General features: G+C 70.1%; 55 protein-coding genes (2 of these 55 running past the window's edge). 17 read left to right on the forward strand and 38 right to left on the reverse strand.

Translation table 11 applies throughout. The features are described 5' to 3' along the window. A protein-coding gene (locus tag H9Y04_RS34275; RefSeq protein WP_187818055.1) for a peroxiredoxin crosses the window boundary here: on the forward strand, positions 1-225 show its final stretch. 330 nt of this gene lie to the left of the window's left edge; 225 of the gene's 555 nt are visible here — the last part of the coding sequence; its start codon lies off the left edge, out of view; the stop codon is at positions 223-225. A gap of 5 nt (positions 226-230) precedes the next feature. Continuing rightward, the gene (locus H9Y04_RS34280) at positions 231-776 is read left to right on the forward strand and encodes an alkyl hydroperoxide reductase (protein WP_187818056.1); all 546 of its coding nucleotides are present in this window, start codon (positions 231-233) and stop codon (positions 774-776) included. A 76-nt stretch (positions 777-852) separates the two neighbouring features. Here the strand turns inward: H9Y04_RS34280 and H9Y04_RS34285 are convergent, their stop codons facing one another. From H9Y04_RS34285 to H9Y04_RS34305, 5 genes are all read right to left on the reverse strand, one after another. Then, positions 853-1,566, reverse strand: a complete 714-nt coding sequence (locus H9Y04_RS34285; RefSeq protein WP_187818057.1) for a hypothetical protein — start codon at positions 1,564-1,566, stop codon at positions 853-855. Between the two features lie 53 nt (positions 1,567-1,619). Continuing rightward, positions 1,620-2,966, reverse strand: coding sequence for an AI-2E family transporter (locus H9Y04_RS34290; RefSeq protein WP_187818058.1), 1,347 nt, complete (start codon positions 2,964-2,966; stop codon positions 1,620-1,622). Positions 2,967-3,103: 137 nt separating this feature from the next. Further along, on the reverse strand, positions 3,104-3,808 hold the full coding sequence (locus tag H9Y04_RS34295; RefSeq protein ID WP_308801473.1) for an aggregation-promoting factor C-terminal-like domain-containing protein: 705 nt from the start codon (positions 3,806-3,808) through the stop codon (positions 3,104-3,106). Between the two features lie 407 nt (positions 3,809-4,215). Next, positions 4,216-5,538: an RNA 5'-3' helicase PhoH2 gene (phoH2, locus tag H9Y04_RS34300; protein ID WP_187818060.1), complete on the reverse strand. Its 1,323-nt coding sequence runs from the start codon at positions 5,536-5,538 to the stop codon at positions 4,216-4,218. A 565-nt stretch (positions 5,539-6,103) separates the two neighbouring features. Beyond that, the gene (locus H9Y04_RS34305; RefSeq protein WP_187818061.1) at positions 6,104-6,877 is read right to left on the reverse strand and encodes an isoprenyl transferase; all 774 of its coding nucleotides are present in this window, start codon (positions 6,875-6,877) and stop codon (positions 6,104-6,106) included. Between the two features lie 116 nt (positions 6,878-6,993). Here H9Y04_RS34305 and mgrA point away from each other — a divergent pair, with 116 nt between their 5' ends. Continuing rightward, entirely contained in the window at positions 6,994-8,031 is a 1,038-nt protein-coding gene (gene mgrA / locus H9Y04_RS34310; RefSeq protein ID WP_187818062.1) for an L-glyceraldehyde 3-phosphate reductase, read from the forward strand. A gap of 75 nt (positions 8,032-8,106) precedes the next feature. Here mgrA and H9Y04_RS34315 read toward each other — a convergent pair whose 3' ends face one another. From H9Y04_RS34315 to H9Y04_RS34325, 3 genes are all read right to left on the reverse strand, one after another. Next, positions 8,107-8,676, reverse strand: coding sequence for a hypothetical protein (locus H9Y04_RS34315; protein ID WP_187818063.1), 570 nt, complete (start codon positions 8,674-8,676; stop codon positions 8,107-8,109). Positions 8,677-8,829: 153 nt separating this feature from the next. Next, the gene (locus H9Y04_RS34320) at positions 8,830-9,558 is read right to left on the reverse strand and encodes a prepilin peptidase (RefSeq protein ID WP_187818064.1); all 729 of its coding nucleotides are present in this window, start codon (positions 9,556-9,558) and stop codon (positions 8,830-8,832) included. 74 nt (positions 9,559-9,632) lie between these two features. After that, on the reverse strand, positions 9,633-10,088 hold the full coding sequence (locus H9Y04_RS34325; RefSeq protein ID WP_187818065.1) for a hypothetical protein: 456 nt from the start codon (positions 10,086-10,088) through the stop codon (positions 9,633-9,635). Between the two features lie 434 nt (positions 10,089-10,522). Between H9Y04_RS34325 and H9Y04_RS34330 the strand changes: the two genes are divergently transcribed. From H9Y04_RS34330 to H9Y04_RS34350, 5 genes are all read left to right on the forward strand, one after another. Next, positions 10,523-11,665: a winged helix DNA-binding domain-containing protein gene (locus tag H9Y04_RS34330; protein ID WP_187818066.1), complete on the forward strand. Its 1,143-nt coding sequence runs from the start codon at positions 10,523-10,525 to the stop codon at positions 11,663-11,665. A 272-nt stretch (positions 11,666-11,937) separates the two neighbouring features. Next, positions 11,938-14,175 carry a hypothetical protein gene (locus H9Y04_RS34335; protein WP_187818067.1) on the forward strand — a complete coding sequence of 746 codons (2,238 nt, stop codon included), beginning with the start codon at positions 11,938-11,940 and terminating at the stop codon, positions 14,173-14,175. Between the two features lie 2 nt (positions 14,176-14,177). After that, positions 14,178-14,855: a hypothetical protein gene (locus H9Y04_RS34340; RefSeq protein ID WP_187818068.1), complete on the forward strand. Its 678-nt coding sequence runs from the start codon at positions 14,178-14,180 to the stop codon at positions 14,853-14,855. A 46-nt stretch (positions 14,856-14,901) separates the two neighbouring features. After that, entirely contained in the window at positions 14,902-15,399 is a 498-nt protein-coding gene (locus tag H9Y04_RS34345) for a nitroreductase family deazaflavin-dependent oxidoreductase (protein WP_214661914.1), read from the forward strand. A gap of 11 nt (positions 15,400-15,410) precedes the next feature. Continuing rightward, positions 15,411-16,199, forward strand: a complete 789-nt coding sequence (locus tag H9Y04_RS34350) for a class I SAM-dependent methyltransferase (RefSeq protein ID WP_187818069.1) — start codon at positions 15,411-15,413, stop codon at positions 16,197-16,199. 443 nt (positions 16,200-16,642) lie between these two features. Here the strand turns inward: H9Y04_RS34350 and H9Y04_RS34355 are convergent, their stop codons facing one another. From H9Y04_RS34355 to H9Y04_RS34365, 3 genes are all read right to left on the reverse strand, one after another. Then, entirely contained in the window at positions 16,643-17,137 is a 495-nt protein-coding gene (locus H9Y04_RS34355) for a hypothetical protein (RefSeq protein WP_187818070.1), read from the reverse strand. A gap of 124 nt (positions 17,138-17,261) precedes the next feature. Beyond that, a complete protein-coding gene (locus H9Y04_RS34360; RefSeq protein WP_187818071.1) occupies positions 17,262-17,690 on the reverse strand; it encodes a hypothetical protein in 429 nt (142 codons plus the stop codon). Between the two features lie 262 nt (positions 17,691-17,952). Continuing rightward, positions 17,953-18,465, reverse strand: a complete 513-nt coding sequence (locus H9Y04_RS34365) for an ATP-binding protein (protein WP_236071824.1) — start codon at positions 18,463-18,465, stop codon at positions 17,953-17,955. Between the two features lie 214 nt (positions 18,466-18,679). On the opposite strand from H9Y04_RS34365, the gene H9Y04_RS34370 reads away from it, so the two are divergent. Together H9Y04_RS34370 and H9Y04_RS34375 are read left to right on the forward strand one after the other, a co-directional pair. Then, positions 18,680-19,531: a helix-turn-helix domain-containing protein gene (locus H9Y04_RS34370; protein WP_187818072.1), complete on the forward strand. Its 852-nt coding sequence runs from the start codon at positions 18,680-18,682 to the stop codon at positions 19,529-19,531. A gap of 12 nt (positions 19,532-19,543) precedes the next feature. Then, a complete protein-coding gene (locus H9Y04_RS34375; RefSeq protein WP_187818073.1) occupies positions 19,544-19,735 on the forward strand; it encodes a hypothetical protein in 192 nt (63 codons plus the stop codon). On the opposite strand, the gene H9Y04_RS34380 is transcribed toward H9Y04_RS34375, so the two are convergent. Next, positions 19,704-20,465: a hypothetical protein gene (locus tag H9Y04_RS34380; RefSeq protein WP_187818074.1), complete on the reverse strand. Its 762-nt coding sequence runs from the start codon at positions 20,463-20,465 to the stop codon at positions 19,704-19,706. The two genes, H9Y04_RS34375 and H9Y04_RS34380, sit on opposite strands and share 32 nt — an antisense overlap. 108 nt (positions 20,466-20,573) lie before the next feature. Here H9Y04_RS34380 and H9Y04_RS34385 point away from each other — a divergent pair, with 108 nt between their 5' ends. Beyond that, positions 20,574-21,179 carry a Uma2 family endonuclease gene (locus H9Y04_RS34385; RefSeq protein ID WP_187818199.1) on the forward strand — a complete coding sequence of 202 codons (606 nt, stop codon included), beginning with the start codon at positions 20,574-20,576 and terminating at the stop codon, positions 21,177-21,179. A gap of 54 nt (positions 21,180-21,233) precedes the next feature. On the opposite strand, the gene H9Y04_RS34390 is transcribed toward H9Y04_RS34385, so the two are convergent. The 13 genes from H9Y04_RS34390 to H9Y04_RS34450 form a co-directional block, all read right to left on the reverse strand. Then, positions 21,234-21,857, reverse strand: coding sequence for an OmpA family protein (locus H9Y04_RS34390; protein WP_187818075.1), 624 nt, complete (start codon positions 21,855-21,857; stop codon positions 21,234-21,236). Positions 21,858-21,860: 3 nt separating this feature from the next. Then, on the reverse strand, positions 21,861-22,439 hold the full coding sequence (locus H9Y04_RS34395) for a hypothetical protein (protein ID WP_187818076.1): 579 nt from the start codon (positions 22,437-22,439) through the stop codon (positions 21,861-21,863). Positions 22,440-22,457: 18 nt separating this feature from the next. Further along, entirely contained in the window at positions 22,458-23,045 is a 588-nt protein-coding gene (locus tag H9Y04_RS34400; RefSeq protein ID WP_236071825.1) for a pilus assembly protein TadG-related protein, read from the reverse strand. A gap of 11 nt (positions 23,046-23,056) precedes the next feature. Next, complete coding sequence (locus tag H9Y04_RS34405) at positions 23,057-23,260, reverse strand: hypothetical protein (RefSeq protein ID WP_187818078.1); 204 nt, start codon at positions 23,258-23,260, stop codon at positions 23,057-23,059. Between the two features lie 216 nt (positions 23,261-23,476). Continuing rightward, positions 23,477-24,667, reverse strand: a complete 1,191-nt coding sequence (locus H9Y04_RS34410) for a response regulator transcription factor (protein WP_187818079.1) — start codon at positions 24,665-24,667, stop codon at positions 23,477-23,479. A gap of 13 nt (positions 24,668-24,680) precedes the next feature. After that, complete coding sequence (locus H9Y04_RS34415; RefSeq protein ID WP_187818200.1) at positions 24,681-26,159, reverse strand: sensor histidine kinase; 1,479 nt, start codon at positions 26,157-26,159, stop codon at positions 24,681-24,683. Between the two features lie 205 nt (positions 26,160-26,364). Beyond that, a complete protein-coding gene (locus H9Y04_RS34420; protein WP_187818080.1) occupies positions 26,365-27,255 on the reverse strand; it encodes a DUF5936 domain-containing protein in 891 nt (296 codons plus the stop codon). Between the two features lie 35 nt (positions 27,256-27,290). Then, positions 27,291-28,226 carry a type II secretion system F family protein gene (locus H9Y04_RS34425; protein WP_187818081.1) on the reverse strand — a complete coding sequence of 312 codons (936 nt, stop codon included), beginning with the start codon at positions 28,224-28,226 and terminating at the stop codon, positions 27,291-27,293. Between the two features lie 79 nt (positions 28,227-28,305). Next, positions 28,306-29,646: a TadA family conjugal transfer-associated ATPase gene (locus H9Y04_RS34430; RefSeq protein ID WP_187818082.1), complete on the reverse strand. Its 1,341-nt coding sequence runs from the start codon at positions 29,644-29,646 to the stop codon at positions 28,306-28,308. A 12-nt stretch (positions 29,647-29,658) separates the two neighbouring features. Then, positions 29,659-30,042, reverse strand: coding sequence for a TadE/TadG family type IV pilus assembly protein (locus tag H9Y04_RS47055; RefSeq protein WP_308801481.1), 384 nt, complete (start codon positions 30,040-30,042; stop codon positions 29,659-29,661). Positions 30,043-30,182: 140 nt separating this feature from the next. Beyond that, the gene (locus H9Y04_RS34440) at positions 30,183-31,790 is read right to left on the reverse strand and encodes a CpaE/TadZ family protein (protein WP_187818084.1); all 1,608 of its coding nucleotides are present in this window, start codon (positions 31,788-31,790) and stop codon (positions 30,183-30,185) included. Positions 31,791-31,802: 12 nt separating this feature from the next. Continuing rightward, positions 31,803-32,510 carry a Flp pilus assembly protein CpaB gene (gene cpaB, locus H9Y04_RS34445; RefSeq protein ID WP_187818085.1) on the reverse strand — a complete coding sequence of 236 codons (708 nt, stop codon included), beginning with the start codon at positions 32,508-32,510 and terminating at the stop codon, positions 31,803-31,805. Between the two features lie 54 nt (positions 32,511-32,564). Next, entirely contained in the window at positions 32,565-33,467 is a 903-nt protein-coding gene (locus tag H9Y04_RS34450) for a hypothetical protein (protein WP_187818086.1), read from the reverse strand. A 325-nt stretch (positions 33,468-33,792) separates the two neighbouring features. On the opposite strand from H9Y04_RS34450, the gene H9Y04_RS34455 reads away from it, so the two are divergent. Then, positions 33,793-35,451, forward strand: coding sequence for a chitinase (locus H9Y04_RS34455; RefSeq protein WP_187818087.1), 1,659 nt, complete (start codon positions 33,793-33,795; stop codon positions 35,449-35,451). Between the two features lie 139 nt (positions 35,452-35,590). Here the strand turns inward: H9Y04_RS34455 and H9Y04_RS34460 are convergent, their stop codons facing one another. Continuing rightward, positions 35,591-35,971: a hypothetical protein gene (locus H9Y04_RS34460; RefSeq protein ID WP_187818088.1), complete on the reverse strand. Its 381-nt coding sequence runs from the start codon at positions 35,969-35,971 to the stop codon at positions 35,591-35,593. 40 nt (positions 35,972-36,011) lie between these two features. Beyond that, positions 36,012-39,350, reverse strand: a complete 3,339-nt coding sequence (locus tag H9Y04_RS34465) for an ALF repeat-containing protein (protein ID WP_308801484.1) — start codon at positions 39,348-39,350, stop codon at positions 36,012-36,014. 331 nt (positions 39,351-39,681) lie between these two features. On the opposite strand from H9Y04_RS34465, the gene H9Y04_RS34470 reads away from it, so the two are divergent. Then, complete coding sequence (locus tag H9Y04_RS34470) at positions 39,682-40,200, forward strand: hypothetical protein (RefSeq protein ID WP_187818090.1); 519 nt, start codon at positions 39,682-39,684, stop codon at positions 40,198-40,200. Between the two features lie 34 nt (positions 40,201-40,234). Continuing rightward, entirely contained in the window at positions 40,235-42,448 is a 2,214-nt protein-coding gene (locus tag H9Y04_RS34475) for a trypsin-like serine protease (RefSeq protein ID WP_187818091.1), read from the forward strand. A gap of 73 nt (positions 42,449-42,521) precedes the next feature. Here the strand turns inward: H9Y04_RS34475 and H9Y04_RS34480 are convergent, their stop codons facing one another. Together H9Y04_RS34480 and H9Y04_RS34485 are read right to left on the reverse strand one after the other, a co-directional pair. Continuing rightward, the gene (locus tag H9Y04_RS34480; protein ID WP_187818092.1) at positions 42,522-42,704 is read right to left on the reverse strand and encodes a hypothetical protein; all 183 of its coding nucleotides are present in this window, start codon (positions 42,702-42,704) and stop codon (positions 42,522-42,524) included. 64 nt (positions 42,705-42,768) lie between these two features. Beyond that, complete coding sequence (locus H9Y04_RS34485) at positions 42,769-43,041, reverse strand: hypothetical protein (RefSeq protein WP_187818093.1); 273 nt, start codon at positions 43,039-43,041, stop codon at positions 42,769-42,771. On the opposite strand from H9Y04_RS34485, the gene H9Y04_RS34490 reads away from it, so the two are divergent. Beyond that, the gene (locus tag H9Y04_RS34490) at positions 43,040-43,426 is read left to right on the forward strand and encodes a hypothetical protein (protein ID WP_187818094.1); all 387 of its coding nucleotides are present in this window, start codon (positions 43,040-43,042) and stop codon (positions 43,424-43,426) included. The genes H9Y04_RS34485 and H9Y04_RS34490 overlap by 2 nt on opposite strands. Positions 43,427-43,499: 73 nt before the next feature. On the opposite strand, the gene H9Y04_RS34495 is transcribed toward H9Y04_RS34490, so the two are convergent. Next, on the reverse strand, positions 43,500-44,804 hold the full coding sequence (locus tag H9Y04_RS34495) for an Nramp family divalent metal transporter (protein ID WP_187818095.1): 1,305 nt from the start codon (positions 44,802-44,804) through the stop codon (positions 43,500-43,502). A 275-nt stretch (positions 44,805-45,079) separates the two neighbouring features. On the opposite strand from H9Y04_RS34495, the gene H9Y04_RS34500 reads away from it, so the two are divergent. Then, on the forward strand, positions 45,080-46,417 hold the full coding sequence (locus H9Y04_RS34500; RefSeq protein WP_187818096.1) for a M14 family metallopeptidase: 1,338 nt from the start codon (positions 45,080-45,082) through the stop codon (positions 46,415-46,417). Positions 46,418-46,423: 6 nt separating this feature from the next. Here the strand turns inward: H9Y04_RS34500 and H9Y04_RS34505 are convergent, their stop codons facing one another. From H9Y04_RS34505 to H9Y04_RS34540, 8 genes are all read right to left on the reverse strand, one after another. Beyond that, positions 46,424-46,966 (reverse strand): hypothetical protein, encoded by a 543-nt coding sequence (locus H9Y04_RS34505; RefSeq protein ID WP_187818097.1) that lies wholly within the window; start codon positions 46,964-46,966, stop codon positions 46,424-46,426. A gap of 55 nt (positions 46,967-47,021) precedes the next feature. Beyond that, on the reverse strand, positions 47,022-47,981 hold the full coding sequence (locus H9Y04_RS34510; RefSeq protein WP_187818098.1) for an AAA family ATPase: 960 nt from the start codon (positions 47,979-47,981) through the stop codon (positions 47,022-47,024). 168 nt (positions 47,982-48,149) lie between these two features. Beyond that, positions 48,150-50,123 (reverse strand): ATP-binding protein, encoded by a 1,974-nt coding sequence (locus tag H9Y04_RS47840; RefSeq protein ID WP_187818099.1) that lies wholly within the window; start codon positions 50,121-50,123, stop codon positions 48,150-48,152. Positions 50,124-50,207: 84 nt separating this feature from the next. Next, a complete protein-coding gene (locus tag H9Y04_RS34520; protein ID WP_187818100.1) occupies positions 50,208-50,435 on the reverse strand; it encodes a hypothetical protein in 228 nt (75 codons plus the stop codon). Between the two features lie 283 nt (positions 50,436-50,718). Further along, positions 50,719-52,209 (reverse strand): GntP family permease, encoded by a 1,491-nt coding sequence (locus H9Y04_RS34525; protein ID WP_187818101.1) that lies wholly within the window; start codon positions 52,207-52,209, stop codon positions 50,719-50,721. Positions 52,210-52,401: 192 nt separating this feature from the next. Then, positions 52,402-52,812 carry a RidA family protein gene (locus tag H9Y04_RS34530; RefSeq protein WP_165334226.1) on the reverse strand — a complete coding sequence of 137 codons (411 nt, stop codon included), beginning with the start codon at positions 52,810-52,812 and terminating at the stop codon, positions 52,402-52,404. Positions 52,813-52,852: 40 nt separating this feature from the next. Continuing rightward, positions 52,853-53,602, reverse strand: coding sequence for an IclR family transcriptional regulator (locus tag H9Y04_RS34535; RefSeq protein WP_187818102.1), 750 nt, complete (start codon positions 53,600-53,602; stop codon positions 52,853-52,855). Next, entirely contained in the window at positions 53,599-54,846 is a 1,248-nt protein-coding gene (locus tag H9Y04_RS34540; RefSeq protein WP_308801490.1) for a sugar kinase, read from the reverse strand. Before H9Y04_RS34540 ends, H9Y04_RS34535 begins: the two co-directional genes overlap by 4 nt. Before the next feature lie 212 nt (positions 54,847-55,058). Here H9Y04_RS34540 and H9Y04_RS34545 point away from each other — a divergent pair, with 212 nt between their 5' ends. After that, on the forward strand, positions 55,059-56,381 hold the 5' portion of the coding sequence (locus tag H9Y04_RS34545) for an amino acid deaminase (protein ID WP_187818103.1). The gene runs 6 nt beyond the window's last position; the window shows 1,323 of its 1,329 coding nt (coding positions 1-1,323); the start codon lies at positions 55,059-55,061; the stop codon falls past the right edge of the window.

The raw sequence follows: 56,381 nt of genomic DNA on the forward strand, positions 1-56,381 counted from the left end.
GACCTCGGCATCGAGGGCGAGGACGGCTTCGCCAAGCGCGCCGTCTTCATCGTCGACCAGAACAACGAGATCCAGTTCTCCATGGTGACCGCCGGCTCCGTCGGCCGTAACCCCAAGGAGGTCCTGCGGGTCCTGGACGCGCTGCAGACCGACGAGCTGTGCCCGTGCAACTGGACCAAGGGCGACGACACCCTCGACGCCGGTGCCCTCCTGGCCGGTGAGTGACCCTCATGGCACTCGCTGAGCTGAAGTCCGCGCTGCCGGACTACGCCAAGGATCTGAAGCTCAACCTCGGTTCCGTCATAGGGAACTCCGAGCTGCCCAAGCAGCAGCTCTGGGGCACGGTGCTCGCCTGCGCGATCGCCTCGCGTTCGGCGAAGGTGCTGCGCGAGCTGGAGCCCGAGGCGCGCGAGAACCTCTCGCCCGAGGCGTACACCGCCGCCAAGTCCGCTGCCGCGATCATGGCGATGAACAACGTCTTCTACCGCACGCGTCACCTGCTCTCCGACCCGGAGTACGGGACGATGCGCGCCGGTCTGCGGATGAACGTCATCGGCAACCCGGGTGTGGAGAAGGTCGACTTCGAGCTGTGGTCGCTCGCCGTCTCGGCGATCAACGGCTGCGGCCAGTGCCTCGACTCGCACGAGCAGGTGCTGCGCAAGGCCGGCGTCGACCGCGAGACCGTGCAGGAGGCCGTGAAGATCGCGGCCGTCGTGCAGGCCGTGGGCGCGACGCTGGACGCGGAGGACGTGCTGTCCGAGGCGGTCGCCGTCTGACCCGCTGTACGTGAACGAGGAGGGCCCGCCGACCGGTTCAGGTCGGCGGGCCCTCCTCTTCCGCATACGGCCGGGTCTACTTCTTCAGGGCCCGCATCAGGGACTTCATGTCCTCGATCATCCGCTCCCGTACCCCCTTGAAGTCGGGTTCGGGAGGTTCCGTGAACTCCTCGTTCTCCTCCGCCCAGTCGTTGTACCCCGCGTTGAGGGTCATCTGCAGGACCGCGGGGCCGTCGAGGACCTGGAGCTCCGGCATGCCGTAGCTCTCCCCCGGCACGTAGTAGGCGCGTTCGCCGAGGTCGGTGACCTCCGTGACGGCGGCGGCTTCGGACTCGTCGTACCAGTCCTTGTCCATGGCGAGCGTCTTGAACTCCGGCTCCGGGTCGATCTCCTTGTGCAGGGCGAAGGTGATGCACACCGAGTACTCCGTGATCCCGTGCTTCGGATCGCCCAGCTGCACCACGCACCACCCGCGGTCGAGTGCGTCGTCCTGGCGTATCGCGCGGTGCTCGGGCACCGGTTTGCCGTACTTGGCGCTGAGCGAGGTCAGCGTGGACACGGTGCACAGATCGGTGGGCAGCCGGTAGCCCTGGAGATCGGGCTTCTCGTCGCCCTGCACTCCGTAGAGCGAGCCCGCCCACACCGCCGAGGCCGCCGCCGCGCCGCCGAGCGCCCAGAGCCAGGGGCGCCGCCCGGGATCACGTCGTACGGGATCGGGCGGGGCCACCACGTCCAGGGCGTAGGACGGTATCTCGCCGTCCTCGCCGACCAGTTCGGGCTCGGATATCAAGGGCTGTCCTCGGCTGTCACGGGCCGGCCTCAGCTGTCACCGTGCCCCGGCTGTCACGGGCCGGCCTCGGCTGGGCTGTCCCCGGCGGTCGGTGCCGCCGGCTGCCCTGTTGCCGCCGCGGCCTGCTGCAACGCGTTCTCCTGTGCGTGGGTCCGCAGATATCCCACCACGGTGTTCGTCACCGCCACCAGGGGTACGGCCACCACTGCTCCGCCGATCCCGGCGACCATGCCGCCGGCCGCGACCGAGAGCACCACGGCGAGCGGGTGCACCTTGACCGCGCGCCCGAGGATGAACGGCTGCAGTACGTGGCCTTCGATCTGCTGTACGGCGAGGACGACGATCAGCGCCATGAGAGCGGTGAACACGCCCTGCGTCACCAGCGCGACGACCACGGCGAGGGCGCCCGAGACGACCGCGCCGACCAGCGGGATGAACGCGAACAGGAAGATGAACACGGCGAGCGGCACGGCCATCGGGACATCGAGGAAGTAGATGCCGATACCGATGAAGATGGCGTCGATCAGAGCCACTATCACCGTCCCGCGCACATACGCGGTCAGCGTCCGCCAGGCCCGCGGGCCCGCGCCCGCGACGCCCGGACGGGCCGCGGCCGGGACGAGCCTGAGGGTCCACAGCCAGATCCGCTTGCCGTCGTAGAGCAGGAAGAGCGTGGAGAACATCGCGAGCAGGATGCCGGTGAGGATCTCCACCATCACGGTCACACCGGCCAGGCCCGCGGAGGTGATCTCCTCGGTATTGGTGCCGATGGCGTCGCGGAGGTTCTCCGCGATGTCGTTGATCTCGTCCCCGGTGACGTGGAACGGGCTGTCGAGGAGCCACTTCTGGAGTTCGTCGATGCCGCGCTGCACCTGGTCGGAGAGGTCGTCCAGGTTCTCCATGACCTGCCAGACCACGAACCAGCCGACCAGGCCCATGACGACGAAGCCCGCGATGAAGGTGACCGCGGTGGCAAGTCCCCTGGGCAGGCCCATCCGCTTGAGGCGCGCGACCGTGGGCTGGAGCAGGGCGGTGATGAGCAGGGCCGCGACGAACGCGAACACCACCAGCTGTACGGAGGAGATGGCGCGCATCAGCACCCAGAGCGTGCCCGCGAGCACCAGGAGCCGCCAGCCGACCTCGGCGGCGACCCGGATGCCCCAGGGCACGGCGGCGACCGGATCGGCCTTGGCCGCTATGGCCGGCGCATAGGCAGGGGGTGCGGGGACGGTGCCCAGGGAACCCTCGTCGCCGTCGGGCGACTTGGCCGCCGCCGCGGTGACCGTGACCGGCTCCTGGTCCTCGGCGGCCTCGGCCCGGGCCCGGCGCTCTTCCAGGCGTTCGCCTGCCGCGGCGACACCGGTACCGAGCCGGCTGAGCCAGCCTGGCAGTCTCGACATGATCTTCCTTCTTCCCCCCACCGATCCCCCCGGATCCCGAACGGCTCGAACCTACACGCGCGAAGCCCCTCACCGAAGGACGGTGAGGGGCTCCGCGAAGTTGAGCGCCGGGGGCAGATTCTCTCTGCCGGGCCGGATCAGTACCAGTTGTTCTGCTGCCAGAAGTCCCAGGCACCGCACGGGCTGCCATAGCGGGAGTCCATGTAGTTCAGACCCCACTTGATCTGGGTGGCGGGGTTGGTCTGCCAGTCGGCGCCGGCCGAGACCATCTTCGAACCCGGCAGGGCCTGCATCAGGCCGTACGCGCCGGAGGACGGGTTGGTGGCCTTGTAGTTCCAGCTGGACTCGTGGTCCACGATGTTGCTGAAGCACTGGAACTGGTCCGCGGGGACCATCTGCCGCGCCATCGCCTGTACTTCGGCGACGCTGTACGAGGACTGGGCAGAGAAGCTGGAGGCGTCGCGCGTGGCCGAGCGGTTGGCAGCGAGCTCTGCCTCACGCTCCTTGGCCTTCTTCTCGGCCTCGGCCTTCTTCGCGGCTTCCTGCTTGGCGATCGCGTCCTTGGCAGCCTGCTTGCGGGCCTCTTCCTCCGCGGACTTCTGCGCCGCGACATCGGCGGCGGCAGCCTGCGCGTCGGCCTGCTGGGTCAGGGAGGCGGTCTGCACCTCGACCTGCTGGCCTGCGGGTATGTCTGCGAGGAGAGTCCCTCCGTCGGCAGCGGTTGCCTCGAAGTCGTTCGAGGTCTCCTGGGTGCTGCCCGAGGCAACGCCCACAACTGCGCCGACAGTGGTGACCGCGGTGGCCGAGGCCACTGCGAATCCCCGGACCGAAATCCGGCTCACACGGTTTCCTTCCAGCATCGCCCGAGAGGTGACCTTTCGGGCGCAATCTTGCCCCTCGCGCTGGCTTCCGGCTGATACATGGTCACGGGAAGCACGGACCCGGTGGGGCAACTCCTGTGCGGGAGGAGCCTCTTGTGTCGCGGGTGGCATACGGCGATCGCTATGTAGTTCTGGGGTGAAACCGGTCCAACTTGCCCTGTGCCGCTGGGGGTACAGGAGTGCCGTATGCGGGGCCTGACAGGAGCAAGACTCTGCCGGAACCGGACGCCGCGAGGCAATTCCGCGTTGCGTGGGAAAGCTCACACCCCGTTTACCCCACCAGTTTCCTGGAAGCCCGCACACAAGAGGGCGCCGCGCCAGTAAGCTCTTCCGCTTACCCGCGCGGCGCCCAACTCGGGCCGAATGACTCAGTTATGGCCGTCTTCGAGCATTTCGGTCACCAGCGCCGCGATCTGCGAACGCTCCGAGCGCGTCAGCGTGACGTGCGCGAACAGCGGATGTCCCTTCAGTTTCTCGACCACGGCGACGACTCCGTCGTAGCGCCCGACCCTGAGGTTGTCGCGCTGGGCGACATCATGAGTCAGGACGACACGGGAATTCGCCCCGATACGGGACAGAACGGTCAACAGGACGTTCCGCTCCAGGGATTGGGCCTCGTCCACGATCACGAACGCGTCGTGCAGCGAGCGTCCGCGGATGTGGGTGAGCGGGAGCACCTCGAGCATCCCGCGCGCCGAGATCTCCTCGATGACCTCCTTGCCCGTCACCGCCCCGAGGGTGTCGAACACGGCCTGTGCCCACGGGCCCATCTTCTCGGCCTCGGTGCCCGGCAGATACCCGAGCTCCTGCCCGCCGACCGCGTAGAGCGGCCTGAACACCATCACCTTCTGGTGCTGACGGCGCTCCAACACCGCTTCCAGGCCCGCGCAGAGCGCGAGCGCGGACTTGCCGGTGCCGGCCCGGCCGCCCATCGACACGATGCCGATGTCCGGGTCGAGCAGGAGGTCGAGCGCGATCCGCTGCTCGGCGCTGCGCCCCTTGATGCCGAAGACCTCGCGGTCCCCGCGTACCAGGCGGACGTTGCCGTCGGCCGTGACGCGGCCGAGCGCCTTCCCTCGCTCGGAGTTGAGCACGAGCCCCGTGTGCACGGGCAGATCGGCGGCCTCCGGCACGTAGAGCCGCTGCTCCTCGTAAAGGAGGTCGACCTGCTCGCCGGAGAGGTCGAGCTCGTCCATCCCCGTCCAGCCGGACTCCGTGATGGCGAGCTCGGCGCGGTATTCCTCGGCGAGCAGGCCCACGGAGCTTGCTTTGATACGGAGCGGAAGGTCCTTGGAGACGACCGTGACGTCGTATCCCTCGGCCTGGAGGTTGCGGGCGACGGCGAGGATCCGCGAGTCGTTGTCGCCGAGACGGTAGCCGGCCGGGAGCACGCCGGGGTCCGAGTGGTTGAGCTCGACACGCAGACTGCCGCCCAAGTCCCCGAGCGGGATGGGAGCGTCGAGCCTGCCGTACCGGATGCGGTAGTCGTCGAGCCGGCGCAAGGCCTGCCGGGCGAAGTAACCGAGCTCCGGGTGATGCCGTTTCGCCTCGAGCTCCGTGACGACGACGATCGGGAGAACGACCTCGTGTTCGTCGAAACGGGTCAGGGCGCCCGGGTCGGCCAGCAGGACGCTGGTGTCGAGAACATAGGTGCGCCTGTCGGGCATGCGGCGCTTAGTGCTGGTCACCACGGAAGGACGTACCCCCTCAGCAGAGGTTGGGGAGCGACGACGTCGCGGGCTTGCCTGGACCGGTCGGCCTGCACGGGCCGTCGACCGGCCCTCCCGAGTCGCCGCACTTGCGTACGGTCCACCTGGTGCAAAGGGCCTCCCGGGCGAGCGGACTCTGTGCCGCTCACTGAGATACGGCATCCGTTTGTCGGACGCCGACCTGCAAGGGATATTCCCTCGAACACGCGAAGCCATGCAATGGCATATGTCGACGGGTTGGTGAACTTTCCGATCCCGGTGCCCACCCCAGCCCCTGCGGCGCTTGAGCAAACCCTCCAGCCCCTGCGGCGCTTGAGCAGATCCGAACGGAGTTCGGATGCCGGGGTCCGGGGCAGCGGGAAGCGGTGCACGTGGACGGGGAACGGGTTCGCCCAGATGGCCGCCCACGCGGGGGCTCCGCCCCCTGCACCCCCGGAGGCGGGGTCTCAATGCCCAGGCGCCGGGCGGCGGGGCGCTGGAACAGGCGTCAGCGCCCAGAGGCTCCGGGGCCGACCGCGAAAGGTGGGCGTCGGAGGGCGAACAGGCGCTACGCGCCGAAGCGGCGGTGGCGGGCTGCGTAGTCGCGCAGGGCGCGCAGGAAGTCGACCTTGCGGAAGGCCGGCCAGAAGACCTCGCAGAAGTAGTACTCCGAGAGGGCCGACTGCCACAGCATGAAGCCGGAGAGGCGCTGCTCGCCCGACGTACGGATGATGAGGTCCGGGTCCGGCTGCGCACTCGTGTACAGGTGCTTGCCGATCGTCTCGACGTCGACCGCCTCCGCGGCCTGCTCCAGGGACACCCCCCGGTCCGCCGCGTCGAGGAGCATGGAGCGGACGGCGTCCGCGATCTCCTGGCGCCCGCCGTAGCCGATCGCGACGTTGACGAGTATCCCGGTGTTCGCCGCCGAAGCCTCTTCCGCTTCCTTCAGGACCGTCTGCAGCCCGGACGGAAGAATGTCCGCGGTGCCGACGTGGTGCACACGCCACCGCCCGTCACGCGCCAGCGAGCGGACCGTGTCCTCGATGATGCCGAGGAGCGGGACCAGCTCCTCCTGGGGACGGTCGAAGTTGTCCGTCGAGAGCAGCCACAGCGTGACCACCTCGACGTCGGTCTCACTGCACCAGCCGAGGAACTCGCCGATCTTGTCCGCGCCCGCCTGGTGGCCCTGCGCCGTGGTGGAGCCCGCGGCCTTGGCCCAGCGTCGGTTGCCGTCCATGATGACGCCGATGTGCTTGGGCACCTGGTCGTGGTCCAGGTGGCCCTCCACGCGGCTCGCGTACAGCCTGACCAGCAGGCCGCGCAGCCCGTCGCGCAGGTTCACTTTCCGTTCAGCCCCTCACGTACAGACGGCGGCGGTCCCCGAGGGCGAAAGCCTACCGCTGGAAAGCGGAGGCACTGCTGCCGGGAGTGTCACAGGTCTGACGTAGCTTCGTCACCATGAACGACTCCCCCACCTACGCCGCTTCAGCCGACCGGTACGACTCCATGGAGTACCGCAGGACCGGCCGGAGCGGTCTGAAACTGCCCGCGATCTCGCTCGGCCTGTGGCACAACTTCGGTGACGACCGCGCCCTCGACGGCCAGCGCGCGATCCTGCGCCGCGCCTTCGACCTGGGCGTCACGCACTTCGACCTCGCGAACAATTACGGACCGCCGCCCGGCAGCGCCGAGTTGAACTTCGGCAAACTGCTCAAGCAGGACTTCGCGCCCTATCGGGACGAACTGGTCATTTCCAGCAAGGCCGGCTATCTCATGCACCCCGGCCCGTACGGCGAGTGGGGCAGCCGCAAGTATCTGCTGTCCTCGCTGGACAACTCGCTGCAGCGGATGGGTCTCGACTATGTCGACATCTTCTACTCGCACCGCTTCGACCCGGACACCCCGCTCGAGGAGACGATGGGCGCGCTCGCGTCCGCCGTGCAGCAGGGCAAGGCGCTGTACGTGGGTGTCTCCTCCTATACGAGCGAGCAGACGCGCGAGGCCGTCCGCATCCTGCGGGAGATGGGCGTACGCCCGCTCATCCACCAGCCCTCGTACTCGATGATCAACCGCTGGACCGAGGACGACGGCCTGCTCGACGTCCTCGAAGAGGCGGGCATGGGCTGCATCTCCTTCGTGCCGCTCGCGCAGGGGCTGCTTACGGGCAAGTACCTGAAGGGCATCCCGGAGGGTTCGCGCGCCACGCAGGGCAAGTCGCTCAAGCCGGAGCTCCTGAGCGACGAGGTCGTACGGCGGCTCAACGGCCTGAACGACATCGCCGCCCAGCGCGGCCAGTCCCTCGCGCAGCTCGCCCTCACCTGGGTGCTGCGGGACGAGCGGATGACGTCGGCGCTGATCGGTGCGTCGAGCGTCCGGCAGCTGGAGGAGAACGTGGCGGCGCTGAGCGGCGCCGAGCTCACGGAGTCGGAGCTCGCGGCGATCGACGAGTTCGCGGTGTCGACGCCGGGCACGAACATCTGGGCCGGCCGCCGCTGAGCGGCTCTTCTCGTACGGGGAGCTTCTCCCTGAACGAGGAGTTTCTTCCCGTACGAGGAGCTTCTTCCCGTACGGCTAGGGGGCCGCGTATCCCTGGGTGAACTGCTCAGGGGTGCGCGGCCTCTTGAACCACTGGCCGGCGCTGCCCTGGCTGAAGAGGACGACCAGCGCGATGGCCATGCCGGCCGCGATCACGCCGCCGGGGCCGCCACCGTTGCCCACGGAGCCGAGCGCGAGCGCGATGTGCAGGCTCGACAGGACGATGCAGGCGATCCGCACGCCGTGGCCCGCGCTGTTGAACTGCAGGGCCAGGACGAAGAGCGCGATGACCGTGAGGTTGGAGCCGAACACCGCGCCGAACTCCCGCGGCCCGCCGCCGAGCGCGGCCACGAGTCCCAGGGCGAGCACGAAGAAGCCGGCGAGGACGAAGACGAGCACGCGGGCCGCTTTGACGCTGCCGGGCATCTGCGGCGGACCGGCGGGCGCAAAGCCGCCGGCGGGATAGGGGTACGGGTAGGACGCCTGGCCGCCGTACGGGTTGGGCTGTCCGTACGGGTTCGGCTGCGCGGGCGGCCCGCCGTACGGGTTCTGCGCGGGCGGCCCGCTGTACGGGTTCTGCGGGGGCTGAGGCTGGTCGTTCGACATGACGTCGACCCTAGCCAGGTGGCTGCGAAGAGAGCGGGCTGGCTGTGGGCACAAAAAAACGGGCCGGTCCGTGGGGGGGAGACGGACCGGCCCGAGGGGGGGTTTCCACCATAACCCTTCGTAAGGGGTGCTGTGTGCATCGGCGTGGCGTAATTACGCTCCGAAACCGCCGAGCAACACCCCGGTGGCCGCCCCGGCCAGCATGCAGGGCCCCAGCGGCATGGCACTCTTGCGGCCCGCTCGGCCAAGCAGGACAAGGGCCGCGGCGTATCCGCCGCCGTAGAAGATGCCTGCCAGGAAGCCCAGGAAGAGGATCGGCCAGCCGTACCACCCAAGGGTTACCCCGAGGACGATCGCCAGCTTGACGTCACCGAAGCCCATGCCGCTCGGGTGGGCGAGAAAGAGGACCAAGTATCCGCCGCCCAGGGCGAGTCCGCCGAGCAGAGCCCCAGTCCAGCGGCCCTCCGACGCCCCGAAGAGCGCGGCAAGGCCGAGGCCGAGCGCGGCCGCCCCGGCGAGCGGCAGCGTGAGGATGTCGGGGAGACGGTGAACGTTTCGGTCCACGGTCGCGAGGACCACCCCGAACGGGGTGAGCAGCAGCCACACCGCCAGCTCGGGGCGCGCCCCCGTGGACGCGGCGAGCGCGGCGCACAGGGCGGCGGTGAGCAGAACGAGGGCGGTCGCGCTGGGGCCGTACGGTCCCGCGGCGCAGCGGGTCGTGCCGAGCCAGCCACCCCACGGCCCGGTGAGGGCGTGGCCGGACGGACAGGCGGCGCGCCAGGGCTGGCCGGCCGGTACGGAGAGCCGGTAGGCGATACGGCCGGTGAGCGCTCCGGCGAGTGCGCCGTACAGCGCCGCGAACGCGATCAGGAGGGCAGGCACGGGCAGAGGCTAGAGGGCGCGGGGCGCGCACGTCATGGGTCCGTGGGCCCAACCGGCGCCCGGGGCACGGAGGTTCAGTCCAGGGCGAGGTCGAGCAGGATGCCCGCGAGGCAGCCGAGGCCGACGCCCAGGCTGGTGAGCAGGATGGCCTCCGCGGTCAGGTCCGCCCAGAGCCAGGCGAGGTGCAGCGCGTGGGCGGCGAGCGGGACGGTGAGCGCGGCGAGCAGATGCTGTGCGGGCGAGTCGCGGAACGGGGCGCGGTGCAGGCGGCCCGCGACGAGGGCGGTGAAGCCGGCGCAGACGGCGGCGGGCAGCGGCAGGGCGAGGAGGTCGCCCCAGGCGGGCCAGGACGCGCCGGCCGGGGTGACGCCGTCACCGAAGGGCCCGTAGCGGTTCTGGTCGGTCAACGGCTCGCGCAGCAGGGTGAGTTGGGGGTACGCGACCAGGGCGAGGGCGAGGAGCCCGGCGGCCCAGGAGCGGAATTGCGCGGCGGATGCGGCGAGAGGTCCGGTGCGTATCGCCGAGGTCATGGCGGAAAGTTACGGGCGGCGAGGGCCCAGCGCCATGAGCCCGGAGGCCCAACATCACCCGTCGGTCCCGGGGTACGCAAGAAGGGACGGCACCGCGCGGCCCCCTCCACCGCGCGGTACCGTCCACACGCGCAGTTTGCCCACGCGAATTCTCGTTGGTCTGAACTTACGTGATGCCTACATTCCGATGGCCGGTTTTCGGATAACGATGCGGATTCAAGCGTGGCTATGTGGTGCCAATTGCCCGAGTTCACGGGCTTCTGGCCGGTCGGCTGTGGCCTGAATCACGTCGGCTGAATCCCGTTATCGGGGGGCATCACGGGACGTTCCACGACCGGCCGCCGTCGCGGGAGGCCGCTCGCTCATGGATGAGCGGCCGGCCATCCGCGGATGCGCGGCCGGTCATCCGCGGATGCGCGGCCGATAATCCGCGTATGACTCGACGCGTCTCCTGGGCCGCGGCCCAGGCCCGGAGGTTTGCACGCCAGTCCCTCACGGTCCCCGCCCAGGGTGATCCGCCCGAAGAGCTCGCCCGGATCGCGGGCGCCATGTGCGGTACGCATGCCCAGGTCGGCTCGGCGGCGGAGCTCTCGCTCGCGCTGCGGCACGCCTCCGCGACCCGGCAGGACGTACGCGATGCGCTCCTGAAGACGTCGACGCTGGTCAAGACGTACGGGCCGCGGGGCACGGTGCATCTGCTGCCGAGCGCCGAACTCCCTTTCTGGACGGGTGCGTTGTCGGCTCTGCCCTCCGGGCCGCAGCACGCGGACGGGGTACGGCTGTCCGCGGAGCAGACCGATGAGGTGGTCGCGGCCATCGCCGACGCGCTGACCGGGCGCTGCCTGACCGTCGACGAGATGACGGAGGAGATCGTGGCGCGTACGGGGGCGTGGGCGGGTGAGCTGACGATGCCGGCGTTCCAGACGATGTGGCCGCGGTGGCGGACGGTGCTGCATACGGCGGGGCAGCGTGGGGCGCTGCGCTTCGGCCCGAACCGGGGGCGCAAGGTCACGTACACGCGGCCCGAGTCCGGGGAGGCACTGCCGGCGTCGATCGCGCTGCCCGCTCTCGTACGGCGCTATCTGTACGCGTACGGGCCCGCGACGCCCGAGTCCTTTGCCAAGTGGCTGGCGATTCCGGTTGGTTGGGCTCGGGAGGTCTTTCACGGGTGCGAAGTGTCCGAGGTCTCCTTCGAAGGGGCGGCCGCGTGGGTGGCGGCCGGGGATACGGAGTTTCCGGACTCGCCTGTGCGGGGGGTGTGGCTGCTGCCGTACTTCGACTCGTTCGGGATCGATGCGTATCCGCGGGAGCGGTTCTTTTCTGGGCGGGCTGCTGAGCGGGCCCTTTCTCGGGGGCAGGCCGGAAACTATCCGTTGTTGGTGGTGGACGGTGAGGTGGCTGGGGTTTGGCATCAGAAGCGGTCCGGTCGTCGGATCGCTGTTTCCGTCGAGCCCCTCGTGGACTTGACCGCGGGTCAGCTGCGTTCTCTCGACGCTGCGGTCGCGCGGGTGGGGTCGGTGCTGGAGGGTTCGGCGACGCTCACGGTGGGCGCGATCGCGGTCGGCCCGCACGCGTAGGCCTGCCTGCGGCGCTTTTCCCCCACCCCGCCCCTTCCCGAAACCGGGGGCTCCGCCCCCGGACCCCCTTTGTCCTCAAACGCCGGACGGGCTGAATCAGCCCCTCCGGCGTTTGAGGAGATCCGAGCGAGGCTCGGATGCGGGGTCTGGGGTGGAGCCCCCCACGCGGCGGAGCCGCACATGTCACAGCCGGGAAGGGGCGGGGTAGGGGAGAGAAAGAGGCCCCGACTTGGGTCTGCGGGCCCATCACCCCAGCGGCCACCCGTGATTGCGTGGAGGAACTGTCGCGCAAACGGGACCAGTTGGGGTGGGGGCACATGGCCGGCATGTACTACGGCGTGGTGGTGCGGCGACCGCTCCCCTGCGCTCTCGCCGCCGCGATGGCGATCACGTACGGGCTGCTGGTCGTCGCCGCAGTCGGCAGCATCGGCGCGCTGCTCGGCGCCGATGAGGTCGACGGAGTATTCGTCGGACTGCTCGTCTACGGGCTGATACCCGGTGCCGCAGGTGCCGTCGCCGCGCGGCGGGCGTGGCAGGGGCAGGGGCGGGCCCGGTGGGCGCTGATCGGGGCCCATGGGCTGTACGTGGCCCAGGCGTTGGGGTCCCTGGGACGAGGGGACGCCCACGGGCTGACCCAGCTCGTGCTGCCCGTCACGGCGATCGTGCTGCTCAGCCGCGCCTCCGTACGGGAGTGGTACGCCAGCGACCCGTACGACCGCACCGAGCGCCGCCCCTTCAGCTTCGCCCGGTGGATCAAGTGGCGTACGGACGAGGGGCAGTCCATGCCCGAGTACGCGGCCCTCCTCGCCCTGATCGCCGCGATCGTCGTGGGCGTCGTCGCCCTCGGCATGAACGGCACGATCTCCCGGACTGTCTCCAGCGCCGTGTGCACCATCACCGGCGGTGGGGACTGCGGCGGGGGCGGGGAGGGCGGCGGCCAGGGCATCCAGGCCGACCCCGCCAACCCCGACGCCGACACCGGCACCGACACACCAGACGGTGCCGACACCGACACACCAGGCGGCGCCGATGCCGACACCCAAGGCGGCCCGACCGACGTCACCCCCGTAAGCAATAACAACAACGACGACGACAAGGGCTTCTGGGGCCAGCTCGGCGACGTCGTGACGCAGCCGTTCAAGGCCGCCTGGGAGGACGTGAAGGGGACCTGGGACGCCGTCACCGATCCCGGGAAGTTTCTGACCGACACCTGGAACGGGCTCAAGGACTACACCACCACTTGGTGGGAGAAGAAGGCCGACGACCTCGGCAAGCAGTGGGACGAGGGCGGGTGGAACTACCTCACCGTGCCGCTCAAGTGGGTCTCCTCCCCCGAGGACTTCGTGAGCGACTTCCTCATCGACTCGTTCATCGACAAGGAGTCCTTCGAGAACGGCGACTGGGGCAAGGGCACCGGCAACACCATCTGGAACATCGGCTCCGTCTTCATCCCCGGTGTCGGCGCCGCCAAGTGGCTGCAGAAACTCAACAAGATCAACAAGGCCAACAAGGTCAGGAAGCTCGGGGATCTCGCCGGGGATGCCGCCGCCAAGGCGCGCAAAGCGCGCGAGGCCGGGGATGTGGGCGCGGCGCGCAAGGCCGCTGATGAAGCACAGCAGCATGCCGACGACGCGGCGAAGAAGGCGCGGGAGAATCCGGACGACGCGGATCTGGCCGAGGACGCGCGCAAGGCACAGGAGCAGGCGCTCGCCGCCCGTACGGATGCGGCGAAGGCTGCCCTGCGCGGGCGTGGCTCGTCCGTTTCGGACGAGCAGATCGACGGGCTCGTGCAGCGGGCGCAGGACGATCCGGCGGACGGCGGGATCAGCAAGCGGCAGGCCGCCGACGCGCTCGACGATCTGGCCGATCTCGCGAGCAGGCCCAACGTCCGCCCGGACGCGGCCAGTTCGCTGGAGGGCAAGGTGGCCAACGCGAAGACCGCCGACGCGCTCGACCAGGCCCGTGCCGAGGTGCACGCCGTGCAGCGCGCCGCCGATGACGCCGCGCCCGGCACGCAGGTGGACGCCGGGCCGGGTACGGAGGCCGGGCGTCCCGCGGACCTCGGTTCGGAGACGCTCGATCTGGACGGGATCCCCGACGCCGACGTGGCGTACAAGGCGAAGGACGGTACGTATCACGTGGTCGAGGTGAAGAACGCGGGCTCGGCCACCCGTAAGCCGGCCTTCGCCAACCAGGTGGAGCGGCTGAAGAAGTGGGCCGACAAGGCGCCGGGGCGCAAGGCGACCGTCGAGATCGACAGCAATGACCGGTGGACGCAGCTCTTCAGCGAGTTCAAGCCGGGCCGCGGCGGCAAGCCCGCGAAGGATTCCCGTACGGCCGCGGGTGAGATGGCGAAGAACGATGTGGATGTGTCGATCGGCGGGAAGAAGCTGAGCGCCGGTGAGCTGGGGCGGATGCAGGACGCGATCAATGAGCGCACCCGCAACGGCACAATGGACTGGTCGAAGATGACGGACCCGGACGCGGCCCGGGAGTATCTCGGAGTGTGAGCGTGAGCGACGAGCTCGACTGGGACCCGGGCGTGGCCCGCTGGTCCTGCGGTGGGGACCAGGTGCTGCCGCGGGTGCTGCGGGAGCTGCCGCCGCCGTGGGACGCGTACGATCCGGCGGCCGCCGCCGCGACGGACCATACGCCCGAGGCGGTGGAGCGGGCCCGCGCCAGCCTGCGGGCGCTGCTCGACGAGCCCGCTCCCCCGGTGCCGGTGCCGCCCGCTCCGGGCACGCTGTACCTCGTCTGGGACGCCTACTGCCTGGAGTTGACCGAGCGCTGGCCCCGGCGGGCGGACCTCACCTGGGAGCGCGTGGACGCGTTCGTCCGCGAGTGTCTGGTGCGCGATGCCGCCCTGCCGCTGAACGTGCATGCCCTCACCCATGTCGAGGCGACGCTGCGGTATCTCATCGACCAGGAGTACGCGTACACGGCCGGAGCCGTATGGGACTGGCTGGCCCTCGACCCCGACCCGGCGAGGTTCGCCGAGTGGGCCGTCCCGCTCGCCGAGCGCTCCGTGACCGAAGGTCTCGAGGCCGACTCCGCGATCGCGTACCTCGGGGCGGCGCGCGCCGAGGAGGCCCTGACACGCCTGGCCGAGAAGCCGGACGGTCCCGCGAGCTGGGACGACGCGGAAACCGCGCGCGACATGCTGGCGGAGCTGCGGACACGCGGACGATAATCGGCGGCGAACTGTCCGTTTTCTCCCCAGAGTTGGGATCGCCGACATGCCCCTGCCCGAGGACGCGCCCGGCACGACCACCCAGACAGTGCCCGACCGGCCGTCGTACATGGACACCCGCTACTTCGAACCGATGCTGAAGTACGTGTCCCGCACCCAGGTCGCGCTCTACCGGGCGACGGACGGCCGGATCGGCGGCACCTTCAAGGACGGGCAGCCCATCTGTCTGCTCACCACCAAGGGCCGCAAGTCCGGCAAGCTGCGGACGAACGCGCTGATCTATCTCCCGTACGGGGACTCGGTGGTCGTCGTCGCCTCCAAGGGCGGTCACCCCGCGCACCCGCTCTGGTACCGCAATCTCGTCGAGGAGCCCAGGGTGCTCGTGCGGACCGGCGCGCATCTGCGGGCGATGCGGGCGCGGACGGCGGACAAGGACGAGCGCGAGGAGCTGTGGCCGCGTCTGGTCGATCTCTACAGGGAGTACGACTGGTACCAGGCCTGGACCGACCGGGAAATCCCGGTGGTGATCTGCGAACCGATCTAGCATGCGGCGGCATGGACACCCCGACGCACAGCGAGCGCCCCTTCGACGAGCTGGTCCGTGAGGCCGAGGAGGCCGATGTCTCCGGCTGGGACTTCGGCTGGTACGCCGGGCGGGCCACCGAACAGCGGCCCAGCTGGGGGTATCAGCGGCTGCTCGCCGAGCGGCTCGGGCAGGCCACGGCCGCGCTCGATCTGCAGACCGGCGGGGGCGAGGTGCTCGCGGGCGCTCTGCGGTTGGCGGAGCGGCGCCCGGCGCTGAGCGCGGCGACGGAGGGGTATCCGCCGAACGTGCTCAAGGCGACGGAGCTGCTGCATCCGCTGGGCACGGCGGTGGTGGCGGCTCCGGACGAGCCGCCGTTCCCGTTCGCGGACGGCGGGTTCGATCTCGTCACGAGCCGCCATCCGGTCCGGCCCTACTTCGGTGAGATCGCCCGGGTGCTCGCGCCGGGCGGCATGTACTTCGCCCAGCATGTGGGTCCGGCCAGTGTCTTCGAACTGGTCGAGTACTTCCTCGGCCCGCTGCCCGAGGAGGTGCGCCGCGGCCGGCACCCGGACGACGAGCGGGCCGAGGCGGAGGCGGCGGGTCTGGCGGTGGCCGATCTGCGCCTGGAGCGGCTGCGCATGGAGTTCTTCGACATCGGCGCGGTGGTGCACTTCCTGCGCAAGGTGGTGTGGATGGTCCCCGGTTTCACGGTCGAGAAGTATCTGCCCCAACTCCGCGCCCTGGACGAGCAGATCAGGGCGGAGGGCCCGTTCGTCGCGCACAGCACGCGGTTCCTGATCGAGGCGCGCAAGCGCTGACGTCCGGCGGGCGTGCCCCGGCTGGGCTGCCGTTGAGGCTCGGGCGCCGGCACGGTTGAGCCTGCGGCGATCTCTCCTCCCCCACCCCGCCCCTTCCCGAAACCGAGGGCTCCGCCCCCCGGACCCCCTTTGGGGCTTCGCCCCTTGCCCCCACTGGGGGCTCTGCCCCCAGACCCCCTCTGGGGGCTGCGCCCCCAGACCCCGCCGCGCTGAACGCGCTCGTCCTCAAACGCCGGACGGGCTGAATACCCAGCCCCTGCGGCGATTGAGCAGATCCGAACGAAGTTCGGATGCCGGGGTCCGGGGCGAAGCCCCCACGCGGCGGAGCCGCACATGTCACAGCCGGTGGCCACGCGGACATCGTCCGCGAACTGCTCGACCGGTCGAAGGGCTACTACTGAGCGGAGCGTTCGGGGGCGGGCGGTGCGCCCGCCCCCGGATGGCTACTTGAGCGTGTACTCGCAGAGGGCGTTCTTCTCGCCCTGCGGCTTCTGAGCGACCTTCTTGCCGTCCACGGTGATCGAGCAGGCCGGGAACTCGAGCATTCCGTTGTCCGCCTGGACGGGCCCGCCGAACACACTGATGTACACGCCGACGGTGAGCTCGGCGCCTTCGAGCGTGATCTTCTCGGTCTTCTTCCAGGGCAGCGCCGCGTTGGGTTCGCCCTTCAGGCCGCCGCCCATGACCGTCACGGTGGACGTGCCCTTGCCGGCCACCTCGAAGGTCACCTCGCGTGTGGCGGTCTTCTTCCCCGCGTCACCCTTGGGCTTTGCCTGCGCACCGCCGGACGACTGGTCGTTCGCCGCGCCCGCCTCGCTGCCCTTGCCTGCCTTGCCGCCGTCTTCGCTGCCGGAGCAGCCGGTGAGCAGCGCTGCCGAGGCGAGCAGCGCAACTGCCGTCGATACGGTCCTGGTCCTGGTCTTCTTCCCCGTGAACATGGCGCTCACTTTGCCATAGGGAACGGCCGCTCCCTTACGTCGGGTCGGGCGCGCCGACACGCGTGCGGCGGAGCAGCCGGGGGCTGCTCCGCCGCGGGGTGGAGGTCGTGCACGGGGCCACGGGTCAGGCGGCGTTGAGCGCGGAGTCGATCCGGGCGACCATCGCCGTCATGACCGGGGTAGCACCGCCCTTGCGGGCGTGGATGCCGGCTTCGAGGGCCGTGGTGACGATGGAGCGGAAGTTGTCCGCCTCGGCCGGGCTCTTCTTCGTGAGCAGCGCGACCGCTTCGGTCAGGGCCGGGAAGACCGTGTCGGCCATCTCGGCCACGGACTTGCCGCCGAGGCCGGAGACCTTCGACTTCTCCGCGAGGGCGTGGCCGACCGGGCCGAGGCCCGAGCCCAGGGCGATCGAACCGTGCGTGGCGACCTTGTGCGGCGAACCGGCCGCGTCGGCGGCGGCGAGCAGGGAGACGGCGCCGTAGGCGGCGGTGCGCAGGACGGCCTTCTCGTCGGCGGAGAGGGTCAGGGCGGCGGAGGTGGTGGCGACGGACATGGTGGGCGCTCCTTGTGGTGGTTTTCCTGGCCCCCCTCTGGGGCCGTGACACCACTATGGCACACGTTTGGCGCCATAGCGAGCCAATCTGGCGCCGGGTAGGGGGAATCGATGGCGCCAAGGGCCTTGAGCTGGGGCTTTACCTTGGAAATTCTTTTGGGATTGCTACGGGTGACTACCCAGAGAGGGGCTGGTAGCGGCTTCAGGGGCCCCGGTGGCGCCAAGATGGCACCACCAGGGCCACGGCAAGGTGGCGGTGGCGTCAGGGGGTCGCGGTGTAGGTCGCGGTGGCCGCATGGGGCAGGACGGCCCAGGTGCGGGTGCCGCCGCCGGGTTCCGGGGATTCGTCGCAGCCCCAGGTGCCCGCGCAGGCTTTGACCACGCGGGCGAGGAGGCGGAGTGCGGCGCGGCGGCGGGTGTCGCTGGCGGCTGCGAGGCGGGGGTTGGTGGGGCGCGGCTCGCCGTCGTAGACGATGACGCGGAGGGCGCCGGCGCGATAACGCAGGGAGACGTAGATCTGCGGCGCCGGGGTCAACTGGCAGGCTGCTGCGGTCAGTTCGCCGACCGCTTGGACGGCCGCGTCGGCGAGGTCGGGGAGGTGGTGCGCCGCGAGGATGTGGCGGGTCGCCGCGCGGGCGACGGCCGGGGTGGAGAGCGCGGCGGGGAGCGTCAGGCTGTACGTGAGGCCGTCGGGCTCGGCGCCGCGCGGGTCTGTGCTTGCGGTGGCGGCTGCGGCTGCGCTCGCGCTTGCCCTGGGGAAAAGGATGAGTGACATGGGGAACTCCCTGGTGCGGTGAGGGAATTGAGGCCCGGCCGAGTGCTTACGGGTGCGCTGCGTGAGGTGGTGGCTTTGTCCCTGGATCCGCCCGGCGCCTGGGTGGGCAGGGGTGCGCTTCCGATTCACGGGCGCGCCCCGTGACCGTTCCGCTACCCACTGTAGGGCAATCAGGAGTACGTGTACTACGGATTCGTCTGAATAGACTGCCGCCATGCCGCCCAGGAGCACACCGACCGAACGTCAGCGCCGACTTGGGGCCGAGCTGCGGAAGATGCGCGTCGCGGCCGGGATGACCACCGAGTTCGCCGCCGGACTGCTCGGCGTCCCGCGCACCAACGTGCCGAACATGGAGTCCGGACGTTCGGGCATCAGCGCCGATCGCGTACGCACGCTGGCCAGCAACTACGGCTGCGCCGATGAGGAGTTGGTGGACGCGCTGGCCGCCATGGCGAGCGAGCGGGACAAGGGATGGTGGGAGCAGTACCGGGGTCAACTCCCGGTCAGCTTCCTGGACATCGCCGAGATGGAGTGGCGCGCGCGACGGCTGCGTATCGCGCTCACGGTCCACATGCCCGGGATACTCCAGACCGAGCAGCACGCCCGTGCCGTCTTCGAGGCGGTCATCCCCCGCCTGCCCGCCTCGGACGTCGACGTACGGGTGGCTCATCGCCTTGCGCGCCAACAGGTCCTCGACCGAGCCGAGCCGCCGCAGGTCGACGTGATCATTCACGAGGCCGCGCTGCGGATGCAGTTCGGTGGAGCCGCCGTCGCCCGAGGGCAGTTGGAGCATCTGCTCCGCGTGGGCGAGCGGGACTTCGTCACGCTGCGCGTGATCCCGTTCGCGGCCGGGAGCTTCCCTGGCGCCGGACAGTCCGTGATCTACGCGGGGGCCGAGGTGCCCGGCCTCGACACCGTCGAGCTGGACAGCACCCATGGTGCGGAATTCATCGACACCGAGATGCAGTTGCAGAAGTATCGGGCCCAGCTCGACGCGATGGAGTCCGTCGCGCTCAAGCCCAACGCGTCACGCGACTTGATCCGCGCCCTCGCCGACGACCTGTAGGAGGCCTCCGCCGTGCCGACCATCTCGTGGGAAGACCCGTTCTGCGGGGAAGGTGCGAACTGTTTCCGCCTCGGCGTGGACGAGGAAGGCAACGGCTACATCGCGCTCGCCGGCGCCGAAGAGACGTATCTCCAGGACAGCCGGGACGCCCTGCGGCAGCTGATCGTCGATATCAAGGCGGGCAAGGCCGATCACCTGCTGTAGCCGGGACCAGGAGCAGCTTGTTCAAGGGGGCCTTGACCGCCTGGCCCCCGCGCCACAGGGCCGCCGTCCCTGAGGCGTCACCGAGCAGCAGGTACGGGGCCGCGGTGGTGATGGCCGCGCCTTCGCTGGGGAGCTGGGAGAGCGGCACCCGCGGGGTGACGCAGACCCACGCGGCCTTGATGCCGTAGTACTCGGACGGTGCGCGCCCGGCCCCGGCCGCCACGCGGGCCGCACCGCCCGCCTCGACGGCCGGCCTGATCACGAAATAGAGCGGCCCGGCGGCGAAGGACAGGATGGTGTTGAGCGCCGTGATCGCACCGTAGAACCAGCGGTCCCGTACCACCCGGTGGAAGTGCCGCAGATAGCCCCAGAGCGCCGGTGCGACCAGCCAGACGCTCATCGCGGCGACCACTTTCGCCGAGGCGATGATCTGCCAGTACATGGGAATGCCGACGTCTTCGCGGTCGAAGCCGAACTCGTCCAGGTAATAGGTGTGGACGACGGTGCCGAGCCCCGGGAACAGCGCGAAGGCCACCGGCAGCGCCGCCGGGATCAGCCAGGGCACCCAGTTGCGGGTGCGCTGGTTGCGGATCAGGAGCCTGAGGCCGATGGCCACGGCGTAGGCGGCGACGAGAAGCTGGAGCTCGGGGAAGCTCCAGTCACCGGGCGGGTCGAAGGAGTCGAGGGTGTTCTCCAGCCGGGACGCCCTGCGGCAGCTGATCGTCGACATCAAGGCCGGGAGGGCGGATCACCTGCTGTAGCGGCCAGTGTCGGCGGCCCGGCTAACGTGGGAGCAGGACCCCTAGCTGTTGGCACCAGGAGGACCGCGGTGACCGCCATGACCGAGCGCTCGCCGACCATGGACGCCTCCGGGGAGGTCGATTTCGACAGCATGCTCCGCACTGTCGAGCAGATGGACACGCCAGACGGCTGGAAGGCCGAGCTCATCCGGGGGAAGATCGTCGTGTCACCGCGGTCCAAGATCCGTTACGCCAAGCCGATGCGGTTGCTCCGCAAGCAGCTGGCGGAGCATGCCCCGGAGGGGCACGAGGCGGACTCGGCGCCGTTCCTGTTCGCGTTCCCCAGCGCTCACCGGGCGTACGGTCCGGATCTGCACGTCGCCGACGAGGCCGCGTTCGAGGGTGAAGGGCGGCATGCCGACGGTGCAGCCCTCTCGCTGGTCGCCGAGTTCACGGCCGTCTCCACGCGTGATGCCGACTGGGACGAAAAGCTGGAGGTGTACGGGCGGGTCGTTCCCGTGTACCTCGTGGTCGACATGCAGGTCAGGGAGATCACCGTGTTCTGGGACCCGTCGCCCAAGGGATACCAAGGCCACCGCACCGTGGCGTTCGGCAAGCCGGTGCGGGTGCCGGAGCCGTTCGGGTTCGAGCTGGACACCAGCGGCTTCGGCGAGGCGGGATCGGCTGATTCGTCGGCCGGTTGAACAAGTACGGGCCGGGCCCTGGAAGGGGGCCCGGCCCGGGCGTGCGGATGTGGTCTAGCTCTGGGAGTCTGCGGACTCGCCGCGCGGGAAGGAGACTTCGACGCGGCGGTTCTTCTTGCGGCCTTCCTCCGAGGAGTTGTCCGCGATCGGATAGTCCTCGCTGTAGCCGCGTACCTCGAAGGTGACGTCGGGGCCGAGCGAGCGGGACAGCTCGTTGTGCACGGCGTCGGCGCGCTTCTTCGAGAGCGTCTTGCCGTGCGCGTACGAGCCGAGGTTGTCCGTGAACCCGAAGACCCGCACCTTGGTGGCGCCCTGCGCCTTGATCTCGTCGGCGATGGCCTGGATACGGGCGCGGGCGTCGGGGTTGAGCTTGGCGCTGTCCTTGCCGAAGAGGACTTCGGCTTGGAGGGCGAACTTGACGTCGGAGTTGGTGTCCTCGCGGCGCTCCTCGCCGCCGAGGTCCTCTACGACGGACTTGATGTCGAGGACGCGGGCGGGAGCGAGAGTCGCCCCGTCCTCCAGCTTCAAGTTCGGGGAGTTGGCGTCCACTTGGGGTGGTGGGCTCGTGGTCGTGGAGCCTGGTGGCTGACTGGGCTGTTCGTCAGCGTGGGCCGTGCCGAGGGTGAGCGTGAGTGTCGTCAGCAGGGCGGCTGCTGCGAGAGTGGCCGACTTTCGCATGGGTCACTCGCCCTCGGAGATCTCGATCGTGGCCGGAGGGGCGTCTGCGATCTGGAAGGCCACGGACGTAGCACTGTCAGGCGGGGACGGGAACTGAGCAAAGAAGGGCCGCTCCTCACCCGGGTCAAATCCGCCCTTGAACTGCGTGCACAGACATCCCCCCTCAGTGTCCCGGAGGATGAAGTAGCGCTTCTTGCCACCCTCATCAACGAGAGTTGCACCGGCCATGGACGCGCCGTTGCCTTGCAGCTCCTTCTCATCGCCATTCCAGGCGATGGGGACGTAACGGTCGGATCCTCCATTGGTCACCTTGCCGCTAACGGTGAGGAATCCACCCTCCTCGCGGACGGCAGAAGTGATCGTGATCTTCATGCCCTTGCCGGCAGTGGTCTCAGCAAGGACCTTCTCCTCAGCTGGCGCTTGAGGCTTGTCCTTCGCCTTGTCACTGTCGTTACTCTTGGCCGGGCTGGATTCCGAAGACGGCTTGTCCTCGTTACCCCCGCCATCCCCACCGCAGGCTGCTACCCCGAGGACCAAGCCACTCGTGATCGCCACTGCGGTCAGTGCCCTGCGGACCCTCATGTGCGCTTCCTTCTCTCGTCATTCCGCCAGGTTGACTTCGTAAAGTTCCTTGGCCGTGGGGAGATCACCGACGTTGAACGTCTTGGGATCTATAACCCACAGGCCACTGCCGTCGCAGAAGAACTCGATGGTCTGTCCGGGAACGTTCGCGACCATGTGACACCGGGGCTCGATCACCGCGGTGGCATTCGCCGTGGCCGTGGTCCCCTCTGTCCCAGGCACCAGGGAGTCGCCCACTGTGTAGTTCGTCTCGATTCGCGCTTCGTAGGCCAGGTTCCCGGCCACGAACTTCGGGTTGACGAACTGCAGGGTGGAATCGTTCTCCATGGCGAGTCGCTGGGCCGCCGGGATTCCGCTCGGCGGCGACGGAATCTTGCCCTCAAGAGGCAAGACCCAGGTTCCTGTTGGAAGACCAGCGATGAACTCCAGCCTTAACTCATCGCGAGCTTGCTGCGCGGCAGCGAGGGCGGCCGCATCCGCAGCGGACTGAGCTCCACTGCGGGCGACCGCCCCTTTGGCGAAGACGAAGAATACGAACGCGACAAAGAGCAGCATCCCTACGAGCCATACGTAGAGGGGGATCGTCGACCCCTTGTCGTCACGCAAGCGAGTGGACATTAGCCGCCGGTGATCTCGTTGACCGCCTCGTCGATGGCGTTCGAGATCGTGTCGTCGAGCCCCAGCCCCATCACCGCAGCCACGATCGCCGCGATCAGAACGAGCAGGCCCGCGTACTCCACGAAGCCCGCGCCCTCGTCCCTCTGCTCGCCCTTGATGCGCTCGATGACTCGGGTCTGCCACTTGACGTAGAGCTTCGACATAACGTTCCCCTCCAGCTCCGGCCGACCGCGTGCCGGCCGACTCACACTTCTCGTCTGCGTCGGGAGCGGAACCGGCTTCCTCCTGGCCGGTGCCGTTCTCGGCGACATGGGAAACGTACGGGGGAACAGGGGTCCCGCCGCAGGGCCCGTGGGCCCAACTCCGGGCCCAAAGGCCGAGTTGGGTCCCCAGGGTCTTCGTCCTCGCCGGGTGTGCGGTCATGTGCCGCCCACCCCCCTGCCGCGCGCCGTGCCCAGCCACACCGCGATCGCTTCGCTCCTGCTCGCGCTGTGCAGCTTTGCGAAGATGCGGTTGATGTGGTTCTTGACCGTCTTCTCGCTGATGAAGCAGGTGGCGGCTATCTGCTGGTTGCTCATGCCGGACGCGATGAGATCCATGACCTCCACCTCCCTCGCGCTCAGGCCGAAGTCCGGGCGCTGGCGACGGACTTGAGGTGCTCCGTGGAGCCCGGGCGGGCCCTGCGGAGCGACAGGGTTCGACTGTGGCATGGACGATTGCATTTGCGAAAGACTTTGCTGTGCGAAGGGCGGTTCCGAGACAGGTGGTCCCGGATCGGCCGGATGGGAGCCGTGTGCAGACACGGGGGGCGGCGAAGGTTGGACGGGTATCCCGGGGACTTTGCTCGTTCCGGTGAAGGGGACTCCGGTCTCGTAGACCCGGCCCAGGCCGTCGGGCAGGGCGCCGCCTCCCGTACGGGGACCGACGCCCTGTCCTCGGACATGCGCGAGCAGGGCGTCCTGCGCCGAGGCCGTGAAGTGGGCGCGGCCCGCCTTGATGTCCCGTACGGCTTCGGCGAGTTGGTCGGCGGTGAACTCGCCGTGCACCAGATAGCCGCCCGCGCCCAGGCGCAGGGCCTCCTGGACGATCGCGGACTCGCGGCTGTACGTCAGCATCAGGACCGGGGCGACCTTGACCAGGAAGGGGAGGGCGGAGATGCCGTCCACTCCCGGCATACGGACGTCGAGCAGGACCACGTCGGGGCGGTGCTGCTGTGCGGCGGCGAGTGCCTGGCGGCCGTCGGCCGCCTCCGCGACCACCTGGAGGTCCTCGCGGCCGCCGAGGAGTGCCGTGAGTCCGGCCCGTACGACGGGGTTGTCGTCCGCGACGACGACGCGCAGCGCGGTCGCGACGGGACGCGAGGGCGGGCCGAAGGGGTCCTCCGGCGGCAGCGGCACCTGCGGCGGGGTGTGCTCGGAGCGGGGGGCCGAGGTGTGCGAGGACGTGTGGGTGGAGACGTGGTGCGAGGCCGTCGCGGGGGCGGCGGGGGCGGGTGCGGGGTCGTAGCCGCTGTAGGGGCGGGCGCCGGTGGGTCCGGCGCCCGTGGCCGGGGCGGGGGGAATCGGCGTGCCCGGGGGTGTGTGTCCGGTGGACGGCGCTGCTTCCGGCATGAGCGGCCTCCTCTCAAGGGGTGGTGGGGGTCGGGGTGGGGGTGTGCGGGGTGAGGGCGCCGAGCGGGATGTCCAGGCGGACCTCCGTACCGGTACGTGCGGTGCCGCGGCCGATCCGGATGCGGGCGCCGATGGAGGCGGCGCGTTCGACCATGCCGACGAGGCCGAAGTGGCCGGCCTTGCGGAGCTCGTCGAGATCGGTGCCCGGGGGCAGGCCCTTGCCGTTGTCCTGGACGGACAGGCGCAGGAGTTCGTGGGCGATGACGCCGTACTCGACGGTGACGTGGCTTGCCGCGGCGTGGCGGTGGGCGTTCTCCAGGGCCTCGCTCGCGATGGTGAGGAGCTGGCGGGCCACCGCGTGGGGCAGGCGCGGGGCCGGGGAGTCCTTGGTGGTCAGGTCGGTGTGGACACCGGTGCGGGTGGTGAAGTCGGCGGCGCGGGCGCGGAGTTCGTCGGCGGCGTCCACGCCGGGCCCGCCTTCCGGTCCGGCTCCCGGTGCGGCTGCGGGTCCTGTGCCGTAATCCGTCTTGCGGCGCAGGTCGGAGAGGATCTCGCGGGACTCGGCGGCGGCGCGGCGGGCGCTGCGCGCCACGATGCCGGCCTGGTGGCGGACGGTGAGGGGGTCCATGCGGTCGGCGCCGGCCGCGAGGGCGTCGGCGGACATCGCCACGCCGTGCAGGGTCTTCGCCACGGAGTCGTGCATCTCGCGGGCGAGGCGGGCGCGTTCGTGTTCCACGGCCTCGGTGACGGCGAGGCGGGACGTGGCCTCGCTCAGGGCCTGGGTGGCGGCGCCGAAGCGGAACATCAGATTGCGCAGGGTGACGCCGATGATGCCCGCGGCCACGCAGAAGCCGCTGATCAGGGTGGTGCTCGCCGGGTTCTCCATACGGTCGGCCCAGGCGGAGTAGGCGGCGGCGAGGAGCAGGATCTGGCTTGCGGTGTAGATGCCGGCGCCGCGCCAGCCGTAGAGGAGGCCGCCGAGGAGGGGGGTGCAGACGGTGGCGTAGCCGAGCGGGGAGTCCGGGGACGCGGTGAGGAGGAGGACCGCGCCGAAGATCATGTCGATGGCCATGAGCCACTTGTGCTTGAGGACGAGGGGGCCGAGGGTCTCCCAGTCGCGGAGCATGGCGTAGGAGCCCATGAGGCTGAAGACGACTGCTGATCCGATGAGGATCTCGCCGAAGTTGCCTTCTGCTCTGGCGAGGGCGAAGGGGGCGCCCAGGGTGATCATGGCCAGGCGGAAGCCGAAGACTTGGCGGCAGAGGGCCTGGAGGGCGTTCAGCTGGATGGGGAGGCTGGGGGCGGGTTCGTCTTCGGCGAAGGCGCTTTGGGGTGGGGCTTGCTGTGGGCCGCTTTGCAGCAGGGCCGGCGCAGGGGTTCTTGTCCTTGCGGGACGGAAGCCGCTCAGGGCTGCGCCCGGCTTTTCGGCTCCGGTCGACTGGGCTTCGGCTGCGGCCCGTTGTGCCTGCTGTGCCTGGTTGCGGAAGCTCATCGTCTGGCGGTCCACTGTGGCTCGCCTCCCTCTTCTTCTCCCCGCCCCGCCCTTTCACCGTTTCCCGGGGCTTCGCCCCGGACCCCGGCATCCGAACTTCGTTCGGATCTGCTCAAACGCCGCAGGGGCTGGATGTGCCGCAAAGGCTGGATGTGCTGCAGAGGCCGGATGTGCCGCAGAGGCTGGATGTGCCGCGCGGGCTTCATCAGCCCCCCAGGATGGAGCCGAAGTCGGTGTCCGAGCCGAGGAACATGCCGCAGACGATCAGGATCAGGGTGGCCGGGACCATGAAGACCAAGGTGACCATCGTGGTCTTCGGGATGGTCTTGGCTGCTCGGCGGCGGGCGTTCTGGGCGTCTGTGCGGCGCATGTCGTTGGCTATTTGGATGAGCGTGTCCGCGATGGGGGCGCCGAGTTCCTCGCCCTGTTGGAGGGCCGTGACGAACTGGGAGACCTGTTCGGAGGCGTTGCGGCGGCGGAGTTGTTCGAAGGCATCTCTGCGGCTTACGCCCATGTCCATCTGGCGCAGGGTGATGCGGAGTTCGTCGGACCAGGGGCCCTCGTAGCGTTCTGCTACGCGGTCCAGGGCCTGGCGGAAGCCCAGGCCCGCCGAGACGACGACCGCGAGGACGTCGAGGAAGTCGGGGAGTGTGCGCTCGATCTGTTCCTTGCGTTCGCGGATTGCCTGCCAGATCAGCGCGTCTGCCGCGAAGAGACCGAAGGCCAGGGCGAGGAGGCCGAAGACGGGGACGCCGTTGGCGAAGAGGGAGAGGGCGCAGACCGCGCCGAAGAGGCCGTAGACCGCGCGGCGGGCCGCATAGCGGTCGATGGTCAGACCGCCGGGGTTGCCCGCCATGTCGATCTTCCGGCGCTTGGCGTCCACCGCTTTCGGGCCCATGAGGCGGAGCACCGTGGGCGCGAACCGTATGCCCAGGCGGTCGATCGCGGAGTCCGTGGCCGAGACGCGGGAGGCGCCGGACTCCAGGGCCACGGCGAGGTCGCCCGGCAGTTTCGCGTCGGCGCGGTACATCCGTACGCCCGTGAAGATCCCCGCTACGGAGAGCGCGAGGAGGGCGGCAAGTCCGAGTCCCAGCATGGCAGTTCAGGTCCTCCTCGAAAGCGTGGCCGGCATCAGACGTCGATCTTGCCCAGGCGGCGGATGACGACGAAGCCGACGGCGTACAGGCCGAGCGAGATGAGGATCAGGACCTGGCCGAGGGGCGAGCCGGTGACTTTGGCGAGTGCGCCGTCGTTCATGGCGTTCAGCATCAGCATCGCGCCGACGCCGAGGCAGGGGATGGTGAAGGCGGTGGCGTTGACCTCGGAGAGCATGGTCCGCACCTCGCGGCGGGTCTCCTTGCGCTCCTCCAGGGTCTCGGTGAGGTTGCGCAGCGAACCGACGATGGTGCCGCCCGCCCGGTTCGACAGGATCAGCGTGGTGACGAGGACGATCAGCTCGCGGGACGGCAGACGTTCGGCGAGCTCGCCGAGGGCGTCGTCGATGCTGCGGCCGACGGCCAGTTGATTGGAGACGACGGTCAGTTCCTCGCCTGCGGGGGCTTCGAGTTCGTCGGCTGCCATCGCGAGGCTCGTACGGAGGGCGAGGCCCGCGCTCGTGCCGTTGGCCAACAGGCGAGCCAGGTCCGGGAGTTGGTTGATGAAGGCCTCGATGCGCTTCTGGCGCTGCCAGTTGAGAAAGGTGTTCGCGGACCAGACGCCGACGAGGCCGGCGATCGGGCCGAAGAACGGGGCGAGGAGCGAGGTCGCGATCAGCCAGAGCGCGGCGACGGTGATGAGGATGTAGACGAAGAACTCGCCGGGGGTCACGTCGAGGCCGGTCGCGGAGAGCTTCAGCTGGATACGGCGGCCCAGCTGCGTGCGGCGCAGGCGCTGGTCCACACCGGTGAAACGGCGCCGGCGGCCGACGGTGTGGTGGCCGGTCTGGGCGAGGCGCTCGACCAGGGCCTGGCGCTGGGCCTTGCCGGAGGCGTACGTGTGCAGGCCCGCGGTGGCGAGGGTGCCGCAGAGGAGGGTGGAGCCCAGGGCCAGGAGGACAGGGCTGTTCATCGGCGGGGGGCCTCCGCTCCGGTCCGGGGTCTCAACGGCCGTCGGCTGCCTGTGTGGTCTGTGTGCTCTGTGTGGTCCATCAGCCGGTCGCCTCTCTCGTCATCAGCTCGCTTTGGCCGTCCGAGACGCCGAAGGCCGCGGGGATCGGCTCGCTGGCGAGGTAGAGGCGTTCGGCGATACGGCGGGGCAGCGGGAGGTGCTCGTACAGGCCGTGGACCACGCGGTCGGCGCCCATGGGGCGGGCGGCGAACCGGCTCACCGTGGTGATCTTGAACTGTTCGCGGCCGTGCGAGACGAGCAGCGAGATCTCGGTGATCTTGCGGGAGCCGTCGGCGAAGCGGGTGAGCTGGACGACCACGTCCACGGCCGAGTTGATCTGGTCCTTGAGCGCCTCGAAGGGGATGTCCACGGAGGACATGGAGCCCAGGGTCTGCAGACGCATCAGGGCGTCCTCGGCGCTGTTGGCGTGCACCGTGGCGAGGGAGCCGTCGTGTCCGGTGGACATCGCCTGGAGCATGTCGAGCGTCTCGCCGCCGCGGACCTCACCGACGATGATGCGGTCGGGGCGCATACGGAGGCTGTTGCGGACCAGGTCTCGGATGGTGATCTGGCCCTTGCCCTCGACGTTGGGAGGTCTCGATTCGAGGGAGATCACGTGGGCCTGCTGGAGTCTCAGCTCCGCGGAGTCCTCGATGGTGATGATGCGTTCGTGGTCGGGGATCAGGGCGGAGAGCGCGTTGAGGAGCGTGGTCTTTCCGGTGCCCGTACCGCCGGAGACGATCACGTTGAAGCGGGCCCGGACGAAGCTGCTGAGCAGCATGAGCATGTGTTCGTCGAGTGAGCCCATGCGGATCAGCTCGTTGAGCTTGTAGGCGCGGGGGAAGCGGCGGATCGTGAGGGTGGCGCCGGTGAGGCTGAGGGGCGGGATGATCACGTTGACGCGCTCGCCGCTCGGGAGGCGGGCGTCGACCATCGGGGTCGACTCGTCGACCCTTCTGTTCACGGTCGAGACGATGCGCTCGATGGTCTGCATGAGCTGCTCGTTGGACGCGAAGCGGATGGGGAGCTGCTCCACGCGGCCGGCCCGCTCGACGAAGATGGCGTCGGGGCCGTTGACCATGATCTCGGTGATGCTGGCGTCTTCGAGGAGCGGCTCGAGTACGCCCAGGCCGAGGGCCTCGTCGACGACCCGGCGTATGAGCTGCGCTCGTTGGGTCGTGGAGAGGACGGGGCCCTCGCGGCTGATGATGTGGCCCAGGACGCGTTCGAGTCTGGCCCTGCGTTCGCCCGCGGCGAGGCTGGACATCTCGGCGAGGTCGATCTCCTCAAGGAGTTTGCCGCGGTAGACGGCCACGGTGTGGTCGTCTTCGCGGCCGGCGCCGTGCTCCTCCGGAGTGGCTATGCGGGCTCTGAGGCTCATGGGTTCTGCTCCTCAGTCGTCCATGGGCATGGTGACTTCTCGGGTGGCTGTCCAGCCCATGTCCACGAACGGGATCAGTTCGGGGATGTCGACGGTGACGGTCGCTGTGACGGTGTCGGCGCCGGCGGGGGCGGTGATGGCTGCGGTGTCCGCGAGCCAGGTGCTCATGGCCGCGCGGCCCGCCGCGCCTGCGTTCTCCTCCAAGGAGGCGGCTCTGGCGGCGGCTCTGGCGCCGGAGCCGGCTTGGCTGAAGCTGTAGCCGACGAGGCCCAGTTGGATGCAGGCCAGGCCGACGAGGATCAGTGTGGGCAGGAAGCCGGTGAACTCCAGGATGGCCGCGCCCCGGTCGTCCTTGAGTGCGGGTGCGAGGCGCCTGCGGCGGGCTCTCTCCCCCACCCCGCCCCTTCCCGAAAGCGGGGCTTCGCCCCGGACCCCTTGGGGCTTCGCCCCTTGCCCCCGCTGGGGGACCGCGTCCCCCAGACCCCCGCCATCCGAACTTCGTGCGGATCTGCTCAATCGCCGCAGGGGCTGAGACGTCAGCCCTCCCATACCGCACCCCCTTCGCCGTCCACGCTCCATCCCGCATCGAAGCCCGGGAAGAAGAGCGGTACGTCGACCGAGACGTTGGCCTTGTACAGGTCGCCCTCGCGGGTGCAGCCCGAGGTGAAGCTGTCCTGCCAGGCGCCCGGGAGGTTCTCGCGGGCCGCCGCGTCGCAGGCGGCGGCCGGGTCGTCTCCGCGGACCGCGGCAACCGCGCCCGCGCGGGCGCCCTCGTCCGCGGCGTTGCCGGCCAGCGAGTACGTGTAGCCGTACAGGACGCACTGCCAGAGGATCGCGATCACCGCGAAGATGACCGGGGCCATGCCCGCGAACTCGAGGGTCACCGAGCCCTCGTCGCCGCCCCGGCCGCGTCGGCGGCCAAGGCCCAGGGAGCCTCGGTCTCCCGTGAGGCGGGAGGCCTTGGCGGGCGGCTGGGCCCGGACGAGGCCGAGCTCGCCCGCCAGGCCCCAGAGGGCCTGCTTCACCGTGCTGCGGCTGTCCAGGTCCTGCATGCGGCCCGCGTCCACCGCCGACTGGAGTTCCTTGAAGTGGGAGGGGATCGCGGTGCGGGCCACCCGCGTGCCCGTGATGCGTTCGATCAGGGGCGGCTGGATCTCTGTGTTGCGGGTGTGGCGGTTGACCACGACCAGCGTCTCCTCCGCCTTGCGGATCTGCAGGCGGTCCCACATGCGGACCATGCGCTTGGCGGCGCGCACCGCCACCACGTCCGGGGTGACCAACAGGACGGCCTGGTCGGCCATTTCGATCGCCGCGGCGTTCGCGCTGCTCATCTGCGTACCGCAGTCGACCACGACGACCTCGTAGCGGTTGCGCAGGGCGCTGACCGCCTGGCGGGCCACGCGGTCGGTGACGTCCTCGCCGCGTTCGCCCTCGCCGGGGGCGAGGAGCAGGCCGAGGCCCGTGGGGTGGGTGAAGACCGCGTCCTGGAGGACGCGCGGGTTGATGTCCGGGATGCCGGCCAGGTCGACGATGGAGCGGCGGAACTGGACGTCCAGGTACGAGGCCACGTCGCCGGACTGGAGGTCCAGGTCCAGGAGAGCCACGGAGCGGCCCGACGCGCGTGCGGCGAGGGCGAGTTGGACAGCGGTGAGGGTGGTGCCCACTCCCCCCTTCGCCCCGGTCACGGTGACCACGGTGCCGCCGGGGCCCGTGTAAGCCTCCGGGCCCTGCGTGAGGTGCGGGCGGACGCCCATCGACCACGAGGCCGCGGTCTGCACGCGCGCCGCCAGCTCCTCGTATCCGAGAGGCAGTCCGATGAGTCCGCGCGCGCCCGCGTCCATGGACGCCGAGAAGAGGCTGGGGCTCGGGTCCTGGGTGATCAGGATGACGCCGACGACCGGGAAGCGCATCGCCACTTCCCGTATCACCTCAAGGGCCGGTACGGGGCCTATGCGCTCGTGGACCAGGACGACTTCCGGGAGCTCCTCCAGGGATTCGCCGGCGAGGCGGGCGAGGGTGTCCAGCAGGGCGGTGGAGTCGGTGACCGGCAACGCCGGTTCCGTGTCCGGGAGTTGGCTGAGCAGGGTGGAGAGCGAGCGGGCGGAGTCCGCGTCGCCCACCGCGGGCAGGATGCGAATCGTCACAAGGGCCCCTCACTACTTGTCTTCGTCGAGGGTGTAGCTGCGGTCGTCCGGCGAGACGGGGGTGTCGCCGCCCTGCGAGATCAGGGCGAGCCGGACGTGGGTGGCGAAGGATTCGGCGTAGGCGACGCGCTGAGCATCCAGGGTGTTGAGGGCGAACGTGATCGGGACCGCCTCGATCTGGCGGCCGCTGCGGTCGTCCTCACGGGGTTCGAGCGGGGTCAGCTGTCCGACGTCGAGTACGCGGGCGTTCTGGACGATGACCTTGGACTGGTCCTTCTGGGTTTCGTTCTCGGCCTTGAAGGTCGCGAAGATATTGACCGTGGCACCCGGGGTGATCTTTCCGGCGACTCCGGTGGCCGCGTCGATCATGATGGCGATTTCCTGTTCCCCGTCGGCGAGTTCGGGGCGCTTGACGATCATGTCCGACTGCAGCAGGGAGCCTTTGCGGAGTTGTGTGACGGCTATTTTCCCGTCGATCTCCCTGAGGTCGGTGACCGCATTCTGCGAAAGCCAGCGCTCGGGCATCTTGATCTTCTCGAACTGCCCCGCGTCCAAGGTCTTGTACGGCGCGACATCGCTCTTCAGGCGATACGCGGAGACCTCGGGCCCCACCTTCGAGTTCACGTCGCGGATCACCGAGAGCACTCCGGCGAACGCGCCGAAGGCACACAGGACCGACAGGAGCAGCAGGATCACACCGCGGCGCTGGCGAGAATTCATGAGCCGGACTACCTCGATCAGGTCAGGTCGGTTCGGTCGGGTCGCTGGGAGTCTCTAGGAGGTGATGGCCTTGCGTTGGTCTCCTGGGGTCAGGACACCATTGGGCCGCGAATGGTTCTCGTGTTGCTTGAGCGGCGCGGAGCAGAAACCGCAGCGGTCACCGATGAGTTCGAGACCGCACCAGTGGCATTCCTCGCGCTTCACGGAGGAGACCAGCTGGTAGAGCACGGAGATATCGGGAATGGCCGCGGCGAATTCGAGCAATTTGCCCGTGGCCCACCAGCGGGCGGATTCGGCGGGCAGCGGGGCCTCGGCGATGCCCTGGACCTGCCAGGAGCGGGCGAGCGAGTTCGCGATCCAGTCCGACTGCAGCTGGCCCTTCGCGAGGACGAGCCGGGTGGCGAAGCCGGGGCCTTCGAGGCTCGCGCCCTGGCCCGCGCCGCCGAGGCGGATCAGCTGGGCCTTGGGGCTGGCGAGCACGGCGAACTGGGAGCCGGGGACCCAGGACTTGGCGTGCTGCTTGAGGCTGACGGGGACGCGGTCGAGCTTGGTGACCGAGTTCAGGACCGCGCCCGCGTAGATGTAGTGGGAGAGCAGCCGGGCCGCGGAGGCGAGGACGCCCGGGCTGAAGTCGCAGAGCGAGAGCTGGCGCAACTGGAGGGCCAGGACGGCGATGCCGAGCGGCGGCAGATCCAGGTCCAGGAGGGCGATGCGGTCGGATTCGAGCACGCCGCGGACCGTGTGGAGCCGGTGCAGCGCCTGGGACGGCAGCGAGGACGGGCAGAGCACGATCACATAGCCGTGCCGTTCGAGCAGCGCGTGCATGTCGGAGAGCGAGGCCTCGAGCGGGCGGGTGGTGCGCCCCTGCGGGGTCTGGAGCACCGCGGCCGGCGGAGTGTGCTGGTCAGGGGGCGGAAGGAGCAGGTCGGGAGCGGTGACGGCTATGGCTGTTGGCACGCGCAATCCCCCCGATCACTTCCGACCGCTTCTGGCCTTCCCGCATCAGCACCATATCCACGTCATGCGCAGCTCAACACAGGATCGGCGTAACTCCTGGTGAGATCTTGATCGACTCACAGTGAAGATCGGAGAGTCTTCAACCAACCGATTCGCGATTTGCTCCCAAATGGCCGTATCGGAAGGGGAGTTGAAGCTTCCAGCCGTCCGTCGAAGATCTTCCAGAGGTCTTGACAACCCGAATGGTCTGGACCAGATTGCGCCGCACCCTCTTTCCTTCACCCCCCTCACCCCCGGGAGGCAAGTTGTGGGCTCCGTAAGACGCATGTTCCTGGTCGCTCTGGCCGGAGGTGCGCTGGCAGTCGGCGGACTGACCGGCAGCGCCCAGGCCGCCGATGTGAACGTGGCGAAGAACGCCGGCTTCGAGAGCGGCCTCGCCAACTGGACCTGTACGGCGGGGTCCACCGTCTCCTCCCCCGTGCACGGCGGCGCGTCCGCCCTGAAGGCCACGCCGGCCGGGCAGGACCACGCACGGTGCAGCCAGACGGTGGCCGTGCAGCCCAACTCCACTTACCAGCTGAGCGCTTGGGTGCAGGGCGGCTACGCGTATCTCGGAGCCAGCGGCACCGGGACGACGGACGTGTCCACCTGGACGCCCGACTCCGCCTCCTGGAAGCAGCTGAAGACCTCCTTCACGACGGGTGCGTCGACGACCTCCGTGACCGTGTACACGCACGGCTGGTACGGGCAGCAGCCCTACTTCGTGGACGATGTCTCGGTCGTCGGACCCGACGGCGGCGGGGGCGGCGATCCCGACCCGGTGATCCCTGTGGCGCCTTCGGGGCTCGCGGTCTCCGGTACGACCTCCTCGTCGGTGTCCCTGGCGTGGAGCCCGGTGGCGAACGCGACCGGCTACAACGTCTACCGCGACGGCACCAAGGTGCAATCGGTGAGCGGGAGTTCGGCCACGGTGACCGGTCTGGCCGCCGACACCTCGTACAGCTTCCAGGTCACCGCGACGAACGCGGCGGGCGAGTCCCCGCGGACCACCTCGGTCAACGGTCGTACCGCGACCACCGGCGGCGGGGGCGGCGGCGATGTGCCCGCGCACGCCGTCACCGGGTACTGGCAGAACTTCAACAACGGGGCCGCGATCCAGCGGATCTCGGACGTCCAGGCGCAGTACGACATCATCGCGGTGGCCTTCGCGGACGCCACGGCCACGCCCGGCGCGGTGGACTTCACGCTCGACTCGGCCGGGCTCGGCGGGTACACCGAGGCGCAGTTCAAGGCGGATGTCGCGGCCAAGCAGGCGGCCGGCAAGTCGGTGATCATCTCGGTGGGCGGCGAGCTCGGTGCGGTCAGGGTCAACGACGCGGCCTCGGCGACGAACTTCGCCAACTCCGTGTACGCGCTGATGCAGGAGTACGGGTTCGACGGGGTCGACATCGACCTGGAGAACGGGCTCAACTCCACGTACATGACCCAGGCGCTGCGCGCGCTGTCCGCGAAGGCGGGCTCCGGTCTCGTCATCACGATGGCGCCGCAGACGATCGACATGCAGTCGACATCGAACGAGTACTTCAAGACGGCGCTGAACATCAAGGACATCCTGACCGTCGTCAACATGCAGTACTACAACAGCGGTTCGATGCTGGGCTGCGACGGCAAGGTGTACTCGCAGGGTTCGGTGGACTTCCTGACGGCGCTCGCGTGCATCCAGCTGGAGGGCGGGCTCGCGCCGTCGCAGGTGGGGCTGGGGCTGCCGGCTTCCACGCGGGGAGCGGGGTCCGGATACGTGGCGCCTTCCGTGGTGAACGCGGCGCTCGACTGCCTGACGAAGGGCACGTCCTGCGGGTCCTTCAAGCCCTCGCGTACGTATCCGTCGCTGCGCGGCGCGATGACGTGGTCCACCAACTGGGATGCCACGGCGGGCAATGCGTGGTCGAACGCGGTGGGGCCGCACGTGCACGGGCTGCCGTAGCGGGGCGAGGGCCTGATCCCCGTACCCCTGGAGAACTCCTGGAGCCCTGTCCCACCGCTCCCCCGGTGGGACAGGGCTCCGGGCTGTTCGCCGTCGCAGGACGAAGCAGCAGGTCACCGCCCGAGGACGAAGCAGCGCGTCACCGCCCGAGGACGAAGGCGAGGGCCGCGATCACACCGATCAGCGAGGCCACGAAGAGCCAGGTCTGCTTGCGCGTCAGCTCCTCCATCGGCTCGCCCGCCCGCTTCAGCTCCTTCTGGCGGCGGATCCAGGGCGCGTGCAGGAGCCGCAGGAGCGCCAGGGCCAGGGCGGCCAGGATGTAGAGCTGCAGCGCCTGTCGCTCGCCGTCGTCCGCGCCCCCCACCCACGTGAACAGGGCGGTCACGGCGACGACGGTGGCTGCCGCGGTCAGCTTGGTCCTGCGGCCCTCCACCATGGTCGCCATCGCCGTCGCGAGCGCGAGGCCCGCGACGGCGGCGGCGAGCCACCAGTGAGTGGAGGTGAAGTGCTCGGTGAGCATCGCTCTCCCTACCGGTCGATCTCCCTGCCAATTCCTCTCCCTACCAGTCGAAAAGGTCCGCCACGCCGCCCGCGACACCGCTCGCGACGCCGAAGATCTTGCTGCCGACCTCGTTCGCCAGACCGGCCTTCGAGATGACCGTGCCCATCCCGGCGAAGATTCCGCCGACCACGAACATCCCCATGTCCTCGCTCCACTGCTCCGAGTCGAAGCCGTAGGACGTGCCGGCGAGGATCGCGGCGACGCCGCTCAGCCCCCAGGACACCAGGCCCACCGTGCCGGCGACGCCGAGGATCACCGGAGCGGCCGGCGGGAAGAAGAAGGCGGAGGCGGCGATGCCCACCGAGATGACCCCGGTCACCGTCGACCAGTGGCCGACGGCCTCGTGCCAGTCCTTCTCCCTGCCGATGTCCTCGGGCCACAGGCCCCAGTACTCGGTGTTGCCCTCGCTGACCGGGCTGGTGCCGTTGGTCTCGTGGGCCACGGCCTCCATGGCGATCGTCTGCGCCTTCGCCTCGGCCTCGGCCCTGCGCTTGTCGGCCACGATCTTCTTGGCCGCGCTGGCGGCGGCCGCGGCCTCCGCCTTGCTCTTGCCGGCGGCCAGGGCCGACGCCTGCGCCTGCGAGGCGGAGGCCTGGGCCTGGTTCGCGTACGACACCGCCTCCCTGGCGGAGACGAGGGCGCGGCTCATCGCGTAGTTGGCGGTGGCCGCCGCGGCCTTGGCCGTCCTCGCGGCGTTCTTGGCGGTCGCGGCGGACTCGGCGGCCTTGGTGGCGGAGGCGTCGGCGGCGTCCGCGTTCCTGCGGGCCTCGTCCCGCGCGGCCTCGGCGTCCTTGGCGTAATCGCCGGCCTTGGCCGCCCAGTCGGTCGCCTCCTGCGCCGCGTCACGCGCTTCCGCCGCGGCCTTCTGCGCGTACGAGGCGTCCTCGAGGGCCTTGAGCGCGATCTTCGTCGCATGGGCGAGGGAGGCGCGGACCGCCGCCACATGCGTGGCGTGGTCGTGGTCGAGGCGGGCGGCGTCGAACTGCCCCGCGGCGACGAAGCTGCGGCGCATCTTCGCCGAGCCTTCGAGGGCGATCTGGGCCGCCGCCTTCATGTAGATGCCGCCGGTGTCGAGCAGCCGCAGAATCTCGACGTTGTCGTCCTCCTTGACCGCCTCCGCGAGTTCCAGGGAGAGGAAGCGGTGCATGGCGGCCGCGGTGCCCGCGTCGAGCGCGGCCTGGGCCTTGGCCCGGACGGCAGGACCCGGGTTCTCGTTCAGGACCCGGAAGATCCGCACGCGGTACGTCTCGGCACCCGAGGTGACGAAACCGCTCGACAGGAAGCGGGTGGGCGCATCGTCGTCCGTGCTCGCGAGCGCGGTGTGCGCCGCCTCGGCGATGTCCGCCGTGGACATCCGGGCCACGCCGAGGACGGTCTCGCGGTCGTCGAGCCGCTGCGCCAGGACCCGGTCGGCGTCCAGCCAGTTGAGGACGTCCTCGTCGTTGCCCGCGAGGGCGAACTCGGCCGCCTCACGGGTCCAGCTCCCCGTCACGGCAAGGAGCTTGGTGGCGGCGAAGCGTCCGTCCGCGACCGCCTTCGCGGTGTCGCCCGAGGACATGGCCGACTCGGCGGCCGCGATCAGGTCCTTGATCTCCGAGGAGGTGCGGTCCACCTCGGTGCGCTCGCGGTCGGCGGCGAGGGCGGCGGCGGTCTCGGCCTTCGCCTTCAACCGGGCCTCGGCCACGCAGAGTTCGACCTCCTCGGCGAGGTGGGCGGTCTCGGCGGTGCGGGCGTCCTGCTCCACCTCCGCGGCCTTGAGGACCGCGTTGTGCGCCTTGGTGGCGGCGTCGGTGGCGGCGTTCGCGTACGTGGTGGAGCGCTTGGCGTACTCGACCGCCTCGCCCGCGTGCGCGTAGGCCTCCTCGGCGGCGGCCGCGGCGGCGTAGGCGTGGTCGGCGGCGCTGTTGGCCGCGTCGCGGGCCACGGCCGCGGCGTCGGCGGCGCGGCCCGCCAGCGTCTGGGCGGTGCCGGCGGCCTTGGTGGCGCGGGCGGCCGCGGCATCGGCCTCGGCGGCGGCGGCCCGGGCCGCGGCGGCCTGGGACTGGGCGGCGCCCGAGGCGGCGGCGGCTTCGGCGGAGGCACCGGCGGCGGCCGCCGCGTTCTGGGCGGCGGAGGCGGCGGCGCTGCCCGCGGACGCGGCGCTGCGGGAGGCGATCGAGGCCTTGTCCGCGGCGGCTGCGGCGGTACGGGCCTTGGCGGCCGCGGCCTTGGCGCCCTGTGCGGCCTGGTTCGCGGCCTCGGCCTTGCCCGCGTCCTTGGACGCGGCGATCGCGGCGCTGTACGCACGGGCCGCGGCGTTGCCCGCCGTCGCGGCGGCGGCCGCGGCGGCCTGGGCGGCGAGGGCCGCGCGGTGCGAGGCGTTCTGGGCCGTGCGCGATGCGGCGATCGCACGGTTGGCGGCGGAGGCGGCACCCTGTGCGGCGGAGGCGGCGGCGTTGGCGGCCTTGGCCGACCTGGCCACGTCGTTCTGGGCGGCGCGGGCCTCCTCGGCCGCCCTGAGCGCGGCCGCCTTGGCCTTCTCCGCGGCGTCCTTGGCCTTCTCGGACGCGGCCACGGCCTGCTCGGTCTGCAGGCCGGCGATCTTGCCCTCGCGTTGCACGATCGCGACCAACTGGTCGATGGTGGCGGCCTCTTCGTCCCTGGCGCGGGCGATGTACTGGCCCGAGGTCAGGAACGTACGGATGGCGTCGGGCGAACCGTCGTTCAGGGCGCGCTCGGCGTACTTCTTCACCTCGGGGGTCGCGGTGTTGAGGAGGGTGAAGACCGCCACGCGGTCGTCCTCCTGCTGCGCTGTCACCACCGTCTTGGTGAGGAAGGTCTTGAGCGCGGTGTCCGTGTCCGCGGTGAGGGCCTTGTTCGCCTCACGCTTCACGGCCGGGCCGCTGTTGTTGAGGACGGTGAAGGTCGCCTGGCGCAGGTCCTCGTGCAGATCCGTCCTGTATCCGCCGGCGAGGTAGGCGGCGACGGCCTGGTCGCCGGCGGAGAGCGCCGTGTTGGCGGAGGCGCGGACGGCCCGGCCCGCGAGGGGCAGCGCCGACAGGACGCCGAAACGGTTGTCCTCCGCCTTCAGGACGGGCAGCTCCTCGGTGAGGAAGGCGCTCAGGGCGGCGGGTCCACCGGTCAGCGCACGCGCCGCGGCATCGCGTACCGCCTTGCCGCCGGTCTTGAACGCCCAGACCGCCTTGCCGCGGTCCGTGTCGGGCAGGCCGGTGTCGACGGGCTCCTCGACGGCGTGGGCGATGCCCGGGCCGAGCACGAGGCTCGACGTCGCGGCGACGGCCGTGCCGGCGGCGAGCGTGGCGAGTACGCGCCGTCTGCTCCAGAAGATGGTGTCCACAACAGTCCTTCGGGAAGGGGAAGGGGAAGGTCGGCGGACCCGCAGGGGAAGGGCGCGACGTGACCTTAGACGCCTGAATTCCGTTTGGCTACCGCGCAGTTGGTGTTCATCAATCGCTGACACATCGGTTGCGGATTCTTGATACGACTCCGTACAACCTTTTCCCGATATGGCGCACATCACATTCCCGACTCGCGGGTTACCCCAGTTCTGACCGTTTTCGGAATTGGACGTTCCAGGAACTCACCGCTTCGATACGGGACTTGGGCCGCAGGGGGCGGCGATTCCCATTTCCGTCGACTTCCTGTCGACTGCGACTTCTAGGACAGTGATGAAGCCACGCAGCGCTTTGATGCGCATTCTGGGTGCCGCCACCGCGGCCGGCGCCCTGGCATGGGCCGTGATGGCGGGGGCCCCGGACTCCGGTGCGGGCAGCACCGGCGAGCGGGCCGCGGCCGTCGCCGACGCCGCCCCCGGGTATGCCGTCGAGGACTACAACTACCCGAACGCCGAGAAGATCCTGGCCGAAAAGAACATTGTGCTGAAGCGCGGTGACGGTCACATAGTCCTTGCCGACTGCGCGAGCGAAACCGGGCTTCTCGAAGTCTGGGCCCGCTCCCAGGAAAAGATCTGCTTCAAGGTCACCGGCACCAGCGGCTGGCTCACCCTGGAAATTCCCTCGGTGTACGGAATCAAGGGCAGCGTCGACCAGTCGGCACAGGTCGACATGACGGTCGACGGCGAGGAGAAGTCCTTCGACGTGCCCAAGAATAACTACGCAGCGGTGGGCGAGAGTGCGGACCCCGAGGGCCGCGAACACATTCTCGTCGAAATCCGGACAGCCAAGTAGCCGCCGCCGACCTGCGATTGAGGAATTGATCTCCATGCAGCACTCCCCCAGGCGATCCCGCCTGGCCGCGCTCGGCGCGGCCCTGGCCGCCGGGTCGCTCGCGCTGTGCGCGGCGCCCGCCTCGGCTGTGAACGGCACGCCCGTGTCCGATGCGGACACCACGTACGCGTACACCGCGCAGATCACCGTCGGCCCGCACGACCGCGGCTGCTCCGCGGTCCTCGTGGACACCGAGTGGCTGATGACGGCGGCCAGTTGTTTCGCCGCCGACCCGGCCGTCTCGCTCGCGGTGCCCGCCGGCGCACCCGCCAAGAACACCACCGCCGTGATCGGCCGCGCCGACCTGGGCGGCACCCAGGGCGCCGAGCGCCGTGTGGTGCAGCTGGTGCCGCGCACCGACCGCGACGTGGTCCTGGCGCGCCTGAACCGGCCGGTCACCAACGTCACGCCGATCGCGCTGGCGACCACCGCGCCGGTGACCGGCGAGGAGCTGAAGTTCTCCGGCCACGGCCGGTCGAAGACCGAGTGGGCGCCGCTGAGGCTGCACACCGGTGCGTTCACCGTCGACTCCGCCGCGACCACCACCGCCACCGTGACCGGCAAGGACTCGGCCGCGTGCGGCGGCGACGCGGGCGGTCCGGTCGTACGCTCCGGCAAGCTCGCCGGGCTGGTCAGCCAGACCTCCGCCGGCGGCTGCTACGGCATCGACCCCGCTGTCACCTCCACCACCGGCGTCATGGCCCGGGTCGACGACCTTGCCTCCTGGGTGAGTTCGACCGTGGGCGCGACGCGGATCACCGACTTCAACGGGGACGGCGCGGAGGACATCGCGATCGGCGACCCGGCGGCCACGGTGGGCACCGTGACGAGCGCGGGCCTGGTGCGCATCTCCTACGGCGGGGGCAAGGGCACCGCCGAGATCAACCAGGACCTCGACTGGGTGGCCGGCGGGGCCGAGCAGAGCGACTGGTTCGGCGAGCAGCTCGCGACCGTGGACTACAACGAGGACGGGTACACCGACCTCGTCGTCGGCACCCCCAACGAGGCCGTGGGCACCGCCACCGACGCCGGTTTCGTGGATGTCCTCTACGGCGCGCCCGGCGGTCTGGGCTCCGGGACCCTGAAGAGCACCCACTACGAGCAGGGCGCGGGCAGCGGCGCGATCAAGGCCTCCGCTTCGGAGGCCGGCGACCGGATGGGTCACGCGGTCGCCGCGGCCACCACGCGGGCCGGTGAGCCGTATCTGCTGATCGGCAATCCCGGTGAGGCCCTCGGCACGGTCAAGACCGCGGGCTCCGCCTTCTACGTCACCAACTCCACCAGCGTGGCCGTCCACCAGGACAAGACCGGTGTGCCGGGCGCCTCGGAGGAAGGCGACCGGTTCGGCGCCTCGCTCGCCGCGAATGCCAACCACGCCGTGATCGGCAGCCCCAGCGAGGCCATCGGCGCCGACAAGGAGGCCGGCGGTCTGGCGGTGTTCGACCCGAACAAGCTGAACGCCGAGAACAGCCCCACCCCGCTGTTCGGCCTCGACCAGGACCTGGACGGGATCTCCGGCGGCGCCGAGGCCGGTGACGACTTCGCCGCCTCGCTCGCCCTGACCGCCTACCGGCACACGGCCGCGGCCACCGGTGCCACCGACTCGATGCTGGCGATCGGCTCACCGGGCGAGGCCCTGTCCGTGGACGGCGGTGCCACGCAGCGCGCCGACGCGGGCAGCGTCGCCCTCGTGCGCATCAAGGCCGACGGGACCTGGGACCAGACGGGTTCGCTGTGGCAGGGCACCGGTGACGACGATGTCGTCGGCACCGCCGAGGCGGGCGACCGTATGGGCGAGCGGGTCACGGCCGTGAACACCGCGCCCCGCGCGGTGGGCACCGCGGCCACGCTGAGGATCGCGGTCGGCACGCCCAACGAGGCCGTGGGCACCGCCGCGAAGGCGGGTGCCATCCACACGTTCTCGCTGCTCGGCACCCCGGGCGCCAACGACAAGTGGATCGAGGCCGGCGACGGCGACGGCATCCCCGGCACCGCGGGCGCCGACCAGTACCTGGGCCGCAGCATCCACCTGACCGGCACCAAGCTGTACGCCGGCATGCCCTACGGGCCCAGCTCCCAGGGCGCCCTGTACGCCCTGCCGATGTCCAACGTCACGGCGGGCGGCGCGATCGGCCCCGTCACCACGTACAAGCCGGGCACCGGCGGCTTCCCGGCCACGGGCTCGCGCTTCGGGTACAACGCGCGCTGAGTTGCCTCTGTCCGTGACAACGGGCCGCCCCCAAGGACCAGTTGGGTCTTCGGGGGCGGCCCGTTGTGCCCGGTCACGTGCACAGTTCGAGGTGGGGGTGGTCCGGAGTGGCCGGGCAGACGTAGAGCTGGAGGTTGTTGCCGCCGGCGATGTCGATCAGGGTGAAGTCGCCGTGGTCGGCCCTGCGAAGAGCCGGCACCTCGGGCGGCGGCTGCTCCTCGGGGATCCAGGTCCCGCTGCCGCCGTCCCATTCCAAGGAGGCGATGGTGAGGAGGGGGACCTCCTCGGTGCCGCACTCGGGGCAGGAGCGGTCGACAGGGTCACCGACGGCCCAGGATCGGGCCGTCGGACCACGGCCGGCCCACCTTGATCCGCTCCCAGTTCTGCCGTTCCTCAGGGGTGACCTCGGTCGCCTCGGGGTCGAGACGCAGCCGCTCCTCCGCGGCGGCACGGTCGCGGCGCAGCAGCCGGACGTCGTCCGGCGAGTGGACCGTCCGCCACGCATGGCTGTCGTGCGGCTCGTCGCAGTACGGCACGTTCGAGGGCGGCTCCCTCAGATCCAGTGACCGCGAGACGACCTTCAGGAGACCCATGAATGACAAGGAGTTCGTCGAGAAGGTGCGGGACAGGCCGGAGATGTTCGGCCTCGACCGCACGTATCACCCGACGGCCATGCTCCTGCTCGGATACGACTTGGCAAGCTCCGGCGGTGTGCTGCGTGGTTTCACCGAATGGCTCGTGGTGCGCAAGGGCGAGTGCTCCAGCTTGGTCTGGTTCGCTCTCGTCCTTGAGGACGCGGTTCCCGGTGTCGTACTGCGGAATCCACGGCAGATCGAGCCGGAGCACCAGGAGCAGGCCGTGGAGCATCTGTTCCGGCTGGTGCTCGCATTCCTGGACATGCGGGACGACAAGCGGGAACTGGCGGCGATGTATGCGCGCTACGACCGCATGAACTCATCGTTCTACGGGACGAGTTGAGGTCCGGACAGCGCGAAGGGGCGCCACCCCGGCCGGGTGGCGCCCCTTCGTCGTTCAGGCCACACGGAACGGATCAGAAGAAGCTCGCCCAGTCCATGTCCCAGATCTGCTTCACCGCGAGGACCAGGAAGAGCAGGCCCGCGATGATGAGCATCGCGTTGCTGACGCCGAGTGGGCGGTTGCGCCATTCGGCCGGGACGCGGGAGGAGTTGAGGAGCCAGATCAGCGTCAGGGCCAGGAACGGCATGAAGGCCGCGCCCAGGACTCCGTAGATGATGATCAGGCGGAAGGGCTGGTCGATGAAGAGCAGGATCATCGGCGGGAAGGTCAGCCAGAGCAGGTACGCGCGGAACGGGAGCGACTTCTCGCGCGCGCCCGAGGCGACCTCGGCGCCGGTGGACTCGCCGCGGCCGCGGGTGCGTTCGGCGAAGTCCGCGAACATCAGGCTGACGCCGTGCCACACACCGATCAGCGAGGTGAAGGACGTGGCGAAGAAGCCGACGAGGAAGAGCTTGGCGGTGGCGGCTCCGTACTCCTTCTCCAGGATGCCGGAAAGCTGGACGAGGCCCTGGTCACCCTTGGCGAGGGCGATGTTGGCCGAGTGCAGCATCTCGGCGCCCACGAAGAGCATCGCGATGACGAAGATGCCGGTGGTGATGTAGGCGACGCGGTTGTCCAGGCGCATCACCTTCATCCAGCCGGTGTTGGTCCAGCCCTTGGCGTTCACCCAATAGCCGTACGCCGCAAGGGTGATGGTGCCGCCGACGCCGCCGATCAGGCCGAGCGTGTTGAGGATCGAGTCCTCGGCGTCGGGCACGACCGGGAGCAGGCCCGCGAAGGCGTCGGCGAGGTTGGGCGTGACGCGGATCGCGAGGTAGACGGTCACCAGGAACATGACGCCGACGAGGATCGTCATGACCTTCTCGAAGACCGCGTACTTGTTGAACCAGACGAAGGCCAGGCCGATCAGGCCCGTGCCGATCGCCCACCACTTCAGGTCGATGCCGGCGTCCGGGAAGAGGGCCTGGAGCGGCAGTCCGGACGAGGACATGGCGGCCGCGCCGTACACGAAGCCCCAGATGATCACGTAGACGACGAAGAACCAGGTCGTCCACTTGCCGAGGCTGGCCCAGCCGTCGAAGAGGGTGCGGCCCGTGGACAGATGCCAGCGGCCGGCCGCCTCCGCGAGGGAGATCTTGACGACGCAGCCGATGATGGCGGCCCACAGGAGCGTGTAGCCGAAGTTGCTGCCCGCGATCAGGGTGGCCACCAGGTCACCCGCGCCGACGCCGGTGGCGGCGACGACGATGCCCGGGCCGATGTACTTCCAACTCGATTTGCGTGGTGCGGTGTTCGTCCCGGTTTCTGTGTCTGCCATGCGTCTCTCCCCGCTCGTCCCCAGTGATCGAGATCACCGGTCACCATCGGCGGTTTCCGGCCGTGGCACAAGAGGGCGGGCGGGACTCGGCCTTGACGGGACCATGCCACTCCCCCACGATGACCCCGCACAACCGCACCCGCCTCACCGCATAGCGGACACCGCACCGCCGCACTCGCACCACCGCATTCGGCACCGCCGCACGCGCACCACCGCACCCGCACCGCCGCACACGCGTCGCCATGAGCCACCCCCACCACGCTTACGGAGATGTCATGCGTCTACGCATCCGCGGGAAGAGAACCGCGGCCCTCGCCGCGGTCATAGCCCTCGCACTCGCCGCACCGCTCACCGCCGACGCCTCGCCCGACGAGGCACGTGCCGCGGCGGCCGCCCAGGAGGAGAGCCGGCAGCAGTACGAGATCCATGTGCACAGCAACAAGCTCGACCGGGCCGCCGTCACGAGGATCGCCAAGTCCGGCGTCTCCATCGACGAGAGCGACGGACACACCGTCGTCGTCACGGCCAATGCCGCCCAGGCCAGGCAACTGCGGGGCCAGGGCTACGAGTTGGAGCCGCTCGGCGCCGTACCGGAGCGCCTGGAAGGCGCGGACGTCAAGCCGCTCGACTTCCCGTCGGCCGACTCGCGCTATCACAACTACGCGGAGATGAACGCGGAGATCAACCAGCGGATGTCCGCGTATCCGTCGATCATGAGCAAGCGCGTGATCGGCAAGTCGTACCAGGGCCGGGACATCGTCGCCATCAAGATCAGTGACAACGTGGCGAGCGACGAGGCCGAGCCCGAGGTCCTGTTCACGCACCACCAGCACGCGCGTGAGCACCTCACCGTCGAGATGGCGCTCTATCTGATACGTGAACTCGGCGCCGGCTACGGCTCGGACTCGCGGATCACGAACATGGTCAACGGCCGCGAGATCTGGATCATCCCGGACGTCAACCCGGACGGCGGCGAGTACGACATCGCCACCGGCTCGTACCGCTCGTGGCGCAAGAACCGGCAGCCCAACTCCGGTTCGTCGTACGTCGGTACGGACCTCAACCGCAACTGGAACTACCGTTGGGGCTGCTGCGGCGGCTCCTCGGGATCGACCTCGTCGGAGACCTACCGCGGCCCCTCGGCCGAGTCGGCGCCCGAGGTGCAGGTCGTGGCGAACTTCGTGCGCAGCCGGATCGTCGGCGGCAAGCAGCAGCTCAAGGCGGGCATCGACTTCCACACGTACAGCGAGCTGGTGCTCTGGCCGTACGGCTACACGTACAACGACACCGCGACGGGTCTGACGGCGGACGACCGCAACGCGCATGCGACCGTCGGCCAGAAGATGGCGGCCTCCAACGGCTATACGCCGCAGCAGTCGAGCGATCTGTACATCACGGACGGATCCATCGGCGACTGGATGTGGGGATCGCAGAAGATCTTCCACTACACCTTCGAGATGTATCCGCGGTCGTCGAGCGGCGGCGGCTTCTACCCGCCCGACGAGGTGATCGAGCGGGAGACCTCGCGCAACCGGGACGCGGTCCTTCAACTCCTGGAGAACGCGGACTGCATGTACCGGTCCATCGGCAAGGAGGCGCAGTACTGCGCCTGACCGGCCTCAGGCTCTGTTGAGGAGCTGGGCCTGGTAGTACGCCGCTACCGGGCCCAGCTCCGTGAGCCACGCGATCAGCTTCTGCTGCTTCTTCGCGTTGACCACGCACTCGTGGAACCAGCCGGCGGCGTGGGTGATGCCCACCCGCAGGTGGACGCCCTGGGCCGTGTAGTGCAGGGCGGTGATCTGCTCCCACGGATGGTCGGTGACCTGGCCGCCCAGGTCGAAGGAGACGCCCTCGCCGTCGATGACGAGGGCGTTGGTCTTGTCGAACGCCACGAACTCGGGTCCGGTGGGCACCGGTTGGGGCGCGTACTGCGGGGGCGGCGGGATCTGGCCGGGGTGTGGGTACTGGCCGGGGTGTGGGTACTGGCCGGGTGGCGGGGACTGGCCGGGTGGCGGGGACTGGCCGGGTGGCGGGTACTGGCCGGGTGGCGTCGCGGCGCCGTACCCGGGTGACGCCCCGGGGCCGTACGCCGGGGGCGTGGCAGGTCCGTACGCGGGAGGCGGGCCGAAGGACTGTGTGCCGCCGTCGTGGTCCGCCGTCATCCCGGTTCTCCTCGCGCATCGCCGTCAGGGCTTCGGTGCCCCTCGGCGGCGCGGGTTACGCGTCGTCGTCCACGCCGTACAGGCCGAAGGCTCCCAGTTGCATCCTGCCGTACTCGCGATGGGCCAGCGGCAGGCGGTAGCGGTCCGGGGCGACGGGCAGCACGACGGAGGCCCGGAGCAGGAGGTCCAGCTCGTCGTCCACGTCGAAGAGCAGCCGGACCTGGTCGCGCGTGAAGGTGCAGCTGAACGCCGAGAGGCGGAACCACATCAGCTGCTCGCGGCGGCCGCACAGCTGGTAGCTCCATTCGACGGCCCGCCACAGGCTGCGGTGCCTGGCCGGTTCGGACGCGCCGTCGGTGAGGATCGCGAAGCGGCCGCCCGGCGTGGACAGACGGGCGAAGAGCTGCCGCGGCCCCATCCGGCGCAGTGCCTGGACCATGAGGACGACGCTCAGCGGATCGCCGTCGATATGCCGGGAGAGCAGATGCGCCCAGGCCTGGTCGAGGTCGACCTGGTGGGCGGCGGCCTGTGCCCGGAGCAGGTCCTCGGTCTGCTCATGGGTCATCGGGCTCACGGCGACCAGGTTCTCGTCCGCCGTGCCGAGCGGCCGGCGGCTTGTGGTGAGCAGCCGCAGCTTGGGGCAGGCGTCGCGGATCCGGTCCACGATCTGGGCGCCGCCGGCCGCCACGTGTTCGCAGGTGTCGAGGACCAGTACGCCGTGCTGCGGGGCGAGGGCGTGCAGCAGGCCGGGCAGCGGGTCGACGCTGTGGCCGGTGTCCGCGCCCAGTGCGTCGGCGATCACCTGCGGCACCTGGGCGGAGTCCTGGCAGCCGGTGAGGTCCACGTGCTGCACGGGGAGCCCGGTGGCCTGCGCCACCCGGGCCGCTAGATGCGACTTGCCGACCCCGGGCGGCCCCGTGAGGGTCAACTGCCCCTCGGATGCGAGGAGTTCGGCGAGCCCAGTGGGGGTGAGATCCTCGGCGGGGTCCGGGTCCGAGGTGCTGTGCGGGTACATGCGGACAGCGTGGTACCGGGTTGGGTGATGCGCATGCTGCGGGACAGGAGATGCGGGTACCTAATGTGCGGCGGGACAGTGTGTAGGTACCGGACCTATGTAGCGGCGTACGTAGGGACGTAGGTACGCGGAAGGTTCGGGCGCAGAGGAGTGGGGCCGAAGCGCCCGTTACGTACGGGAGTTCTCGGTCTCCGCGCGGACCAGCGCCGCGACCTCACACCGTGAGGCGACGCCCAGTTTGGCCAGGATGTGTTCGACATGGGCGTCGGCGGTGCGCTTCGAGATGACGATCCGTTCGGCGATCTCCCGGTTGGAAAGGCCCTGGTGGACGAGGGCGGCGACCTCGCGTTCGCGGCGGGTGAGGGAGTCGAGAGTGAGGGCGGAGGCGGTGGCGGACTCGGGTGCGGCGGACTCGCCGAGGCCGAGAGCGAGAGCCTGGGGAAGTCCCATGCGCTCGCCCTCCTCGTACAGGCGCCTGAACTCCTCTTCCCCCAGGGCCTGTTCAGAGGCTCTCTGGAAACTCCGGTCCAGTGCGTTGAGCTTCGGATCGCCCAGCAGAAGCGGAGCGATCCCGCGCCGGATGCCGGCCGCCGCACCGTACAGGCGGGCCGCTTCGCCATGGCGGGACTGGGCGGCCGCGATCCACGACACGGTCGACATGTGGTTGCTGACGCACACCATGTCCTGGAGGCGGGCCATGCCCCGCAGCGACTCACGTCCATGCTTCAGCGCATCGTCGAGATCGCCGTTCGCGATCCGGACGAGGCTGAGGTACAGATGGGTGACGCTCGTGAGCCAGAACTCACCCCGCGGCAGCACCTCAAGTCCGCGCTGCAGCAGCAGTTCGGCAGCCTGCGTGTCACCGAGGGTGAGGTGCCGGTCGGCCCCATTGCGGTAGTGCAAGCCGAGCAAGTACGGGTCCTTCAGGGCATGGACGAGCGGCTCGCACTCCTCCCCCGCCCGGCGGGCGTCGTCGAGGCGGTCCACGTGGGAGTAGGCGCCGAACAGATGCTCCAGGTTGAGGAGCCTGCCCTGAAGATCACCGCCCCGCAGGGACAGCTCGGCGCCCTCGGCCAAGATCTCGACCGCCCCCACCCGGTCCCCGGTCAGCAGTTTGCACACCCCGCGCTGGAAGCCGAGCCGGCCGCGGTCTGCGGGCGTACCGGCCCCGGTCGCCCACGCCCGGCCACCCCAGCGGAGCCCCTCCACGACTCGGCCGCGCCCGACCCACAACCCGACGAGCGCCCCGCAGAGCGCGACCGCGCCCGACTCTTCACCCGGGGTGGTGAGTGACCACTCCATGGCGACGCGGAAGTTGTCGATCTCCCGCTCGAAACGGTCGGTCCAAGTGGCCTGTTCGGGTCCGGACCAGGCCACGTTGCCCAAGCGTGCGAGGTGCAGACAGTGGTCACGGTGGCGGCGCTCGGCGCTCTCCTGGTCCCCTGATTCGGCAAGCCGCTCGGCGCCGTACTCGCGGAGGGTGTCGAGCATCCGGTAACGGTTGTCCTCCTCACCCTCCTCCCGGATGACGATCGACTTGTCGACGAGCCCGATGAGGTGATCGCCGATGTCGTATGCATCCAACTCGGCGTCCGCGCAGACCTGTTCGGCGGCCGTGAGGTCGAAGCCGCCCGCGCACACCGACAGGCGCGCCCACAGGGTGCGCTCCTCGGGCGTGCACAGCTCGTGGCTCCAGTCGATGGCCGTACGCAGCGTCTGATGGCGCGGATGCGCACCGCGGCCGCCGCCGAGCGCGCGGAAGCGGTCCTCCAGGCGGCGAAGGACCTGGTCGAGGGGCAGGGCGCGCAGCCGTACGGCGGCGAGTTCGAGGGCGAGCGGAATGCCGTCGAGGCGCCGGCACAGGGCGGCGACCTGCTCCTCGTTCGCGGACGTGAGGGCGAAGCCGGGGCGGGCGGCGGCGGCCCGCTCGGTGAACAGGCGTACCGAGTCGTCCCCTTCGAGCGGTGCCACGGCCAGGGTGTGCTCGGCGGGCACGTCCAGGGTCTGCCTGCTGGTGAGCAGCAGGCAGAGGCCGGGGCAGGAGCTCAGGAGGATCTCGGCGAGCATCGCGCAGGAGTCGACCAGATGCTCACAGGTGTCGAGGATCAGGAGCGACTGCTCCTCGCGCAGGAACTCCACCACGGCGTCGAGCGGCCTGCGCCCGGCCGCCTCCGGCAGGCCGAAGGCGGCGCCGACCGCGTGCGGAAGGAGTTCGCCGTCCTTGACTCAGGCGAGCTCCACCATCCGTACGCCGTCACGGAACCGGCTGGCGAGCACGGCGGCGGAGCGGATCGCGATCCGGGTCTTTCCCACGCCGCCGGGTCCCAGGAGCGTGACTATCCGGGCGGCGCCGAACAGCGTCCTCACGCTGTCGATCTCGCGCTCGCGCCCGATGAAACTCGTGGTCTCGCTGGGGAGTTCACCGCGTCGAAGGCTCAGGCCGATGTCCACCACGATCGATGCGCCTCCCGCGTTCCCGCCGTTCCTCCAGCGTACGGGGAGTGATCCGGCCGACGGCGCGAAACGGGAGAAGCGCCCCCGACCGGTGAGGATCGGGGGGCGCTCGGGCTCGGTATCCGCGCCTGCGGCGGTGTGCGTTGTCGGCGGTGTGCGTTGTCGGCGGGGCTCGTTGTCAGTGGGGCTCGTTGTCAGTGGGGCTCGATAGCCTGAGAAGGGCTTCGGCCCCCGGGCGGGAGGGGACTGTCCGGGCGTTCCCGGGGGACCGTTCGGGCCGCTCCTAGACGAACAGACTCAGCAGCGCCGCCACCGCGAACCCCGCCACCGACAGGACCGACTCCAGGACCGTCCAGGACTTCAGGGTGTCGCGCTCGGAGATGCCGAAGTACTTCGCGACGATCCAGAAGCCGCCGTCGTTGACGTGCGAGGCGAAGATCGAACCGGCCGAGATGGCCATGATGACCAGGGCGAGGAAAGCCTGCGAGTGGTTGCCCTCCGCGACCAGCGGGACGACGATGCCGGCCGTGGCGACGATCGCGACCGTGGCCGAACCCTGGGCGACGCGCAGGACCAGCGAGATCAGATACGCCAGGACGATGATCGGCAGGCCCATGTCGTCGAAGGTCTCGGCGAGCGCGTCGGCGATGCCGGAGCCCTTGAGCACCGCGCCGAAGACACCGCCGGCGCCGACGACGAGCAGGATGTTGCCGACCGGCTTGAGGGACGCGGTCGAGACCGTCTCCAGGGACTTGCGCGACCAGCCGCGGCGCAGACCGAGCAGGTAGTACGCCATGAGGAGCGCGATCGTCAGGGCCACGAAGGGGTGGCCGAAGAACTCGATGACCGAGCGCAGCGTGGACGGGTCGAGCGCGATGGAGGAGAAGGTCGCGGCCAGGATGAGCAGCAGCGGCGTACCGATGATGGTGAAGACCGTGCCGAGCGAGACGGGCTTCTCGGGCGGCGTGACACCGGCCGCACGCTGCTCGGCGGCGACGGCCTCCTTGGCCTCCTCGGCGGCTTCGAGCATGTCCTGCGGTACGGGGACGAAGATCTTGTTGCCGATCCAGGCCGAGTAGGCCCAGGCGGCGAGCACGGCGGGGATACCGCAGACGATGCCCATGACGATGACCCAGCCGAGCGACACGTTGAACAGTCCGGCCGCGGCGACGGGCCCGGGGTGCGGCGGCAGGAACGCGTGGGTCATGGACAGACCCGCGAGGAGCGGCATCGCGTACAGGAGGATGGACTTGCCGGAGCGCTTGGCGGCCGCGTAGACGATGGGCGCGAGGACGAAGATGCCCACGTCGAAGAAGACCGGGATACCGAAGATCAGGCCGGTCAGACCCATGGCGAGCGGGGCGCGCTTCTCGCCGAAGAGACCGAGCAGCCGGCTCGACAACACCTCGGCGCCGCCGGAGACTTCGAGGATCGCGCCGAGCATCGTGCCCAGGCCGATGATGATCGTGACATGGCCGAGGATGCCGCCCATGCCCGTCTCGATGAGCGAGGTGGCGGTGGACTTCTGGACCGTGCCGAAGAGTTCGGTGACGCTCAGGCCGGCCGACAGGCCGACGGCGATCGAGACCGCGAGCAGCGCCACGAAGGGCTGCAGCCGGACCTTGATGATCAGGAAGAGCAGCAGGGCGATACCGAGGACGGCGACCGTGAGCAGACCGCCGGTGCCGCCTATGAGGCTGAGGATGCCTCCGGTGTGCGGGGTCTCCGGTGGGGCGGCGGGCGCGGTGGCCGCGAGGGGTATTCCGGGCAACATGGGGGGAACTCCATCGTTCTGTACAGGTGTTGCGGCGGTTGCTTGTGGTGCGACGGGTGCTCGTGGTGCGACGGGTGCTCGTGGTGCGGTGGTTCAGGGCAGGGCTGATCGCGGCACGGCGCACGTACGGGGCTGTGCGCCGCGCCGGGGACGGGGACGGGGGCAGGGGCGGGTGGAGCTAACGGCACCAGGTCAGCCGAGGACGGCGAGGGCGTCGATCTCGATGAGGAGGCCCTTGGGCAGGCCCACGTAGACGGTGGTGCGGGCGGAGGCGGGGGCCTTGAGGCCCTGCTCCTCGAAGTACGCGTTGTAGATCTCGTTCATCTCCGCGAAGTGGTCCACGTCCGTGAGGTAGACGCGCATCATCATCACGTCGTCCCAGGTGGCGCCGCCCTCTTCGAGGATCGCCTTGACGTTGGCGAAGGTCTGCAGGGTCTGCTCGCGCAGCGTCGGGCCCGCGGGGGTCGGCGCCTTGCCCTCCTCGGCCGGCAGGAAGCCGACCTGGCCTGCGACCTGGAGGATGTTGCCCTTCTTGACGCCGTGCGAGAACTTCGCGGGCGGGGCGGTGTGGGTGGACGGCGTGAGCTGGATCTTCTCGGTCATGAACTTTCCTTGCTGGTGAGGGGTGTTGGCGGCGCCGGTCTCAGGTGGGGGTGTTGCCCGAGTACTCCCGGCTGATCGCGTCCGCGGTGCGGCGGACGACGGGGAGCAGCGTGAGGAGTTCCTCCGCGGTGACGACCACGCTGGGCGCCGACACCGACATCGCGGCCACCACGCGGCCGTCCGCGCCCCGGATGGGGGCGCCGATGCAGTTGATGGACTCCTCGTGGCCACCCAGGTCGGTGGCCCAGCCCTGTTCGCGTACGACGGTCAGTTCCTTGAGGAACGCGGTGGCGTCGGGGGTCGAACGGGGCGTGTACATGGGGTAGTCGAGCCGCTCGGCGACCGCGCGCCGCTCCGGCTCGGAGAGGTCGGCGAGCAGCAGCTTGGCGACCGCGGCGACCGTGATGGCCACGGGCTTGCCGATCCGGGAGTACATCCGCACCGGGTAGCGGCTCTCGACCTTGTCGATGTAGAGAACCTCGTTCTCCTCGTACACCGCGAGGTGGACGGTGTGCCCGATCTTGGCGTTGAGCTCGACGAGATGGGGGTGGGCGATCTCGCGCACGTCCAGGTTCTCGACGGCTTCCTGGGCGAGCGCGAAGAGGCGGGCGCCCAGGCGGTAGCGCTGGTCGGACTGGCGGTAGACGAGGCCGTGCTCGTGGAGCGTGCGCAGCAGGCGCAGGGCCGTGGACTTGTGGACGTCCAGGCGCTCGGCGACCTGGCCGAGGTCGGCGGGGCCTTCGGCGAGCAGCGGAAGGATGCTCAGTGCGCGGTCGACGGTCTGGCTCATGTGGTGATGACCTCCCCTTTCGTCCCGGTCGTGGTCCAGCCGGGGCCGAGCCGCAGTGTGCACCAGTCCTCGTCCGGGAGTTCGGCAAGGTGGTCCGCATGGGCGCGGCTGGGCGGTGCGGCCATGTCGCCGGCGACGGTGAGTGCGGCCGCAGCCCACAGGTGGCCGGTCCTGAGGCGCTGCGCGGCGGGCAGTTCGCGCAGCGTGGCCGAGAGGAACCCCGCCGCGAAGGCGTCCCCGGCGCCTACGGCGGCGACGACGTCGACGGTGAGGGCGGGGACATGGACGGTGAGGTCTCGGTCGGCGGCCTCGGCGGCCTGCGGCCGCGCGCTGCTCCGCCGCTCCTCGACGGTGAGGCCGGCCGACGGTTCGCGGTGGAAGACCGTCGCGCCGGTCGAGCCCTGTTTGACCACCAGGGTCCCCGGCTCCGGGAGCGCGGCGCGGATCGCGGCCGGGCCGCCGGTGATGCCCCAGGCCGCCTCGGCCTCGTCCTCGCCGACGAACACGAGGTCCGCGCCGCGCGCGAGATCCGCGAGCGTGGCGCCCGCGGTCGTCGGGTCCGGCCAGAGGCTGACGCGGTAGTTCACATCGAAGGAGACCAGGGGGCGGCCCGGGCGGCGGGTGGTGAGCTCGCGCATCAAGGCCAGGCAGTCGGGCGAGAGGGCGGCCGTGATGCCGGACAGGTGGAGAATCCGGGCGTCGGCGCCGACCGGGGTGTTGGCCGGTGACATCGCGGAGGCGGCGGAGCCCGCGCGGTAGTACGCGACTTCGGCGAGGGGTTCGCCGGGGGCGGCGTTCGCGGGGGCGGCGTTCGCGGGGGCGGCGTTCGCGGTGACGGCGTCCCCGATGGTCGCGTCCCCGGTGGTCGCGTCCCCGGTGGCGGAGGCGGGTGCCGCGCAGGTCGCCCGCTCTCCGGCCGTACGGAAGTAGATGCCGGTCGGGCGGCCCGGATCGCGGCGTACCGCCGAGGTGTCCACGCCGCAGCGCGCGATCTCGCGGGTCAGGTACTCGCCGAAGCCGTCGTCGCCCACGCGGCTGATCCAGCGCGCGGTGTGGCCGGCGCGGGCGAGGGTGCACGCGACATTGGACTCGGCGCCGCCGATCCCGCGGTCGAAGGCCGGTACGTCGGCGAGGCGCCCGGGCCGCGCGGGCCGGAACGTGACCATGGACTCGCCGAGGCAGGCGACGTCGAAGCGCGGGGCTTCGGCGGCGGCTTCGGGGCCGGACACGTTCGGGTGGGGCACGACGGCTCCTTCGGATGCTTGCTTATGTCTTGCTTACGCGCTCCCGGCGGCATCGACCTGAGGCCAACTTCCCCGGCGGGAGCGGACCTTGGTCCCGACTGTCCGTGACGCGACGGAGAGCGTTGACCCGGTGTTGGGACGGATGTTAGACAGAGGTAAGCGCAATACGCAATGGGCGTTGCAGAGGATGCAACGGGCCAGGAGGAGGGTTCATGGCAGCCGACAAGGTGGTCGGTGGGGGTACCCCCGGACGAAGCCCGAGGGACGGCGCCGACAGGGTCACCGCTCTCGCGGACGAGATCGTCGACTTCCGCTTCAAGGGGCTGCCGCCGAACGCCGACGGCCTGACCGTCGGCGAGCTGGCCGCCGAGCGCCGCAACCTCTTCACGGGCGGGTTCACCACCCCCGTGCTCGCACTCTCGGCCGAACGCGTCGAGCACAACCTCCGCCTCATGGAGACCTACTCCGAGCGCCACGGACTCGCCTTCGCCCCGCACGGCAAGACCTCGATGGCGCCACAGCTGTTCGCGCGCCAGGAGGAGTACGGCGCGTGGGGCATCACGCTGGCCAACCCGCACCAGACCCGCGTCGCGCGCGCCTTCGGTGTCCGCCGGATCTTCGTCGCCAACGAGATCGTGGACCCGGCCGGGCTCGCGTGGATCGCCGGCGAGCTGGCGGCCGACCCCTCCTTCCGGCTCGTCTGCTACGTCGATTCCGTACGGGGTGTGCAGCTGATGCACTCCGCCCTCTCCGCGGCCGGGGCCTCCCGTCCCGTGGACGTGGTGGTGGAGCTCGGCGCCGGCGAGGGTGCGCGGACCGGCGTCCGCACCGAGGCCGAGTGCGTGGAGATCGCGCTCGCGGTCGCGGCGGCGGACACGCTCCGCCTGGTGGGCGTCGCGGGTTACGAGGGCGAGGTGCCCGACGCGTCGCCGGAGGCCGTCACCGCGTGGCTGCGGCGCCTTGTCGCGCTCGCCGTGGAGCTCGACAAGGGCGGGCATTTCTCCGGCCTGGACGAGATCGTGGTCTCCGCGGGCGGGTCCGCGTGGTTCGACGCGGTGGCCTCCGTGTTCGCGGAGATCCCCGAACTGTCCGCCCCCGTACTGAAGTTGCTGCGCTCGGGTGCGTATGTCTCGCACGACGACGGTCACTACCGGCACCTGACGCCGTTCAACCGGGTGCCGGAGGAGGGTGCGCTGCAGCCGGCGTTCCGGCTGTGGGCGCAGGTCATGTCGCGGCCCACGCCGTCGCAGGCGTTCGCGAACGCGGGCAAGCGGGACGCGGCGTACGACCTCGACCTGCCCGTCGCGCAGGTGGTCCGGTCCGCCGCGGACGGGGTCGAGCGACCAGCCGAGGGTGTCACCGTGACCGGTCTCTCGGATCAGCACACGTGGCTGCGTACGGAGTCCTCGGCTGCGGTGTCGGTGGGCGACTGGGTGGGGTTCGGGTTGTCGCACCCGTGCACGTCGTTCGACAAGTGGCAGCTGATTCCTGTGGTCGAGTCCGACGGCACGGTCGTCGACTTCGTCCGCACGTAC

It is taken from the genome of Streptomyces polyasparticus, from assembly GCF_014493765.1.
Classification (GTDB): domain Bacteria; phylum Actinomycetota; class Actinomycetes; order Streptomycetales; family Streptomycetaceae; genus Streptomyces; species Streptomyces polyasparticus.

What these genes read in the sequence shown, in the direction of transcription:
- cpaB (WP_187818085.1), bottom strand. Translation starts at nt 32,510, where the DNA reads ATGAATTCTCGCCAGCGCCGCGGTGTGATCCTGCTGCTCCTGTCGGTC.
- H9Y04_RS34395 (WP_187818076.1), bottom strand. Translation starts at nt 22,439, where the DNA reads ATGAGGGTCCGCAGGGCACTGACCGCAGTGGCGATCACGAGTGGCTTG.
- H9Y04_RS34455 (WP_187818087.1), top strand. Translation starts at nt 33,793, where the DNA reads ATGTTCCTGGTCGCTCTGGCCGGAGGTGCGCTGGCAGTCGGCGGACTG.
- H9Y04_RS34425 (WP_187818081.1), bottom strand. Translation starts at nt 28,226, where the DNA reads ATGAACAGCCCTGTCCTCCTGGCCCTGGGCTCCACCCTCCTCTGCGGC.
- H9Y04_RS34355 (WP_187818070.1), bottom strand. Translation starts at nt 17,137, where the DNA reads ATGTTCACGGGGAAGAAGACCAGGACCAGGACCGTATCGACGGCAGTT.
- H9Y04_RS34385 (WP_187818199.1), top strand. Translation starts at nt 20,574, where the DNA reads ATGACCGAGCGCTCGCCGACCATGGACGCCTCCGGGGAGGTCGATTTC.
- H9Y04_RS34370 (WP_187818072.1), top strand. Translation starts at nt 18,680, where the DNA reads ATGCCGCCCAGGAGCACACCGACCGAACGTCAGCGCCGACTTGGGGCC.
- H9Y04_RS34325 (WP_187818065.1), bottom strand. Translation starts at nt 10,088, where the DNA reads ATGACCTCGGCGATACGCACCGGACCTCTCGCCGCATCCGCCGCGCAA.
- H9Y04_RS34495 (WP_187818095.1), bottom strand. Translation starts at nt 44,804, where the DNA reads ATGGCAGACACAGAAACCGGGACGAACACCGCACCACGCAAATCGAGT.
- H9Y04_RS34350 (WP_187818069.1), top strand. Translation starts at nt 15,411, where the DNA reads ATGGACACCCCGACGCACAGCGAGCGCCCCTTCGACGAGCTGGTCCGT.
- H9Y04_RS34410 (WP_187818079.1), bottom strand. Translation starts at nt 24,667, where the DNA reads ATGCCGGAAGCAGCGCCGTCCACCGGACACACACCCCCGGGCACGCCG.
- H9Y04_RS34345 (WP_214661914.1), top strand. Translation starts at nt 14,902, where the DNA reads ATGCCCCTGCCCGAGGACGCGCCCGGCACGACCACCCAGACAGTGCCC.
- H9Y04_RS34380 (WP_187818074.1), bottom strand. Translation starts at nt 20,465, where the DNA reads ATGTCGACGATCAGCTGCCGCAGGGCGTCCCGGCTGGAGAACACCCTC.
- H9Y04_RS34525 (WP_187818101.1), bottom strand. Translation starts at nt 52,209, where the DNA reads ATGTTGCCCGGAATACCCCTCGCGGCCACCGCGCCCGCCGCCCCACCG.
- H9Y04_RS34390 (WP_187818075.1), bottom strand. Translation starts at nt 21,857, where the DNA reads ATGCGAAAGTCGGCCACTCTCGCAGCAGCCGCCCTGCTGACGACACTC.
- H9Y04_RS34315 (WP_187818063.1), bottom strand. Translation starts at nt 8,676, where the DNA reads ATGTCGAACGACCAGCCTCAGCCCCCGCAGAACCCGTACAGCGGGCCG.
- H9Y04_RS34485 (WP_187818093.1), bottom strand. Translation starts at nt 43,041, where the DNA reads ATGGGTCTCCTGAAGGTCGTCTCGCGGTCACTGGATCTGAGGGAGCCG.
- H9Y04_RS34405 (WP_187818078.1), bottom strand. Translation starts at nt 23,260, where the DNA reads ATGTCGAAGCTCTACGTCAAGTGGCAGACCCGAGTCATCGAGCGCATC.
- H9Y04_RS34430 (WP_187818082.1), bottom strand. Translation starts at nt 29,646, where the DNA reads ATGAGCCTCAGAGCCCGCATAGCCACTCCGGAGGAGCACGGCGCCGGC.
- H9Y04_RS34290 (WP_187818058.1), bottom strand. Translation starts at nt 2,966, where the DNA reads ATGTCGAGACTGCCAGGCTGGCTCAGCCGGCTCGGTACCGGTGTCGCC.
- H9Y04_RS34330 (WP_187818066.1), top strand. Translation starts at nt 10,523, where the DNA reads ATGACTCGACGCGTCTCCTGGGCCGCGGCCCAGGCCCGGAGGTTTGCA.
- H9Y04_RS34505 (WP_187818097.1), bottom strand. Translation starts at nt 46,966, where the DNA reads ATGACGGCGGACCACGACGGCGGCACACAGTCCTTCGGCCCGCCTCCC.
- H9Y04_RS34500 (WP_187818096.1), top strand. Translation starts at nt 45,080, where the DNA reads ATGCGTCTACGCATCCGCGGGAAGAGAACCGCGGCCCTCGCCGCGGTC.
- H9Y04_RS34420 (WP_187818080.1), bottom strand. Translation starts at nt 27,255, where the DNA reads ATGCTGGGACTCGGACTTGCCGCCCTCCTCGCGCTCTCCGTAGCGGGG.
- H9Y04_RS34510 (WP_187818098.1), bottom strand. Translation starts at nt 47,981, where the DNA reads ATGTACCCGCACAGCACCTCGGACCCGGACCCCGCCGAGGATCTCACC.
- H9Y04_RS34360 (WP_187818071.1), bottom strand. Translation starts at nt 17,690, where the DNA reads ATGTCCGTCGCCACCACCTCCGCCGCCCTGACCCTCTCCGCCGACGAG.
- H9Y04_RS34415 (WP_187818200.1), bottom strand. Translation starts at nt 26,159, where the DNA reads ATGAGCTTCCGCAACCAGGCACAGCAGGCACAACGGGCCGCAGCCGAA.
- H9Y04_RS34535 (WP_187818102.1), bottom strand. Translation starts at nt 53,602, where the DNA reads ATGAGCCAGACCGTCGACCGCGCACTGAGCATCCTTCCGCTGCTCGCC.
- mgrA (WP_187818062.1), top strand. Translation starts at nt 6,994, where the DNA reads ATGAACGACTCCCCCACCTACGCCGCTTCAGCCGACCGGTACGACTCC.
- H9Y04_RS34460 (WP_187818088.1), bottom strand. Translation starts at nt 35,971, where the DNA reads ATGCTCACCGAGCACTTCACCTCCACTCACTGGTGGCTCGCCGCCGCC.
- H9Y04_RS34475 (WP_187818091.1), top strand. Translation starts at nt 40,235, where the DNA reads ATGCAGCACTCCCCCAGGCGATCCCGCCTGGCCGCGCTCGGCGCGGCC.
- H9Y04_RS34470 (WP_187818090.1), top strand. Translation starts at nt 39,682, where the DNA reads ATGAAGCCACGCAGCGCTTTGATGCGCATTCTGGGTGCCGCCACCGCG.
- H9Y04_RS34530 (WP_165334226.1), bottom strand. Translation starts at nt 52,812, where the DNA reads ATGACCGAGAAGATCCAGCTCACGCCGTCCACCCACACCGCCCCGCCC.
- H9Y04_RS34280 (WP_187818056.1), top strand. Translation starts at nt 231, where the DNA reads ATGGCACTCGCTGAGCTGAAGTCCGCGCTGCCGGACTACGCCAAGGAT.
- H9Y04_RS34365 (WP_236071824.1), bottom strand. Translation starts at nt 18,465, where the DNA reads ATGTCACTCATCCTTTTCCCCAGGGCAAGCGCGAGCGCAGCCGCAGCC.
- H9Y04_RS34490 (WP_187818094.1), top strand. Translation starts at nt 43,040, where the DNA reads ATGAATGACAAGGAGTTCGTCGAGAAGGTGCGGGACAGGCCGGAGATG.